This is a genomic window from Pseudomonas sp. Pse35, from assembly GCF_024519715.1.
In the GTDB taxonomy this organism is placed as follows: domain Bacteria; phylum Pseudomonadota; class Gammaproteobacteria; order Pseudomonadales; family Pseudomonadaceae; genus Aquipseudomonas; species Aquipseudomonas paracarnis.
In genome coordinates this window covers 1-57,671 of the sequence record NZ_JALJRP010000030.1, presented here as the reverse complement: position 1 = coordinate 57,671, position 57,671 = coordinate 1, and the positions used below count along the sequence as shown (strand labels likewise).

The 57,671-nt window shown below is 60.8% G+C and carries 44 protein-coding genes (1 of these 44 running past the window's edge); 20 read left to right on the top strand and 24 right to left on the bottom strand.

Going from position 1 to position 57,671, the window contains the following annotated elements:
• The 4 genes from OC445_RS21490 to OC445_RS21475 all read right to left on the bottom strand — a co-directional run.
• A protein-coding gene (locus OC445_RS21490; protein WP_198791046.1) for a hypothetical protein crosses the window boundary here: on the bottom strand, positions 1-260 show its 5' portion. It extends 175 nt beyond the left edge of the window; only the first 260 of its 435 coding nucleotides appear in the window; its start codon is at positions 258-260; its stop codon lies beyond the left edge, outside the window.
• Positions 261-406: 146 nt separating this feature from the next.
• Positions 407-4,765, bottom strand: a complete 4,359-nt coding sequence (locus tag OC445_RS21485) for a dermonecrotic toxin domain-containing protein (RefSeq protein WP_262020337.1) — start codon at positions 4,763-4,765, stop codon at positions 407-409.
• A gap of 163 nt (positions 4,766-4,928) precedes the next feature.
• Positions 4,929-5,858, bottom strand: a complete 930-nt coding sequence (locus OC445_RS21480) for an AraC family transcriptional regulator (protein ID WP_034127646.1) — start codon at positions 5,856-5,858, stop codon at positions 4,929-4,931.
• A gap of 72 nt (positions 5,859-5,930) precedes the next feature.
• Entirely contained in the window at positions 5,931-7,220 is a 1,290-nt protein-coding gene (locus tag OC445_RS21475) for a glycosyltransferase (protein WP_181125110.1), read from the bottom strand.
• A 159-nt stretch (positions 7,221-7,379) separates the two neighbouring features.
• On the opposite strand from OC445_RS21475, the gene tpx reads away from it, so the two are divergent.
• The 7 genes from tpx to OC445_RS21440 all read left to right on the top strand — a co-directional run bounded on the left by tpx (position 7,380) and on the right by OC445_RS21440 (position 20,455).
• Positions 7,380-7,880, top strand: a complete 501-nt coding sequence (gene tpx, locus OC445_RS21470) for a thiol peroxidase (protein ID WP_003190967.1) — start codon at positions 7,380-7,382, stop codon at positions 7,878-7,880.
• A gap of 231 nt (positions 7,881-8,111) precedes the next feature.
• Entirely contained in the window at positions 8,112-9,410 is a 1,299-nt protein-coding gene (locus OC445_RS21465) for an MdtA/MuxA family multidrug efflux RND transporter periplasmic adaptor subunit (RefSeq protein ID WP_054897448.1), read from the top strand.
• Positions 9,407-12,508, top strand: coding sequence for an MdtB/MuxB family multidrug efflux RND transporter permease subunit (locus OC445_RS21460; protein WP_262020336.1), 3,102 nt, complete (start codon positions 9,407-9,409; stop codon positions 12,506-12,508). The genes OC445_RS21465 and OC445_RS21460 overlap by 4 nt, the downstream gene beginning before the upstream one ends.
• Positions 12,505-15,612: an efflux RND transporter permease subunit gene (locus tag OC445_RS21455; protein WP_198791043.1), complete on the top strand. Its 3,108-nt coding sequence runs from the start codon at positions 12,505-12,507 to the stop codon at positions 15,610-15,612. Before OC445_RS21460 ends, OC445_RS21455 begins: the two co-directional genes overlap by 4 nt.
• A 152-nt stretch (positions 15,613-15,764) precedes the next feature.
• Positions 15,765-17,192: an efflux transporter outer membrane subunit gene (locus OC445_RS21450; protein WP_057977224.1), complete on the top strand. Its 1,428-nt coding sequence runs from the start codon at positions 15,765-15,767 to the stop codon at positions 17,190-17,192.
• Positions 17,193-17,560: 368 nt separating this feature from the next.
• Complete coding sequence (locus tag OC445_RS21445) at positions 17,561-19,654, top strand: putative bifunctional diguanylate cyclase/phosphodiesterase (RefSeq protein ID WP_127881359.1); 2,094 nt, start codon at positions 17,561-17,563, stop codon at positions 19,652-19,654.
• 54 nt (positions 19,655-19,708) lie between these two features.
• Positions 19,709-20,455, top strand: coding sequence for an SDR family oxidoreductase (locus OC445_RS21440; protein ID WP_034127640.1), 747 nt, complete (start codon positions 19,709-19,711; stop codon positions 20,453-20,455).
• Here the strand turns inward: OC445_RS21440 and mapR are convergent.
• From mapR to OC445_RS21425, 3 genes are all read right to left on the bottom strand, one after another.
• Positions 20,452-21,861, bottom strand: coding sequence for a GntR family transcriptional regulator MpaR (gene mapR, locus OC445_RS21435; protein ID WP_054898710.1), 1,410 nt, complete (start codon positions 21,859-21,861; stop codon positions 20,452-20,454). The genes OC445_RS21440 and mapR overlap by 4 nt on opposite strands.
• 159 nt (positions 21,862-22,020) lie before the next feature.
• Positions 22,021-23,430, bottom strand: coding sequence for a cytochrome c oxidase accessory protein CcoG (gene ccoG, locus OC445_RS21430; RefSeq protein ID WP_034127668.1), 1,410 nt, complete (start codon positions 23,428-23,430; stop codon positions 22,021-22,023).
• A 184-nt stretch (positions 23,431-23,614) separates the two neighbouring features.
• Positions 23,615-23,854: a DUF3203 family protein gene (locus OC445_RS21425; RefSeq protein WP_034127638.1), complete on the bottom strand. Its 240-nt coding sequence runs from the start codon at positions 23,852-23,854 to the stop codon at positions 23,615-23,617.
• A gap of 123 nt (positions 23,855-23,977) precedes the next feature.
• Between OC445_RS21425 and OC445_RS21420 the strand changes: the two genes are divergently transcribed.
• The gene (locus OC445_RS21420; protein ID WP_034127637.1) at positions 23,978-24,475 is read left to right on the top strand and encodes an MgtC/SapB family protein; all 498 of its coding nucleotides are present in this window, start codon (positions 23,978-23,980) and stop codon (positions 24,473-24,475) included.
• A 6-nt stretch (positions 24,476-24,481) separates the two neighbouring features.
• Here OC445_RS21420 and OC445_RS21415 read toward each other — a convergent pair whose 3' ends face one another.
• Entirely contained in the window at positions 24,482-25,519 is a 1,038-nt protein-coding gene (locus OC445_RS21415; RefSeq protein WP_262020335.1) for a M10 family metallopeptidase C-terminal domain-containing protein, read from the bottom strand.
• Between the two features lie 548 nt (positions 25,520-26,067).
• Between OC445_RS21415 and OC445_RS21410 the strand changes: the two genes are divergently transcribed.
• The 4 genes from OC445_RS21410 (at position 26,068) to OC445_RS21395 (ending at position 35,043) form a co-directional block, all read left to right on the top strand.
• Positions 26,068-28,056 (top strand): alpha-1,4-glucan--maltose-1-phosphate maltosyltransferase, encoded by a 1,989-nt coding sequence (locus tag OC445_RS21410; RefSeq protein WP_127881362.1) that lies wholly within the window; start codon positions 26,068-26,070, stop codon positions 28,054-28,056.
• 193 nt (positions 28,057-28,249) lie between these two features.
• Positions 28,250-31,597 (top strand): maltose alpha-D-glucosyltransferase, encoded by a 3,348-nt coding sequence (gene treS / locus OC445_RS21405; protein ID WP_262020334.1) that lies wholly within the window; start codon positions 28,250-28,252, stop codon positions 31,595-31,597.
• Positions 31,594-33,840, top strand: a complete 2,247-nt coding sequence (gene glgB / locus OC445_RS21400) for a 1,4-alpha-glucan branching protein GlgB (protein WP_057977237.1) — start codon at positions 31,594-31,596, stop codon at positions 33,838-33,840. Before treS ends, glgB begins: the two co-directional genes overlap by 4 nt.
• A 42-nt stretch (positions 33,841-33,882) precedes the next feature.
• Entirely contained in the window at positions 33,883-35,043 is a 1,161-nt protein-coding gene (locus OC445_RS21395) for a sensor domain-containing diguanylate cyclase (protein WP_057977238.1), read from the top strand.
• On the opposite strand, the gene OC445_RS21390 is transcribed toward OC445_RS21395, so the two are convergent.
• From OC445_RS21390 to OC445_RS21365, 6 genes are all read right to left on the bottom strand, one after another.
• A complete protein-coding gene (locus OC445_RS21390) occupies positions 35,022-37,226 on the bottom strand; it encodes an ATP-binding protein (RefSeq protein WP_262020333.1) in 2,205 nt (734 codons plus the stop codon). The two genes, OC445_RS21395 and OC445_RS21390, sit on opposite strands and share 22 nt — an antisense overlap.
• 172 nt (positions 37,227-37,398) lie before the next feature.
• Positions 37,399-38,250, bottom strand: coding sequence for a CAP domain-containing protein (locus OC445_RS21385; RefSeq protein ID WP_054921410.1), 852 nt, complete (start codon positions 38,248-38,250; stop codon positions 37,399-37,401).
• 81 nt (positions 38,251-38,331) lie between these two features.
• The gene (locus OC445_RS21380; protein WP_054898703.1) at positions 38,332-39,657 is read right to left on the bottom strand and encodes an MFS transporter; all 1,326 of its coding nucleotides are present in this window, start codon (positions 39,655-39,657) and stop codon (positions 38,332-38,334) included.
• 56 nt (positions 39,658-39,713) lie between these two features.
• On the bottom strand, positions 39,714-40,907 hold the full coding sequence (gene lhgO / locus OC445_RS21375) for an L-2-hydroxyglutarate oxidase (RefSeq protein WP_054898702.1): 1,194 nt from the start codon (positions 40,905-40,907) through the stop codon (positions 39,714-39,716).
• 105 nt (positions 40,908-41,012) lie between these two features.
• Positions 41,013-41,723 carry a FadR/GntR family transcriptional regulator gene (locus tag OC445_RS21370; protein ID WP_054898701.1) on the bottom strand — a complete coding sequence of 237 codons (711 nt, stop codon included), beginning with the start codon at positions 41,721-41,723 and terminating at the stop codon, positions 41,013-41,015.
• Positions 41,724-41,761: 38 nt separating this feature from the next.
• Complete coding sequence (locus tag OC445_RS21365) at positions 41,762-42,994, bottom strand: MFS transporter (protein ID WP_262020332.1); 1,233 nt, start codon at positions 42,992-42,994, stop codon at positions 41,762-41,764.
• Between the two features lie 113 nt (positions 42,995-43,107).
• Here OC445_RS21365 and OC445_RS21360 point away from each other — a divergent pair, with 113 nt between their 5' ends.
• Complete coding sequence (locus tag OC445_RS21360) at positions 43,108-43,992, top strand: LysR family transcriptional regulator (RefSeq protein ID WP_054898699.1); 885 nt, start codon at positions 43,108-43,110, stop codon at positions 43,990-43,992.
• 56 nt (positions 43,993-44,048) lie between these two features.
• Positions 44,049-44,726, top strand: a complete 678-nt coding sequence (locus OC445_RS21355; protein ID WP_054898698.1) for a GNAT family N-acetyltransferase — start codon at positions 44,049-44,051, stop codon at positions 44,724-44,726.
• Here the strand turns inward: OC445_RS21355 and OC445_RS21350 are convergent.
• Positions 44,716-45,318 carry a TetR/AcrR family transcriptional regulator gene (locus tag OC445_RS21350; RefSeq protein WP_054898697.1) on the bottom strand — a complete coding sequence of 201 codons (603 nt, stop codon included), beginning with the start codon at positions 45,316-45,318 and terminating at the stop codon, positions 44,716-44,718. The two genes, OC445_RS21355 and OC445_RS21350, sit on opposite strands and share 11 nt — an antisense overlap.
• A gap of 72 nt (positions 45,319-45,390) precedes the next feature.
• Between OC445_RS21350 and OC445_RS21345 the strand changes: the two genes are divergently transcribed.
• A complete protein-coding gene (locus OC445_RS21345) occupies positions 45,391-45,990 on the top strand; it encodes an NAD(P)H-dependent oxidoreductase (protein WP_089042614.1) in 600 nt (199 codons plus the stop codon).
• Position 45,991: 1 nt separating this feature from the next.
• Here the strand turns inward: OC445_RS21345 and OC445_RS21340 are convergent, their stop codons facing one another.
• From OC445_RS21340 to OC445_RS21330, 3 genes are all read right to left on the bottom strand, one after another.
• Positions 45,992-46,381 (bottom strand): hypothetical protein, encoded by a 390-nt coding sequence (locus OC445_RS21340; RefSeq protein WP_034127625.1) that lies wholly within the window; start codon positions 46,379-46,381, stop codon positions 45,992-45,994.
• A gap of 133 nt (positions 46,382-46,514) precedes the next feature.
• Positions 46,515-47,771, bottom strand: coding sequence for a 3-phosphoshikimate 1-carboxyvinyltransferase (locus tag OC445_RS21335; protein WP_060764631.1), 1,257 nt, complete (start codon positions 47,769-47,771; stop codon positions 46,515-46,517).
• A gap of 235 nt (positions 47,772-48,006) precedes the next feature.
• Positions 48,007-48,561: a UPF0149 family protein gene (locus OC445_RS21330; protein ID WP_054921393.1), complete on the bottom strand. Its 555-nt coding sequence runs from the start codon at positions 48,559-48,561 to the stop codon at positions 48,007-48,009.
• A 184-nt stretch (positions 48,562-48,745) separates the two neighbouring features.
• On the opposite strand from OC445_RS21330, the gene OC445_RS21325 reads away from it, so the two are divergent.
• Positions 48,746-49,558: a crotonase/enoyl-CoA hydratase family protein gene (locus tag OC445_RS21325; RefSeq protein WP_034127622.1), complete on the top strand. Its 813-nt coding sequence runs from the start codon at positions 48,746-48,748 to the stop codon at positions 49,556-49,558.
• A 5-nt stretch (positions 49,559-49,563) separates the two neighbouring features.
• On the top strand, positions 49,564-50,397 hold the full coding sequence (nudC, locus tag OC445_RS21320) for an NAD(+) diphosphatase (RefSeq protein ID WP_019816887.1): 834 nt from the start codon (positions 49,564-49,566) through the stop codon (positions 50,395-50,397).
• Here the strand turns inward: nudC and OC445_RS21315 are convergent.
• Entirely contained in the window at positions 50,365-51,144 is a 780-nt protein-coding gene (locus OC445_RS21315) for a TSUP family transporter (RefSeq protein ID WP_262020331.1), read from the bottom strand. The genes nudC and OC445_RS21315 overlap by 33 nt on opposite strands.
• A gap of 468 nt (positions 51,145-51,612) precedes the next feature.
• A complete protein-coding gene (locus OC445_RS21310; RefSeq protein WP_054895949.1) occupies positions 51,613-52,551 on the bottom strand; it encodes a LysR substrate-binding domain-containing protein in 939 nt (312 codons plus the stop codon).
• A gap of 114 nt (positions 52,552-52,665) precedes the next feature.
• Between OC445_RS21310 and OC445_RS21305 the strand changes: the two genes are divergently transcribed.
• The 3 genes from OC445_RS21305 to OC445_RS21295 are packed head-to-tail and all read left to right on the top strand — an operon-like array spanning position 52,666 to position 54,889.
• The gene (locus tag OC445_RS21305) at positions 52,666-53,565 is read left to right on the top strand and encodes a haloalkane dehalogenase (protein WP_054895948.1); all 900 of its coding nucleotides are present in this window, start codon (positions 52,666-52,668) and stop codon (positions 53,563-53,565) included.
• Between the two features lie 49 nt (positions 53,566-53,614).
• Positions 53,615-54,085 carry a nuclear transport factor 2 family protein gene (locus OC445_RS21300; protein ID WP_054895947.1) on the top strand — a complete coding sequence of 157 codons (471 nt, stop codon included), beginning with the start codon at positions 53,615-53,617 and terminating at the stop codon, positions 54,083-54,085.
• Between the two features lie 39 nt (positions 54,086-54,124).
• The gene (locus OC445_RS21295; protein WP_198791641.1) at positions 54,125-54,889 is read left to right on the top strand and encodes a nuclear transport factor 2 family protein; all 765 of its coding nucleotides are present in this window, start codon (positions 54,125-54,127) and stop codon (positions 54,887-54,889) included.
• Between the two features lie 4 nt (positions 54,890-54,893).
• Here the strand turns inward: OC445_RS21295 and pcsA are convergent, their stop codons facing one another.
• The 4 genes from pcsA to OC445_RS21275 all read right to left on the bottom strand — a co-directional run.
• On the bottom strand, positions 54,894-55,610 hold the full coding sequence (gene pcsA / locus OC445_RS21290) for a phosphatidylcholine synthase (RefSeq protein ID WP_198791640.1): 717 nt from the start codon (positions 55,608-55,610) through the stop codon (positions 54,894-54,896).
• Between the two features lie 148 nt (positions 55,611-55,758).
• Entirely contained in the window at positions 55,759-56,679 is a 921-nt protein-coding gene (locus tag OC445_RS21285) for a class I SAM-dependent methyltransferase (RefSeq protein WP_198791639.1), read from the bottom strand.
• A gap of 285 nt (positions 56,680-56,964) precedes the next feature.
• Complete coding sequence (locus OC445_RS21280; protein WP_054895944.1) at positions 56,965-57,453, bottom strand: DUF1289 domain-containing protein; 489 nt, start codon at positions 57,451-57,453, stop codon at positions 56,965-56,967.
• Between the two features lie 148 nt (positions 57,454-57,601).
• The coding region (locus OC445_RS21275; protein ID WP_232434455.1) for a hypothetical protein at positions 57,602-57,671 on the bottom strand (70 nt) is incomplete at its 5' end.

Here is a 57,671-nt window from a genome sequence, read left to right as displayed (position 1 = left end):
AGCCGTCCTGTTCCTTCCGGATGAGCGACGATGAGTGTTTCACCGGCTTGTTCGCCGCGCAGCCTGATGACCACTTCAACGTCGGCGGCCCCGGTCAGCGCTTTGCCCCAGTCTCTATTGACCGATGTCGAGAACCAGCGACTTTGTTTGTCGTAATTGTCGATATGTATCTGGCCTTCGCCGGTCCAGCCGAAGGTCTCTCCGGGTATTTCAAAGCGGCTGAACTCATTGATTGCACGAGGGGTGGCTGTTTTCTTCATGACGGGGCTCCAATGGACTATTCACAGAGCCAGAGTTCACAATCGCCGTGATCCAGGGAACTGTCACATCTACCAGTTCAGACGGGTGGGCGCTTGCTCAAGCCAGGCTCTGCTCAGTCAACGGGTGCGCCGCCCTGCGCGCGGGCTCATAACCTCAAAGCTCGCGAGCTGGCGGAGGCGGGGGGAGTAAAGATTTTCCACTCATGGTCATGGGGTCGACGTGGGTTGGGGAGCTTTTCCAAAATCCAATACCTGTCCTTCATGACTTCGAACTGTGTGACAGTACCGACGGGGGCCTTCACGGGAACGTTCAAGCGTTTGGATAACTCTTCAGCGAAACCTGTACTGCCGGATTTACTACTGATCATTCTGATTTGGGTAGCGCTGGTTTTTTCCAGCATGGGCGCGATCAGTCCAACGAACGCTTCGGGTGAATAAGACTGCGCATTTTTCAATTCGCTTTTGAAGGTCACTCCACCTTTGTCGCCATGCCCAATGATGTTTAATCGGATTTCATTACTGCCCGCTGGTCGATCCAGGAAGTACTCATACTGGCCGTCTTCAGAGGGGGTAAAGGCAATACTGTTTTTAATTTTTTCAGGCTCGGGTAGATCCTTGAAATCCTTGTACTCACCCAGGGCGTTGAGTTCTTTCGAGGGGCTTTGAATTTCGGCAGGGGCCGCACTTGTTCGTTTCTTGGACGAGCCGAAGCGCTTGGGCCGGTAATCGACTTCGATCTCCTCCCAAATAGGTTTTTTAATAGTGCCCCAGTTAACATTTACTTTTTTGCCACTCTGTTTTTCCACGTGGGTAAATATATCAACGTCTTTCAGTTGTTTGTTTAACTCCATCTCTGCCAATTCGATAATGTCGGCTTTAGAAAATCTTGGGTACTTTGCCTTGTATTTTGCAAGGGCAGTTTTGTAGATATCCTCAGGGTCTATGCCCGTACCAGATGTGTAACTCACGTCCACTGGGCCTTCATAACCTTTGACCGGCACGCCAGTCAGCGCGTGCAGTTGTGATGCCAGCGAGTTATCACCGCCCTTGGCGGAGTAACAGACCAGCAAACGCACTTCCGGGTAATTCCTGATGTCAATGCCACGGGCGAAAAGCTCATTATTGATGTCTTCAGCCGTAAAGACTTTGTCATTCTCCCCGACAATCAGCGCTCCTTGCTCACCTTCAGGCTTGGCCGCGTGACCGATGATATTCAAGCGTTTAACTTCCTCACCTTTACGATTGTAAGTATCTACATTGGTCTGGATCTCACCGTCCACAGGTGTGATCTTTTCCAGCGGGCCTCCCATTCGAAAGCGTTGTGGCGGCGGGGTAAGGCGTGCATCGCCGTCGATCAATACGCTGGTGTTGGTTGCCGACCTGTTTGAGGTGACGGCTGAAGGCTCCGACAATGAGCGCTCCTTGAACTGGGCGAGCAACGTCGTCAGGTTGACCAGCAGGTCCGTCAGGGCCGCCTCTTTATTTTGCGCGTCATCATCGAGCAGGACGCCCAGGTCATTGATTATGCCTTGGGACTGCATCATCAAGCCGAGCATGGCACCGGGCCCGCGCAATACTGGCAGGACAGAATTGAGCAACAGGAAACCGCCTTCCTTGAGGCTCGCCCAGCGGCTTTGTGCGTCGGCTGTCGATTGCTGTCCGGCCAAGGTGATCAAGCTGCGGGCGTTGGCTTCGTACAGGTGGTTCATCAATGTTCCCGCCTGCAGCGTCTGTTGCAGGCGGGTATCCATGGCCAAGGGAATAGTTTTGTTCATCGGGACAGAGCCCAGGTTTAAACCGAATATCACCAGGTTTGGATGTTTGAAACCGTTGCCACTGTAGGTGTTGCGGGTCTGTTCGTCAGGCAACCAGGCGAGGATGTCATTTTGCAGCTTGCCTTTGTTCTGTATGGCTTCCAGCAGCGCCTGGCGGGTTGGAAACTGCATCAACGACGCATCGCCCATCAGGGGGCGGTACAGGATGTGCGGGCCGTTCGTGCTGTCCTTGGGTTCGATCAGATAGGCGCCTTCGACCACATCGGTTTTCCCATTGGCCCGGTTATCGAACGCCAGCGGTCGGATCACGATTTCCTGGCCATCAACGATCCTGGGGCCAGGGCCTGGCTTGAATAGCTCCTGAACGTAGCGAAAACCTGTGGTGTTGAAACCGGACTCTGCCTTGATGCTCAGTTCCAGCGCCTTGAACTGCAGCTCCAGCGGTACCTGCTGAGCGAACAGTGCCTGGCGCCGGGCTTTTTCGGTTTGGTCCTCAAGCAGTTTTTTCCTCAGCAAGTCAGGGTAGGTTTTGCCGATATCAAGGTCGTCGACCAACTGCTTGAGTACGCCTTCTTTCTCTAGCTCCGGCACCCTGACTTTGAAGTCAGAGCCTTTATACTTGAGCCCTGTATTGTAAAAGACCTCAATCTGGCCGCTGGGTAATCCTGACAAGTTATTGAGGAGCATGTCTGTCAGGCTCATGGTCTGGCGGACGATTTCCCCGGCGGTACCCTGTGCCCCATAAGCGACTTTGAAGACCACCTCGAGTTTAGCCGCGGGGTGCGCCGTGAGTTTTTTGCTTCTGGGCAAAAAGTCGAATTGCTGCTGGGCGAACGTGTGGATGTCCTTGATATCGCTGTTGTAGCTGCGGCCTTCGTTCAGTTGGTTGAAACTGGCCAGTCCCAGGCTGAGTTCATGCATGATGAAACGCTCGGCCTCGCCTGCGTTGCTCATCCAGTCGGGCAGTGTGGGCGGCTCCTGCACCGAACTGTCCGGGCCACGTGGGGAGGCAGGGGAAATCAGACTGCTGCCGAGATGCCGATTGATGAGGACGTCGGCCTGGCCATCGAACAGATTGCCGGTCATCTCTTCCTTTGAACCGCCCAGGCTTTCGAGCTCATCCCAACTGTTGAAGGGAGTGATTTTGCCGTTGGGCTCCACCAGCAGCAGGATGTCGCGATTGGCTTGCGCCAGGTAGCGATGAACCACCATGTTCGGTGCGGAGTCGGCCAGGCTGTAGACGGTGGCGCCCGATGAGTTGGGGTCAAGTGGGGCGGGGCGCGTGGCGCCTTCGGGATGCCTCACGACCATGTCGATGGTCTTGCGCTGTTCATCATCCAGGCCGGATTGTTTAAGGCTGGCCAGTTGCAGGTTGCTTTTCAGAATGCGGCTGACCAACGTCCGGTGACTGCCGCTGAAAACGGCACCGGTATCAATGCCCGTGTTGAACGCAGGTTTGGCCCAGTACTCACGCAAATTTGCCTCATAGGCCTGGTTCAGTCGGTCCGGCAGCGCACCCATGACGCCGCTCAGAGCTGAAAAGTCGAGGTCTAGCGGAGTGTCGGCAGCGGTGCCTGTGCGTGCCAGTCGATCGGGACGCGTGTCAAACGCCCTGGCGGAATCGAGGAAGTCTGGGGCGTCACCGCCAGTCAGGTAGTCGAAGGCAAGTGCCATCAATTGTGTGCGCTTGGGTTTGGAGGGATTGTCCGGATCGGGCGTTTCAATGGCAATCTGGTTGATGTCGAAATCCAGCCCTGGAGAGGCTTCCTTCAGCCTGTCGCTTAGCACTCGAGCGACCACCGAGTAAACGTTGGGCTCACCGGCAAACTGGCGACGGGCAATATCTGCGACGGGGTCAGTGGTGGCGCTCGAGGTTCCGATCGGTGTGGTGGCCGGTTCTGCGCTGCCGGGCGGCGCCGGCGGCTGCACGACGTCCGGGCGTTGTGCCTGGGGGAACTTGCCAGGCTCAAGCATGACCTGCAGCGCAAGGTTCTGTATGGCTTCATCCCGCATATGCCTGACGTGCTGAACGTCCTGTCGGTGGGGCCGCGCAGCATTGCCTTCAGGAGCAAGTAGCGATGGGAATGTCTTGATATCCTGCAACACCCGGATTTGCTCGAGTGCCTCGGCCTTCGTCGTCGGAACCCTCATGGCGTAAAAAGCACCGACGGCATGGGTGGTGGCGGTGTGTTCGCCGATATACAGAATCGGGACGTTGTTCGTAGAGAGTTTGCGCACAACCTCGAAGACGTTGACAGCGGCTTCCTCGAAGCCATCGTCGTATTTGGAAAAACTGCTGCGTTTGCCGTTAATGGTGCCATCCAGAAATCCGGAAGGCGTTAGTTTCAGGTTTGAAAGGTTGATGTTGTTATTCTTCGCAAACGTCGCGAACGGCTCGTTTTTGAGTGCGTGCGTCAGCTGTGACCAAAGCTGCCCGAATGTTGAGTGAGTTGGAATGTCATGGACTGTGCCGAAGGAAGACGGCATGTAACGGCTGGTAGCGTGTACATTGACCTCCTCCATCAGGGCGGTGGCGAGTTTATCTGCCATGTCCGCGTCAGCCTGACTCACCAACGGCTCGGCTGTGTTTCGGCCTTCCAGGGTCACTACACCGGCCGATGGGCTGCGTGGGGTCCGAATCAAGCTGGTTTGCGCGTCCACTGTTGCAGGGGATGGAGGCAAATTTCGGGGCGGGGTGGGTAAGGGCGAGTACGTTGCAATAATGCTCATGGGGGCCTCATGGGTACGATAAGAAAGCGCGTGGTCGAGTTGTCTGGCAGCAACTGACTTGTAGCTTTTTGGTCATACACAGGGAGGCGTTCCGCCCCAGCTATTACGGGATGTGATCGGGACAGGCGTGAGAGCGTTCGCCAGATGGCCAGCTTGCGGTTTTTTAACTGAAGTGCGAGGTGTCTACAGGCATCAGGTTCTGCTCCGTCAACCGCTGCATCGCCAACCGCCGATAGTGGGAAGGGGTCATGCCCTTGAGTTGCTGAAAGCGCCGGTTGAAGTTGGAGATATTGTTGAAGCCGGACTCAAAGCACACATCCGTGACGGCCTTGTCACCGTCCGCGAGTAATTCGCAGGACTTGCTGATGCGCAGCCGGTTGACGAATTCGATAAAGGTGCGACCGGTCGCCTGCTTGAACACCCGCGAGAAGTAGGTCGGCTTCATCCCCAGGTATTGCGCCACTTCTTCCAGCGGCAGCTCGCGGGCGTAATGTGCAAAGATGTAATCCACTGCCCGGTTGGTGCGGTCTATGCTGTGCTCGTCGGCCAATTGCGGCGTGGTTACGCCGGACAGCAATTGGTAGTCCTCGCACACGCTCAACACGTCCAGCAAGATAAAAAACTGCCCCAGGCGCGCCATGCCCTTGGCGTCCTCGATGTGTTGCATCAAGGTCATGGCCTGGGTGATGGTTTTTTTGCAGCGAAATTCGATGCCGTACTGCGCGCGCTCCAGCAGCGGTGCGAGGTTCTTGAGTTCAGCAAAAATATGGCTGCCGCTCTCGAACAGGTCATCGGTGAAGTTCACCAGCATGTCACGCTTGGGCACCACTTCGTCTTCTTCCACCTGGCTGATCCAGTTATGGGGCAGGTTGGGGCCGGTGAGGAACAGGCTTTCGGGGTAGAAGTTGCCGATGTAGTCACCGATAAACACCTTGCCGGAGCTGGCGACGATCAGGTGCAGCTCGTATTCCTTGTGGAAGTGCCAGCGCACCAGCGGGCAGGGGAAGCCGTGTTGGCGATAGATGATGGACAGGCCGTTGTGGTCGTCCATTAACTCGTATGAAGGGTCGGTGATGCGCGTTGCTCGGGTCATGCTGCCGTCGCTTTATTGTGATCGCTGCGTAGGATAATGCCCCGTCACGCACGTCCTCGCCAGCAGCAGTGTTTACAGGGTGCGGTTTTTCGCCTCGATCCACTGGGACATGTATTGGGTACTTTTATGCGCGTGGTGGCGCAGCATGCTGCCGGTGAAGTTGTCCCGGCGATGGGCAGCGAGGTCGCGGCGACAGCGTTCCAGGCATTCCACCAAGGCGGCCCCGTGGATGTTCTGGTCATAGCGCCGGGCCAGCAGTTGGCGCCCGTGTTCCTGGGCCCGGGTCCAGCGCTCACGGTCCTGATAAAGGGCCACGGCAGCGGCAGCCAGGGCCGGCGCATCCTGTGCAATCACGCCGGGCCAGGGCTGGTCATCGCCCATGGCCTCGGCGCCGATTGGGGTCGTGACACTGGGCGTGCCGCACAGCATGGCGTCGACCAACTTGCCCTTGATGCCCGCGCCAAAGCGCAACGGTGCCAGGCAGATGCGCGCGGCGGTCATGACTTGCAGCGCATCTTCGGCCCAGTTCATTACATGGAAACCCTGGGCCTGATTGTGCAGGGCGGTGGCCTTGGGCGGGGTGTAGGCGCCGTAGATATGCAATTGGGCGCCTGGCAGTTGTTGGCGGATCAGTGGCCACAGGCGGTGCTTCATCCACAGCACCGCATCCCAATTGGGCGCGTGGCGGAAGTTACCGATGCTGAGGAAATGCGCACGGTCGTCAAAGGGCGCAAATGCGTCGGTGGGCGGTTGCAGCATCAAGGGGCACCAGTGGAGCAGGGCGGCAGGCACCTTGAACTGTTCGGTGAGCAGGCGGATTTCCACGTCGGAGATCATCAAGCTGATGTCACAGCGGTAAATGGCGGCGATTTCGCGTTTGGCCAGGTCGGTGTCGGCCATGCGTTGGAACTCGTCTTCCAGCGCCGGCGCGAACAGGGCGCTGAAGTCGTCGCTGTCGGGTTGGGCTTTCACCTGCTCTTTGAGCCGCTGGTGACGGGCGTCGCGCAGGCTTTGCAGGTCGGAGGTTTCCAGCACGCGCAGGGCGTCGGGGCAGCATTGTTCTACGCGCCAGCCGAATTGCTCCTCCATCATGAAACGGTCGAACAGCACGATATCCGGGGCCAGTTCGCGAATAAAGTCGTCGAAACTGCTGTTATTCAGTTCGATGGTGCGTTCGGCGATCCCGAGTGCCGGCAAGTCGGCCTTGTGCTCGCCAATGGTGGCCGGGCTGCTGAAGGTAATGTCCCAACCTTGCGTAAGAAAACTCTCAAGGATTTGCATCATATGCCCGCCCGCGGCCGAGGAGCGGGGCTCCGGCCAGACGTAACCAATGACCAGGACTTTGGTGACAGGCTGATTCATCGACGACGGTTTCCTTGAAGGGCGGGCGAAAAGCGCGCAATTAAACCACAACCTGACGACATGACAATTTGTGTCTGGCGGTAGGTAGCGTCGGCACTTTGTGGTTAACTTCCGCCTCTCGAATTTGTTTAACCAAAAACCAGCATAAGGATTCCGTTCATGGCTCAAGTCACCCTTAAAGGCAACCCGGTCCAGGTTGAAGGCGAACTGCCGAAAGTCGGCGCCAAAGCTGCAGACTTCACCCTGACCGCCGGCGACCTGTCCAACGCCACCCTGGCTACCTTTGCCGGCAAGCGCAAAGTGCTGAACATCTTCCCAAGCGTTGATACCCCAACCTGCGCCACTTCCGTGCGCAAGTTCAATGCCCAGGCCAACGATGTGGCCAACACCGTGGTCCTGTGCATCTCCTCCGACCTGCCATTCGCCCAAGCGCGTTTCTGTGGCTCCGAAGGCCTGGAAAACGTTAAGAACCTGTCGGATTTCCGCAATGCCGACTTCGCCGTTGACTACGGTGTTTCCATCGCTGACGGCCCGCTGCAGGGCCTGACCGCTCGCGCTGTCGTGGTGCTGGATGAAAACGACAACGTGCTGCACAGCGAGTTGGTCAAGGAAATTGCTGAAGAGCCAAACTACGACGCCGCCCTGGCTGTGTTGAAGTAACTGTTTCTACGTATGACTGTCGTTTGGCAGTAACACGTATGATGCATGATTGCGGCCTGGCCTAGTCCAGGCCGTTTTTATTTGAGCGTCAGCGGTTTAGCGAAATAGCCGGTGGACTAAGATCAGAAGTTAAACGTTGTAAGCCCAAAGTAAATAGCCGGTAAAGGTGCTTTTCTTAAGGCCCCCCAGTGCTTATCTTTCAGCCTCCCAAAGTAGAAGCTCTCGCGCCCAATGGTTGATCACTCCATGCAATCCTCCCCCCGCAACTCCCGCCGCTGGCTGTTTGGCCTGCTCGTGCTGCTGGTTATCGCCGGCCTGTGCTGGAAATTCTGGCCCAGCGGCGCGGCCCATAAAGACGCTCCGGCCGGGCACACGGGTAAAACCGGCATGGCGCGCCCGGGCTTCGGCGGGTCCACTGGCCCAGTGCCGGTGCGCGTGGCCCCTGCAGTGCTGGGTGAGTTCCCGGTGTACTACAAGGCGCTGGGTACGGTCACGGCGCTGAACACCATTAATGTGCGCAGCCGGGTGGGCGGCGAGCTGGTCAAGATCGCCTTCGAGGAAGGGCAAATGGTCAAGGCCGGTGACCTGCTGGCAGAAATCGACCCGCGCAGCTACCAGAACGCCTTGCTCCAGGCCCAGGGCACCTTGCTGCAGAACCAGGCCCAGTTGAAGAACGCCCAGGTCGATGTACAGCGTTATCGCGACCTGTATGCCCAGGACAGTATCGCCAAGCAAACCCTGGACACCGCCGAAGCGCTGGTGTTGCAGTACCAGGGCACGGTCAAGACCAACCAGGGCGCGGTGGACGACGCAAAGCTCAACCTGGAATTCACCAAAATCCGCGCGCCCATCAGCGGCCGGGTCGGTTTGCGCCAGCTTGACGTCGGCAACCTCGTCGCCGCCAACGACACCACCGCCCTGGCGGTAATCACCCAGACCCAGCCAATCAGCGTGGCCTTCACCCTGCCGGAAAATACCCTGGAAACCGTGCTGGCTCGTTACCACGCCGGTAACAAGTTGCCCGTGGAAGCCTGGGACCGTGGCGACGTGAAAAAGCAGGCGGTCGGTGTACTGCAAAGCCTGGACAACCAGATTGACGTCACCACCGGCACGCTGAAGTTCAAGGCGCGTTTCGATAACAAGGACCAGGCGCTGTTCCCCAACCAGTTCGTCAATGTGCACCTGCTGGCTGATACCTTGAAGAACGTGGTGCTGGCGCCATCTGCGGCGATCCAGTTCGGCAACAATGGCACCTTTGTCTACAAGCTCGACGGCGACAAGAAGGTCAAGGTCCAGCCCTTGGTGGTAGGTGACACCGATGGCGAAAACACCGTGATCAAGGAAGGCCTGGTCGCTGGCGACCGCGTGGTGCTGGAAGGCACCGACCGCCTCAAGGACGGCAGCGAGATCGAAGTGGTCAACGCCAGCAGCGAGGTGCCGACCACGCCGCCCGAGCACCTGCAAGGCAAGCCCGCAGCGAAAGGGGAGACCGGGGCTGACGCCGGCAAGGCGCAAAAGGTCGGTTCATGAACCTGTCGCGCCTGTTCATCCTTCGCCCGGTCGCCACCACGCTGAGCATGCTGGCCATTGTCTTGGCCGGCATCATTTCGTACCGCCTGCTGCCGGTGTCGGCGTTGCCCCAGGTGGATTACCCGACTATCCGGGTGATGACCCTGTACCCCGGCGCCAGCCCCGATGTGATGACCAGCGCGGTCACCGCACCGCTGGAGCGCCAGTTCGGGCAGATGCCCGGGCTGACCCAGATGGCCTCTACCAGCTCCGGCGGCGCCTCGGTGCTGACCCTGCGTTTCAACCTCGACATCAATATGGATGTGGCCGAGCAACAGGTGCAGGCCGCGATCAACGCCGCCACCAACCTGTTGCCCAAGGATCTGCCGGCGCCGCCTGTGTACAACAAGGTCAACCCGGCGGATACCCCGGTGCTGACCCTGGCAATCACCTCCAAGACCATGTTGCTGCCCAAGCTCAATGATTTGGTCGACACACGCATGGCGCAGAAAATCGCGCAGATCAGCGGTGTCGGCATGGTCAGCATCGCCGGTGGCCAGCGCCAGGCCGTGCGTATCAAGGTCAACCCCGAGGCCCTGGCGGCCAATGGCTTGAACCTCTCGGACGTACGCGCCCTGATCGCCGCCTCCAACGTCAACCAGCCCAAAGGTAACTTTGACGGCCCCACCCGCGTTTCGATGCTCGACGCCAACGACCAACTGGTCTCGCCCGAGCAATACGCCGAACTGATCCTGGCCTACAACAATGGCGCTCCGCTGCGGCTCAAGGATGTCGCGCAGATCGTCGACGGCGCCGAAAACGAGCGCCTTGCCGCCTGGGCCAACGAGAACCAGGCCGTGTTGCTCAATATCCAGCGCCAGCCGGGCGCCAACGTGATCGAGGTGGTAGACCGTATCAAGGCCCTGCTGCCGAGCATCACCGACAACCTGCCGGCCGGCCTGGACGTGACGGTGCTCACCGACCGCACCCAGACCATCCGCGCTTCGGTCAAAGACGTGCAACACGAGCTTCTGATCGCCATTGCTCTGGTGGTCATGGTGACGTTCCTGTTCCTGCGCCGGGTCAGCGCCACGATCATTCCGTCCATCGCCGTGCCGCTGTCCCTGGTGGGCACCTTTGGTGTGATGTACCTGGCCGGATTCTCCATCAATAACCTGACGCTGATGGCCCTGACCATCGCCACCGGGTTTGTGGTGGACGACGCCATCGTGATGCTGGAGAACATTTCGCGCTATATCGAGGAAGGCGAGACGCCGATGGCGGCCGCGCTCAAGGGCGCCAAGCAGATCGGTTTCACCCTGGTGTCCCTCACGCTGTCGTTGATCGCGGTATTGATCCCGTTGCTGTTCATGGCCGACGTGGTCGGGCGGCTGTTCCGTGAGTTTGCCATCACCCTGGCAGTGGCGATCTTGATTTCCCTGTTAGTGTCCCTGACCCTCACGCCCATGATGTGTGCGCGCCTGCTCAAGCGCGAACCCAAGGAAGAAGAGCAGGGCCGCTTCTACAAAGCCAGCGGCGCCTGGATTGATTGGCTGATCGAAGCCTACGGCCGCAAGTTGCAGTGGGTGCTCAAGCACCAGCCGCTGACGTTGCTGGTGGCGATCGCCACCCTGGGGCTTACGGTGGTGCTGTACCTGGTGGTGCCCAAGGGTTTTTTTCCGGTGCAGGACACCGGGGTGATCCAGGGGATTTCCGAGGCGCCGCAGTCGATTTCCTTTGCGGCCATGAGCCAGCGCCAGCAGGAACTGGCGAAGATCATTCTCGCCGACCCTGCGGTCGAGAGCCTGTCGTCCTACATTGGCGTGGATGGCGATAACGCCACCCTCAACAGCGGCCGCTTGCTCATCAACCTCAAGGCTCACGGCCAGCGCGACTTGAGCGCAGCCGAGGTCATCACCCGCCTGCAACCGCAGATCGACAAGCTGGTGGGTATCCGCCTGTTCATGCAACCGGTGCAGGACCTCACCATCGAGGACAGGGTCAGCCGTACCCAGTACCAGTTCAGCATGTCCTCCCCGGACGCCGAGTTGTTGGCGTTATGGAGCGGCAAGCTGGTACACGCCCTCAGCCAGTTGCCGGAACTCACCGACGTGGCCAGTGACCTGCAGGACAAAGGCTTGCAGGTGTACCTGGTGATCGACCGCGACGCGGCCTCGCGCCTGGGCGTAAGTGTCTCGACCATCACCGATGCGCTGTATGACGCCTTCGGCCAGCGCCAGATCTCCACCATCTACACCCAGGCCAGCCAGTATCGAGTGGTGTTGCAGGCCCAGTCCGGCGAAACCCTCGGCCCGGCGGCCCTCAACCAGATCCATGTGAAAACCACTGACGGTGGTCAGGTACGGCTGTCGAGCCTGGCCCATGTGGAACAGCGCCAGGCGCAATTGGCAATTGCCCATATCGGCCAGTTCCCAGCGGTGATGATGTCGTTCAACCTGGCGCCCGGCGTAGCGCTGGGCAAAGGCGTGGAACTGATCAACCAGACCCAGAAGGACATCGGCATGCCGGTGGGCGTGCAAACCCAGTTCCAGGGCGCGGCCCAGGCGTTCGAAGCCTCGTTGTCGAGCACCTTGCTGTTGATCCTGGCGGCGGTGGTCACCATGTACATCGTGCTCGGTGTGCTCTATGAGAGCTACATCCACCCGATCACTATCCTATCGACCTTGCCGTCGGCGGCGGTGGGGGCCTTGCTGGCGTTGCTGCTCAGTGGCAATGACCTGGGCATGATCGCGATCATTGGCATCATCCTGCTGATCGGTATCGTGAAAAAGAACGCGATCATGATGATCGACTTCGCCCTCGACGCCGAACGCAACCAGGGCCTGGACCCGCAGACCGCGATCTACCAGGCCGCGCTGTTGCGCTTCCGGCCCATCCTGATGACGACCCTGGCTGCCTTGTTCGGCGCGGTGCCTTTGATGCTAGCGAGCGGCTCCGGCGCCGAACTGCGCCAGCCCCTGGGCCTGGTGATGGTCGGCGGGTTGCTGGTGAGCCAGGTGTTGACGCTGTTCACCACACCGGTGATCTACCTGTACTTCGATCGTCTTGGCCGGCGCTGGCGCAAAGAGCCACAACGCCTGGAGCCGGTTGCGCCATGAACCTGTCCGGACCTTTCATCCGCCGGCCGGTCGCGACCATGCTGCTGAGCCTGGCGATCATGTTGCTCGGTGGCGTCAGCTTCAATTTGTTGCCGGTGTCGCCATTGCCGCAGATCGACTTTCCGGTGATCGTGGTGTCGGCCAGCTTGCCCGGCGCCAGCCCCGAGGTGATGGCGTCTACGGTGGCCACGCCGCTGGAGCGCTCATTCGGCGCGATTGCCGGTATCACCACCATGAGCAGTTCGTCGAGCCAGGGCTCTACCCGGGTGATTCTGGCGTTCGATTCCGACCGCGACATCAACGGGGCGGCGCGGGAAGTGCAGGCGGCCATCAACGCGTCGCGCAACCTGCTGCCCAGTGGCATGCGCAGCATGCCCACCTACAAGAAGATCAACCCGTCCCAGGCGCCGATCATGGTGCTGTCGCTGACCTCCGACGTGTTGCAGAAAGGCCAGTTGTACGACCTGGCCTCGACCATTCTGTCCCAGAGCCTGTCCCAGGTGCCGGGTGTGGGCGAAGTGCAGATCGGCGGCAGTTCGCTGCCGGCGGTGCGCATCGAACTGGAACCCAAGGCCCTCGATCAGTACGGCGTCGCCCTGGACGATGTGCGCAACACCATCGCCAATGCCAACCAGCGCCGGCCCAAAGGCTCGCTGGAAGACAGCGAGCGCAACTGGCAGATCCAGGCCAACGATCAGTTGGAGAAAGCCAAGGACTATGAGCCCCTGCTGATTCGTTATCAGGACGGCGCCGCCCTGCGCCTCAAGGACGTGGCGAAGATCACTGATGGCGTGGAAGACCGCTACAATAGCGGCTTCTTCAACAATGATTCGGCGGTGTTGCTGGTGATCAACCGCCAGTCCGGCGCCAACATCATCGAAACCGTGCGGCAGATCAAGGCCCAGTTGCCGGCGTTGCAGGCGGTGTTGCCGTCCAGCGTCAAGCTCAGCCTGGCCATGGACCGCTCGCCAGTGATCACTGCCACCCTGCATGAGGCGGAAATGACCCTGCTGATTGCCGTGGGGCTGGTGATCCTGGTGGTGTACCTGTTCTTGGGTAACTTCCGTGCTTCGCTGATCCCGACCCTGGCGGTGCCGGTATCGCTGGTGGGCACCTTCGCGGTGATGTACCTGTACGGGTTTTCTCTGAACAACTTCTCGCTGATGGCGCTGATCCTCGCCACCGGTTTGGTCGTGGACGATGCCATCGTGGTGCTGGAGAACATTTCCCGGCACATCGACGACGGCGTGCCACCGATGAAAGCCGCGTACCTGGGCGCTCAGGAAGTCGGTTTTACCTTGCTCTCGATGAACGTGTCGCTGGTGGCGGTGTTCCTGTCCATCCTGTTCATGGGCGGGATCGTCACTAACCTGTTCCGTGAGTTTTCGATCACCTTGTCGGCGGCGATCATCGTTTCGCTGATTGTCTCGCTGACCTTGACGCCCATGCTGTGCGCCCGCTGGCTCAAGCCGCATGCGAAGGACCGGCAGACCGGTTTGCAACGCTGGAGCCAGAAGGTCAACGACCGCATGGTCGCCGGCTACGCCACCAGCCTGGATTGGGTGCTGCGCCATCGGCGCCTGACCTTGCTCAGCCTGTTCGTCACCGTGGGCGTGAATATCGCGCTGTACGTGGTGGTGCCCAAAACCTTCATGCCCCAGCAGGACACCGGCCAGTTGATCGGCTTTGTGCGCGGTGACGATGGCCTGTCGTTCAGCGTCATGCAGCCGAAGATGGAGATCTTTCGCCAGGCGGTGCTCAAGGACCCGGCGGTGCTCAGTGTGGCCGGCTTTATCGGTGGCAACCAAGGCACTAACAACGCAGTGATGCTGGTGCGCCTCAAGCCGCTTGGCGAACGCAAGATCTCCGCCCAGGCGGTGATCGAGCGCCTGCGCAAGGAGGTGCCGCTGGTGCCGGGCGGGCGCTTGTTCCTCATGGCCGACCAGGACCTGCAGTTCGGGGGCGGCCGCGACCAGACCAGCGCGCAATATTCCTACATCCTGCAAAGCGGCGACCTGGCCGCGTTGCGCCTGTGGTACCCGAAAGTGGTGGCGGCGATGCGTGAGTTGCCGGAGCTGACCGCCATCGACGCCCGCGAAGGCCGCGGCGCGGCCCAGGTGACGTTGATTGTCGACCGCGACCAGGCCAAGCGCCTGGGCATCGACATGGACATGGTCACGGCAGTGCTCAACAACGCCTACAGCCAGCGGCAGATTTCTACCATTTACGACAGTCTCAACCAGTACCAGGTGGTGATGGAGGTCAACCCCAAATACGCCCAGGACCCGATCACCCTCAATCAGATGCAGGTGATCACCGCCGACGGCGCACGGGTGCCGTTGTCGACCATTGCCCACTATGAGAACAGCCTGGCCGACGACCGCGTCAGCCATGAAGGCCAGTTCGCTTCGGAGAATATCGCCTTCGACATGGCGCCCGGGGTCACGGTGGAGCAGGGCACGGCGGCTATCGAGCGTGCGATTGCCAAAGTCGGGTTGCCCGAGGATGTGATCGCCAAGATGGCCGGCACTGCCGATGCGTTCGCCGCGACCCAGAAAGGCCAGCCGTTCATGATTCTCGGCGCGCTGGTGGCGGTGTACCTGGTGCTGGGTATCTTGTATGAAAGCTACATCCACCCGCTGACCATCCTGTCTACGCTGCCGTCGGCCGGTGTCGGTGCGTTGTTGGCGATCTACCTGCTCGGGGGCGAGTTCAGCCTGATCTCGCTGCTGGGTTTGTTCCTGTTGATCGGCGTGGTGAAGAAGAACGCGATCCTGATGATCGACCTGGCGCTGCAATTGGAGCGCAACGATGGCATGAGCCCGCTGGAGTCGATCCGCAGCGCCTGCCTGTTGCGCCTGCGGCCGATCCTGATGACCACCCTGGCCGCGATCCTCGGTGCCTTGCCGTTGCTGCTCGGCAGTGGTGATGGTGCAGAAATGCGCCACCCGTTGGGCCTGACCATTATTGGCGGCCTGGTGTTCAGCCAGGTCCTGACCCTTTACACCACCCCGGTGGTTTACCTTTACCTGGACCGCGCGCGCCATCGCTTCAACGCCTGGCGCGGCGTGCGTACCGATGCTGCCCTGGACACTGCGCTATGACCGACTCAACCCAATCCCTCGTAGCTGCGGGCCTGCTGTGGCGAGGGAGCTTGCTCGCGCTGGGCTGCGAAGCGGCCCCCAAAAAGCCTGGGAGTGCTTCGCCCTCCAGCGGGAGCAAGCTCCCTCGCCACAATAAAGCTGCCGGAAATGGCATGAAGTTATTGGCCGTGATGATGTGTGGTGTGTTGCTCAGCGCCTGCGCCATCGGCCCTGACTACAAACGCCCGGACGTCATCGAGCCGGTGCAGTTCAAGGAGGCCCAAGGCTGGCGCCAGGCTAACCCGAGCGACTCCCTGGCGCGTGGCGCCTGGTGGGAGCTGTACGGTGACCGACAACTCAATGACCTGGTGGTGCGCCTTAACACGTCCAACCAGACCGTCGCCCAGGCCGAGGCGCGTTTTCGCCAGGCACAGGCGCTGGTACGCAGCTCACGGGGGGCCTTTTACCCCAGCGTTGACCTGAGCGTCGGCAAGACCCGCGCCAGCCAGGGCACCGGCAGCAGCAGTGCCAGCCTCAGCAGTTCCAGCAGCGGTATCCGAGACACCCTCAACGCCCAGTTGGGCGTGAGTTGGGAAGCCGATATCTGGGGCAAGTTGCGCCGAGGCCTGGAGGCCAACGAAGCCAGCGCCGAGGCGAGCTCGGCCGACCTGGCCGCGATGCGCCTGAGCCAACAGTCCGAACTGGTGCAAAGCTACCTGCAACTGCGGGTCATGGACGAGCAGACGCGTTTGCTGCAAGCCACGCTGGACACCTACCAGCGCTCATTGAAAATGACCGAAAACCAATACCGTGCCGGTGTGGCTGGCAAGGATGCCATCGCCCAGGCGCAAACCCAGCTCAAGACCACTCAGGCCAGCCTGATTGATCTGATCTGGCAGCGTGCCCAATTGGAAAACGCCATCGCCGTACTGATCGGTGAAGCGCCAGCCAACTTCAACCTGGCGGTGAGCAAAGACATCCCGGCCCTGCCGCAGATACCGGTGAGCCTGCCGTCCCAGTTGCTCGAGCGTCGCCCCGATATCGCCTCGGCCGAGCGCTCGGTCATCGCCGCCAACGCCAATATTGGCGTGGCCAAGGCTGCCTATTACCCCGACCTGACCTTGAGCTTGGCGGGGGGCTACTCCAGCAGCACCTATGAAGATTGGATCAGCCTGCCAAACCGCTTTTGGTCGGTAGGGCCGAAACTGGCGATGACCCTGTTCGATGGCGGCCAGCGCTCGGCGGAAGTCGACCGCACCGTGGCCAGCTATGACGAGACCGTGGCCAAATACCGCCAGACCGTACTGGACGGTTTCCGTGAGGTGGAAAACTACATGGTCCAGCTCAAGGTGCTCGCCGATGAGGCGGTGGTTAGCAATGAAGCACTGGAAGCCGCGCGTGAATCCTTGCGCTTGACCGAAAACCAGTACAAGGCCGGGTTGATTGCCTATCTGGATGTGGTCACGGTGCAGGCGACGGCATTGAGCAACGAGCGCACGGTATTGACCTTGCTGCAGTCGCGGCTGGTGGCCAGTGTGCAGTTGATCGCAGCATTGGGCGGAGGCTGGGATGGCCAGACCTCCCTGGCCGAAAAGGAGTAACCGGATACGCCGCGCATCCTGTGGGAGCAAGATCAAATGTGTGGGCTTGCCCCAATGCCAGTCAGTCAAGCACAGCACCCTGTGGGGAGCTGGCTTGCCTGCGAAAGCGTTAGTGCAGTAGCAGATGCGGTGACTGACACACCGCCTTCGCGGGCAAGCCCGCTCCCACAGGAAATCTGCGCAAGCCCCGCACATTTTGATGTCCATGATGTGGTTGAAAACAGCCAGATAAAGCCAGCCGATTGACGCCAGAAATTGCGTGATGGCCAATGGATTAATTAATCACCTGTCCTGTATTCATACTCGCTACAATCGCCCGATTTGCCACCCGGCACGGGCTTTTGCGCCGGTCGCCTGCGAGACGTCCCATGCTGATCGGTAGCTATTCAACCTCCCTTGTCGTGATTTCCCTGTGCGTGGCCATCCTGGCGTCCTACACCGCCTTGGACCTGGCCGGGCGTATCGCGACCGCCAAGGGGCGTGCCGTTTACCTGTGGATCACGGGGGGCGCAGTGGCGATGGGCGTCGGCATCTGGTCCATGCACTTTATCGGGATGTTGGCCCTGCGCCTGCCGTTTGCCCTTGGGTTTGAGGTAGGCATTACCCTGTTGTCGCTGTTGATCGCCGTGCTATCCAGTGGCTTCGCGTTATGGCTGGTCAGCCAGCCACGCTTGCCGGCCTGGCAACTGGCGTTTGGCGCACTGGTGATGGGGGCCGGTATCGCCAGCATGCATTACACCGGCATGGCCGCGATGCGCATGACGCCGGGCATCGACTACGACCCGGCCTTGTTCGGCGCTTCGTTGTTGATCGCGGTGGTGGCTTCCGGCGCCGCGCTGTGGATCGCCTTCAACCTGCGGCGCAACACACCTTATGTGCGTCTGGCTCGGGGCGGCGCAGCCGTGGTGATGGGCGTGGCCATCGTTGGGATGCACTACACCGGGATGGCTGCGGCGCGCTTTGCCGATGACAGCTTCTGCGGTGCCGCACTGACGGGCCTGAGCGGCAAGGGCCTGGATAACCTGGTCTTGGTCACTTCGCTGGCGGTATTGGTCATTGCGCTGTTGACGTCGGTGCTGGATGCGCGCCTGGAAGCGCGCACCGCCGTACTCGCCGATTCCCTGACCCTGGCCAACCAGGAACTCACCCACCTGGCCCTGCATGACATGCTCACCGGCCTGCCCAATCGCACCTTGCTGGCAGATCGCATACAACAAGGCATCCAGGCGGTGCACGAGCGGGGCGGTTGCTTTGCCTTGATGTTTATCGACCTGGATGGTTTCAAACCGGTCAACGATGCCTTTGGTCATCACCTGGGCGACCAGTTGCTGCGCGAAGTTGGCTTGCGCCTGCGCGAGGACTTGCGCAGCCAGGATACCTTGGCCCGTATCGGCGGCGATGAGTTCGTGTTGCTGGTGCAACTCACCCAGCCCGATGATGCGATGGGCTTGGCCGAGCGCCAGGTGGGCCTGATCAACCGCACGTTCACGGTGGCCGAGCATGAGTTGCAGATCTCGGCCAGCATCGGCATCGCCATGTTCCCGGGCAACGGTAGCAACCCCCAGGAGCTGCTGATGAACGCCGACGCGGCGATGTATCACGCCAAGGGCATGGGCAAGAATGGCTACAGCTTCTTCGATGTGTCGATGAACACCAACGCGCGCAAACAACTGCAATTGCTGCAGGACCTGCGCATTGCCCTTGAGCAGGGGCAATTTCGTTTGCATTACCAACCCAAGTTCGACGCCGTCAGCGGTCTTGCTGTGGGGGCCGAGGCGCTGTTGCGCTGGGAGCATCCGCATCAGGGCTTGCTGATGCCCGCTACGTTTATTGCACTGGCGGAGAAAACCGGGCTGATCATTCCCATCGGCGAATGGGTGCTCGATGAAGCTTGTCGCCAGATGAGTCAGTGGTACGCACAGGGTTATGAGCACTGGCGCATTGCCGTGAACCTCTCGGCGTTGCAGTTCTGCCACGCCGGGTTGGTCAACAGCGTAGCGGCTGCACTGGAACGGCACCAATTGCCAGCCAACAGCCTCACGCTGGAAATCACCGAGACCACCGCCATGAGCGATGCTGATGCAAGCATGACGGTATTGCAGCAGCTCTCGGACATGGGGGTTGACCTGTCCATCGATGACTTTGGCACCGGTTACTCCAGCCTGATGTACCTCAAGCGCCTGCCGGCCAACGAGTTGAAGATCGACCGCGGTTTTGTGCGTGACCTGGAACATGACAGCGATGACGCGGCCATCGTCTCGGCCATCGTGGCCCTCGGCCAGGCCCTGGGCCTGCGAATTGTCGCTGAAGGGGTGGAGACCGATATGCAGCAGCGGTTCCTCACCCGGCTAGGGTGTGACTCCTTGCAAGGCTACTTATTGGGGCATCCATTGCCGGCCGATAGCTTCATGGCGAATATCCGGGGCGCCGAACAGCCGGCGCCTGACAAAAGCAGTCAGTGACGGGTATTCTTGGATCCAACCCTAAACATCCGGTTGAATCGGGAGGCCGCAGCCATGGACAAAGTCGTCATCATCACGGGGGGCAGTCGTGGCATTGGCGCCCAAACGGCATTGCTCGCCGCTCGCCAAGGCTATCGCATCTGCATCAACTACCAGTCTGATGAAGACGCTGCCCTGCGTGTACTGGATCAGGTTCGCGCGCTGGGTGCCCAGGCGATTGCCGTGCGGGCCGATGTCAGCAGCGAGGATGAAGTGATCGCTCTGTTCAATCGCGTTGATACGGAACTGGGCCGGGTCACCGCGCTGGTGAATAACGCCGGCACCGTGGGGCATAAGTCGCGGGTCGATGAGATGTCCGAGTTTCGTATCCTCAAAATCCTCAAGACCAATGTGCTGGGCCCGATCCTGTGTGCCAAACACGCGGTATTGCGCATGTCGCCCCGGCATGGAGGGCAGGGCGGCAGTATCGTCAACGTGTCGTCGGTGGCGGCGCGGCTGGGCTCGCCGGGAGAGTATGTCGACTACGCGGCCTCCAAGGGGGCGCTGGACACCTTTACCCTGGGGCTGTCCAAGGAGGTGGCGGGCGAGGGCATTCGCGTCAACGCCGTGCGCCCTGGCTATATCTTTACCGATTTCCATGCCCTGAGCGGCGACCCGGACCGGGTCAGCAAGCTGGAATCCGGTATCCCGATGGCGCGTGGCGGGCGCCCGGATGAAGTGGCAGAGGCGATTATCTGGTTACTGTCGGACAAGGCATCGTATTCCACCGGAACGTTTATCGACTTGGGCGGCGGCCGTTAAAACGAGCGCACGATCCGCCCTAGTGTCTCCATGGCCTTTTCCGACGCCTCGTTCCAAGGGCTTCCGTAATTCAGGCGAATGCAGTTTCTGAAGCGCTGAGTGGCGGAAAAGATCGGCCCCGGCGCAATGCTGATGCCCTGGGCCAGAGCCATCTGGAACAATTTCAGCGAGTCGGTCTGCTCCGGCAGTTCCAACCACAGAAAATAGCCTCCCGCCGGCTGGCTGACCCGTGTTTGCGCCGGAAAATAACGCGCGATGGCCGCCAGCATGGCGCTTTGCTGTTCTTCCAGGGCATAGCGCAGTTTGCGCAGGTGCCGGTCATAGCCGCCGTGTTGCAGGTAGTCGGCAATCGCCGCCTGCGCCGGCATTGATGGGCACAATGAGGTCATCAGTTTCAGCCGCTCGACCTTCTGTGCGAAGCGCCCGGCGGCGACCCAGCCCACGCGGTAACCCGGTGCCAGGCTCTTGGCAAAGGAGCCACAGTGCATCACCAGCCCTTCGGTGTCGAAGGCCTTGGCCGGTTTCGGGGCCTGTTGTCCGTAATACAATTCGGCGTAGACGTCATCTTCGATCAGCGGCACTTGATGGCTGCGCAGCAGTTCCACCAGCGCCTGTTTTTTCTCTTCAGGCAACGTGGCGCCCATGGGGTTCTGGAAGCTGGTCATCGTCCAGCAGGCCTTGATCGGATAGCGCTCAAGGCTTTGGGCCAGGGCGTTCAGGTCAATACCGTCGCGCGGGTGCACCGGGATCTCCACAGCCTTGAGCTTCAGGCGTTCAAGCACTTGCAAACAGGCGTAGAACGCCGGCGCTTCGATGGCGACCAGGTCGCCCGGTTCGGTCACGGCCTGCAGGCACAGGTTGAGTGCTTCCAGGGCGCCGTTGGTGATCAGCAACTCCTCCATCGGCAGCATCAGGCCGCCGACCATATAGCGCAGGGCAATCTGGCGGCGCAGTTGTGGGTTGCCTGGCGACATGTCGGTGACCACCAGGCGGGGGTCCATGTCGCGGCTGGCACTGGCCAGGGAGCGGGCCAGGCGCGGCAGCGGGAACAGCATGGGGCTGGGGAAGGCCGAGCCGAAGGGCACGGTGTTGGGGTCTTTGATCGAGTCCAGTACCGAGAACACCAGCTCACTGACACCCACATCGGTGGACTCATGCACCTGCTCACTCACCACCGGCTCGGAAAACGGGCTCGGCGCGTGGGTGTTGACGAAGTAGCCAGAACGCGGGCGCGCCCTGATCAGGCCACGACGCTCCAGCAAGTAATAGGCCTGGAATACCGTGGACGGGCTGACGCCGTAGGCCTGGCTGGCATAGCGTACCGATGGTACGCGCTGGCCGGGGCCGAGGACGCCGGAGCGGATCAGTTCTGCGATGTCGTCGGCAAATTTTTCGTAGCGTTTCATGGCGGCCTGATTAGCTTTTTGAATGTGTATGCAGGGCGAACTGTAGGAGCGAGCTTGCTCGCGAAAAACGTCAACGATAACGTGTGTTTCCTGAATGAACGCGGCGACGGTGAGTTTTTCGCGAGCAAGCTCGCTCCTACAGTTGATCTCTATCGTTGTTCAGCGATTCAAGGGCGCAACGAAGCGGCTGTCAGCAGCGGTATAAATCCAAGGCTCATCCACATCAGTGACTTTAAAACGCAGGGTTTGAGAGCTGCTGGCCGGTGTGTCCGCCAGCAACGCCACCGACACCGGTATATCGACAATTTCCCCGGCAGCCAGACTGACCTGGGTCTTGCCTTGCAGCTGGAACCCCTCGGCATCCACCAGTTCCAGGCGGTAGTCCTGGCGCTGCTGGGTCTTGTTGATCACCTTGAGGCTGTAGATGTTTTCGATCAAGCCCTGGCTGTTTTCACGGAACATGCCTCGGTCTTTGGTCACATCCAGCGACACCATCGGCCGTTCAATCAGCGCTACCACCAACGCCGCGATCATCACCAGCAGCACGGCACTGTAGCCGATCAGGCGCGGCCTGAGCAGGTGGGTCTTGCCACCCTGCAATTGATGCTCACTGGTGTAACTGACCAAGCCGCGGGCATAGCCCATTTTATCCATGATCGAATCACAGGCGTCGATGCAGGCCGCACAACCAATGCATTCCATTTGCAGGCCGTCGCGGATGTCGATGCCCGTGGGGCAAACCTGAACGCACAACTGGCAATCGATGCAATCGCCAAGGCCAACCTCGGCTGGCTGCACGTCACGTTTACGCGGGCCCCGATGCTCGCCGCGGGTGGTGTCGTAGGAAATGGTCAGGGTGTCCTTATCAAACATTACGCTCTGGAACCGTGCATAGGGGCACATGTGCATGCACACCGCTTCGCGTAGCCAGCCGGCATTGATGTAGGTGGCGCCCGTGAAAAACAGCACCCAGAACAGGCTCACCCCACCGATCTGCCACGTCAACAGTTCGGCGGCCAAGGGGCGGATCGGGGTGAAGTAGCCCACAAACGTCAGCCCGGTCAACACACTGATACCCAGCCACAATGTGTGCTTGGCCGAGCGCCTCGCCAGCTTATTCAGGCTCCAGGGGGCGGCCTGAAGTTTGATGCGCTGGTTGCGCTCACCTTCGGTCACCTTCTCGCACCACATGAACAGCCAGGTGAACGAGCTTTGCGGGCAGGTGTAGCCGCACCATACGCGGCCGGCAAACACCGTGATCGCGAAGAGGCCGAAGGCGCAGATGATCAACAGCGCCGAGAGCAGGATGAAGTCCTGGGGCCAGAACGTCGCACCAAAAATGTGGAACTTGCTCTCGGCCAGGTCCCACAGTACGGCTTGGCGCCCACCCCAGTTCAGCCACACAGTGCCGAAAAAAGCCAGGAACAGCAGGCCGGCACCGCCCACTCGCAGGGTGCGAAACAAGCCGGTAAAGCTGCGGGTATGGATCAGGTTGTCGCTGGATTTGGCCTTCACTTTCTTGGGGTGAATGGGCTCAAAGGTTTCCACGGTTGGGATTCGTTCGCTCATGGTCATTCGCTCATCAGCCTCCATCAGGCCGACGAACTATGGGCGACAGACTGTTTGCATAACAGACTCAGGTGGCGTGATAAAAAGCGGATCAGATCAGCTTGAAGCGTTCTTGTGCGTCAATCTGCTGCACCCCATGGGCATAGGGGTGCAGGGGTTAAGCGGGTCTGATGATGCAGATCAATTAAATCACCGAACCAGGTTGGTCCGCCTTTACATGCTCACGGCCATCGGTTGCGCCTTCAACCGTCAGCGCGTCCGCCTCGGCTTCGGTGATGTAGATGCGCGAACCTGCCAGTTCCAGATAAGACATGGCTTTGTCGTGATCGGTCAGGATGGTCACCCGGGTGGCTGGCAGGCTTTGTTCCTGGCCATTGTCGTCGAGGGTGAAGTAGCACAGATGATTTTCGATGCGTACGGTCATGACAATCTCCGTTTTGTGGGCTATGCAGCGTTAGGCGGCCGCCATGCGCACGGGTTCCAGGCAACTGACTGGCGGTCTGCGCTGTCCATCCTTTATCTATCCATAATAAAAAGGAGCGCATCCATGGAGGCCTGGTGGCATCTGGCGTGGCAAACCCTGCAAGCCGAATTCGCAGACATTGGCGATGCCCGGCAACTCACCCAAGTGACCGTGCGCCTGCTGATCGCGGCGATCCTCGGCGGCATCCTGGGGTTTGAGCGTGAACACAAGGGCAAGGCGGCCGGAGTGCGCACCCATATGCTGGTGGCGCTTGGCGCCGCGCTATTTGTGCTGGTGCCGCAGATGTCCGGCAGCCAGGCGGATGCCATGAGCCGTGTGGTTCAAGGGGTCATCGCGGGCATTGGCTTCCTCGGCGCTGGCACCATCCTCAAGGGCAAGGAAGACGAAGAGGGCCAGCATGTAAAGGGCCTGACCACCGCGGCCGGGTTGTGGATGACCGCCGCCATTGGGGTTGCGGCGGGAATGGGGCGTGAATCGACGGCGGTGCTCAGTACGCTGCTGGCCCTGGCGGTATTCAGCGTGATGCCACGGATCGTCAAGCTGCTGGAGAAGGATGAATGAAGGAGGTCAAGTGATGAGGTTGCCGTATCTCACCTCACCTAAGGCTTTCACCACAAAGGGCGACTCTCCCGGGTTGCCGGAGATCATCACCACGCTCGTATTGTGAGCCGGGCTATAGTGAATCTGTACCTCGCTACTGGCTCCCGAGAAGTTTCCTACCAATTTCAATGGCGTGTTGCCGAGTTGATTTCTAATTGCCGATACATCGAGTTTGTCTCTGTGGTGGTCAAAATCCATCACTTGCTCAGGTGCGTCGAAACTTGATTCACGGGTATTACGGAAGGTGAAGGTCTGACCATTGTCATTCCTGACATTGTTGTTGTGTGTGAGGCTTTCTGCCGGGGGCGTTGGATTATCCGGTTGAGGGGGCGGGTTGCCGAGGTCCGCCTCTTTGCCGATATCGAAGAGGGCTGAAGCCAGAGGCGTACTTTGCCGCATTCGCTGTATGGCAGAAAGCTTCTCAATGCGTAGATCACGCTCGATTTGCATAGCGCAGTTGAAACCTGCCTCGGGATCAAGAGTGGAGGTGCGCTCGCGAATTTCTTCAAGGCTCAAGCCGGGGACCTCGATATGTGAGGATCGGTCATGAATCATCTGCAGGCTTGATTGACCTAAACGCTCCTTCACATCGGTAATCAGTTTACGCGCTTCGTCTGCATCCGGGCCGTGCAGCAAGGATTTGACGTTTTCCCTGCTTAACAGGCTTCGAATCGTGGTCACCTGCCCGGAGGTCTCGTGTGAGTTGGGCGCGCGCAGCATATTGGTAATGTTCTGCTGGCTGGTCAGCGCACGAAGTTGGGCAAGCTGGGTGGCGTCGGCACCGGCCGTCTTCGGCTCTACGTTCGCGGAGGGGGCAGGGTTGGGCAAGGTAAAGGTTTGCGGCGCCCTGGAAGGGGCGGAGGCGGGCGTGTCAGGCTCTTTCCTGCGCATGATTGCGCTTGGGCCGGCCCTGAACAGATCGTTCAGTTTTTCCCGATGATCGTTGACTGGCGGCTGTTGGATGCCGTGAACATCCGAGAACGGGGGCAGTAGTGAGGTGCGCATAGAAGGTACTCGCTTAACGGACAAGATAGTCTGCGGCCGGCAAGGGGGCGAGGCAGCGTACGGGTGACTGAATCTATCTTGTTCATCAAGAGCGGGATCTCGGTATTGTCGGTGATTGAAGTAGGAAAGCTCAGTAGCGCTTGCCCGCGATATTTTTTCACGGGCAAGTGCTTGGGTGTCTGTGAGTCAGGCAATAACCGGCGGCATCGTCGTGGGCGGTTCCTGCACCGGTGGCGGCTGGTTTTCAGGCGGCTCCTGTTCAGGGTCGCGTTCCGGTTCGGGCGGGGGCAGTGGGGGGGCGTCGATATTCGGATCTTCGGGTTCAGGAGGTGTCGGGATGCTCATGGGTATGGCCTCGTTTGTGCTTTGCTCTGTTGGTGGACCATTGCCTGCTGGAAATGATTCCCGCCCAGGGGCGGTATATCCACCTGAACTTTTGGGCAGCGCCCAGGCTCGGACTTTAAACGGCCCAGCTCAAGGATAGCGTCGCCGTACCTGAATTCGTATCAAGCAAAGAGCGTCCAAAGGGCGTAAGGGGAAGCTGCTCGATGACTGCCGAAACACTGGTTCCAGAAGACTCCGTGCTGCCGTTGTCGCAGGCGCTGCTGCTACCCAGGATCGCGATCGAAAGCACCATGCCGGTCATCGACAACGGGGAGTTTGCCGTCAAGGCGGTGGTGGGCCAGCGGGTTCATGTCACCAGCAAAGTGTTCGCCGATGGCCACGATAAACTGGCGGTGTTGATCCGCTGGCGCGCCCTGGGAGACGAAAGCTGGCACAGCGTAGTCATGCTTGATATCGGCAACAACGGTTGGGAGGGCGCGTTTACCGTGGCCCACCAAGGCCGTCATGAGTACTGCATCGAAGCCTGGATCGATACCTTTGCCAGCTTCTGTTACGAACTGCGCAAGAAGCATGAAGCTGGCGTGCCCGTCAGCCTGGAGTTGCAGGAGGGCCGTAGCCTGGTGCTGCAGGCCGCCGAACGCAGTGACAACGAACTGCGTGACCGCTTGATGCTGTTGCACCATGAGCTTTCCGGCCTGTTGGAAACTGAGCAGGTGGCGTTGTTCCTGCACGAAGACAGTGCACACCTGATGACCCAGGCCGACCATCGCGCCTATTTGAGCGTCAGCCCCGCGTACCCGATTGACGTGGAACGTGAAGCCGCACAATTTGCCAGCTGGTACGAGCTGTTTCCCCGCTCGATCACCGACGATCCGGCGCGGCACGGCACCTTTAACGACGTGCACGCACGCTTGCCGATGATTCACGACATGGGCTTCGACGTGCTGTATTTCCCGCCGATCCACCCCATCGGCCGTAGCCACCGCAAGGGCAAGAACAACTCACTCACCGCCGGCCCTGATGATCCTGGCAGCCCCTACGCCATTGGCAGTGAGGAGGGCGGTCACGAGGCTATTCACCCTCAGTTGGGCACTCGCGATGATTTCCGCCGGTTGGTCAAGGCTGCTGCCGACCACGGCCTGGAAATCGCCCTGGATTTCGCCATCCAGTGCTCCCAGGACCACCCGTGGCTCAAACAGCATCCGGGTTGGTTCAACTGGCGCCCGGACGGCACGATCAAATACGCGGAAAATCCGCCGAAAAAGTACCAGGACATCGTCAACGTCGATTTCTATGCGGCCGATGCCATCCCCAGCCTGTGGACCGAGCTGCGTGACATCGTGGTGGGCTGGGTGGAAGAGGGCGTGAAGACCTTTCGCGTCGACAACCCGCACACCAAGCCGCTGCCGTTCTGGCAATGGCTGATCAGCGACGTGCGTGCCAAGTACCCGGAGGTGATCTTCCTCGCCGAAGCTTTCACCACACCGGCGATGATGGCGCGCCTGGGCAAGGTCGGCTATTCCCAGAGCTATACCTACTTCACCTGGCGCAACACCAAGGCTGAGCTGAGCGAGTACCTTGCCCAACTGAACCAGTCGCCCTGGCGTGAGTGCTACCGCCCGAACTTCTTCGTCAATACGCCGGACATCAATCCGGGTTTCCTGCATGAGTCCGGTCGCGCAGGCTTCCTGATCCGCGCTGCGCTGGCCACGATGGGCTCGGGCCTGTGGGGAATGTATTCGGGTTTCGAGTTATGCGAAGCCGCGCCGGTGCCGGGCAAAGAGGAATACCTGGACTCGGAGAAGTACGAAATCCGACCTCGGGACTTCACCGCGCCGGGCAACATCATCGCCGAGATCGCCCAGCTCAACCGCATCCGCCGCCAGAACCCGGCGTTGCACACGCACCTGGGGCTCAAGCTCTACAACGCCTGGAACGACAACATTCTGTATTTCGGCAAGCGCAGCGAAGACGGCAGCAATTTCATTCTGGTCGCCGTCAATCTCGACCCGCACAACGTCCAGGAAGCCCACTTTGAATTGCCGCTGTGGGAGATGGGCTTGCCCGACGATGCCCAGACCCAGGGCGAAGACTTGATGAACGGCCACCGCTGGACCTGGTACGGCAAGACCCAATGGACCCGGCTGGAGCCGCAGATGCCGTTCGGGATCTGGCGCATCAGTACATCCTGAGTGCTCGTTCCCACGCTCTGCGTGGGAACGCCTCACTTGACGCTCTGCGTGGGAACGTCTCACTTGACGCTCTGCGTGGGAATGCCTCGCTTGACGCTCTGCGTCGCGCTTGGGACGCGGAGCGTCCGGGGCTGCGTTCCTACGCGGAGCGTGGGAACGATCCTCGAGAACTTTGTATTTTCAGGAGTTTGCAATGGCCAAGAAACCCAAGGCAGCCACCTTTATCAAAGACCCGCTCTGGTACAAAGACGCGGTGATCTACCAGGTTCACGTCAAATCCTATTTCGACTCCAACAACGACGGCATTGGTGACTTTGCCGGGCTGATCGCCAAGCTCGACTACATCGCCGACCTCGGCGTGAACACCATCTGGCTGCTGCCGTTCTACCCGTCTCCCCGGCGTGATGACGGCTACGACATTGCCGAATACCGCGGCGTGCACAGCGACTACGGGACGATGGCCGACGCCAAGCGCTTTATTGCCCAAGCCCACCAACGCGGGTTGCGCGTGATCACTGAACTGGTGATCAACCACACCTCCGACCAGCACCCCTGGTTCCAACGCGCGCGCAAGGCCAAGCCAGGCTCGGCCGCACGGGACTTCTACGTGTGGTCGGATGATGACCAGAAATACGACGGCACACGCATTATTTTCCTCGACACCGAAAAGTCCAACTGGACCTGGGACCCGGTGGCCGGCCAGTACTTCTGGCACCGCTTTTACTCGCACCAACCCGACCTCAACTTTGATAACCCGCAGGTCATGAAAGCGGTGCTGTCGGTGATGCGCTATTGGCTCGACCTGGGCATCGACGGCCTGCGCCTGGACGCCATTCCCTACCTGATCGAACGGGACGGCACCAACAACGAAAACCTGGCGGAAACCCACGACGTCCTCAAGCAGATCCGCGCCGAGATCGACGCCCATTACCCCGACCGCATGCTGCTGGCCGAAGCCAACCAGTGGCCCGAAGACACGCAGCTGTACTTTGGCGACAGAAAGGGTGATGACGGCGATGAATGCCACATGGCGTTCCACTTTCCACTGATGCCGCGCATGTACATGGCGTTGGCCCAGGAAGATCGCTTCCCCATCACGGACATTCTGCGCCAGACCCCGGAGATTCCCGCCAACTGCCAGTGGGCAATTTTCCTGCGCAACCATGATGAGCTGACCCTGGAAATGGTCACCGACAAAGAGCGCGACTACCTGTGGAACTACTACGCCGCAGACCGCCGCGCCCGTATCAACCTGGGTATTCGGCGACGCCTGGCGCCGCTGGTGGAGCGGGATCGTCGGCGGGTGGAATTGCTCAACAGCCTGTTGCTGTCGATGCCGGGCACGCCGACCCTGTACTACGGCGATGAAATCGGCATGGGCGACAACATCTACCTGGGCGACCGTGACGGCGTGCGCACGCCCATGCAATGGTCCATCGACCGCAATGGCGGGTTTTCCCGTGCCGACCCGGCCAGCCTGGTGTTGCCGCCGATCATGGACCCGCAATACGGTTACCAGTCGGTCAACGTCGAGACCCAAGCCCAGGACCCGCACTCATTGCTCAACTGGACCCGGCGCATGCTCGCAGTGCGCAAGCAGTCCAAGGCGTTTGGCCGTGGCAGCCTGAAGATGCTCTCGCCGACTAACAGGCGCATCCTGGCTTACACCCGTGAATACACCGGCGAAGACGGCCACACCGAGATCATCCTGTGCGTAGCCAATGTGTCGCGCAGCGCCCAGGCGGCGGAGCTGGACCTGTCGGCCTTTGCCGGCATGGTGCCGGTAGAGATGCTCGGCGGTAATGCCTTCCCGCCGATCGGCCAGCTGAATTTCCTGCTGACCCTGGCGCCCTATGGTTTCTATTGGTTCGTGCTGGCAGCGGAAAACCAGATGCCCAGCTGGCATGTGGAACCGGCGCAAAGCATGCCCGACTTCACCACTTTGGTACTGAAAAAACGCATGGAAGAGTTACTGGAAGAACCTTGCCGCACCAGCCTGGAACAGACTTCACTGCCCGCCTGGCTGCCCAAGCGTCGCTGGTTTGCCGGCAAAGATACGGCAATCGACACGGTGCACATCGCTTATGGCGTGCGTTTTGGCGACCCGCAGCATCCGGTGTTGCTCAGCGAGATCGAAGTGACCAGTGCTGGCCAGGTCAGCCGCTACCAACTGCCCTTGGGCTTCCTTGGCGAAGACCAGTTCACCAGCGCCTTGCCCCAGCAATTGGCGTTGGCCCGAGTACGACGCACCCGCCAGGTAGGTTTGGTGACCGATGCCTTCAGCCTTGAGCATTTTATCCTTGAGGTGATCCAGGCCATGCAGGCCGGCACCGTGCTCAATACCCCTGACGGCGATCTGCGGTTCGAGGCGACTGAGCACTTGGACGCACTGCAACTGACCCGTGAATCGCCGGTGCGTTATTTGTCTGCCGAGCAGTCCAACAGCTCGGTGGTGGTCGGTGACAGCCTGGTGCTCAAGCTGATTCGTAAAGTCAGCGCCGGTGTGCACCCGGAGCTGGAAATGAGTGCCTACCTGACCGCCGCCGGCTACCCGAATATCTCGCCGCTGTTGGGCTTTATGAGCCGCCGCGACGGGCAGGGGCAGGACAACCTGCTGATGATTGCCCAGGGTTACCTGAGCAATCAGGGCGATGCCCGGAGCTGGACCCAGAACAACCTGGAGCGCGCGATCCGCGATGAGCTGGCCGACGCGATCTCTGAACAGGAACAGCACTACAACGCCCTCGGCGAACTGGCGGACTTTGCCGGCTTGCTCGGTCAGCGCCTGGGTGAAATGCACCTGGTGTTGGGTGCGCCAACCGCCGACAAAGCTTTCAAACCCGAACCCACCACAGCCAAAGACACCCAAGCCTGGGCCAAGGATGTCGGCGCCCAGATCGACCGCGCCTTGCAGTTGCTCAAGCTTAATCAAAGCCAGTTGAACCCCGCCGACCAGGCGTTGGTCAGTGAATTACTGGCGCAGAAAAAAGCCATCGCGGCGCATGTCCAGGCGTTGGCCAAAGCCACGGCGGGCGGGTTGCGCATTCGCGTCCACGGTGACTTGCACCTGGGCCAGGTATTGGTGGTCAAGGGTGATGCCTACTTGATCGACTTCGAGGGCGAACCGGCGCGACCGCTGCATGAGCGGCGCGGCAAACACAGCCCTTATAAAGATGTGAGCGGTGTGCTGCGTTCCTTCGATTATGCCGCGGCGATGGCGCTGAATGTGCAGGGGGTGGATCACACGCCAGAAGCGAACGCTGCGCGTAAACGCGTGACCGACCGCTACCTGAATGAAGCCCGCGTAGCATTTACCCAGGCTTACCAGGCCGCTGCGTCTACACTGGCGCATGACTGGCAGGATGCCAACGGCCAAGACGCAGCGCTGACCTTGTTCAGCCTGGAAAAGGCCGCGTACGAAGTGGCCTACGAAGCAGAAAACCGCCCGACCTGGCTGCCGGTGCCCCTGCAAGGGCTGCACGGCTTGCTGAGCGGGCTGACACCTATATCTAAACCTGTACGCGGTGGGGAGACGTCATGAGTTTTACACAGAGAGAACCGCTGCAGCCCAAGTTGACTGCAATGCCGGCGTCCAAGGACGTCGATGCGCTGGTGCGCGCCGAGCACCCCGATCCTTTTTCGATCCTGGGGCCCCATGATGACGAGCAGGGCGGCCAGTTTATCCGTGCGTTCCTGCCCGAGGCCCTGAGTGTCCAGGTACTGGCGCGTGACACAGGTGAGCCGTTTGGCAGCCTCGATGCCACCCAGGTGCCAGGCCTGTTTATTGGGCACTTCAGCACTCGCCAGCCCTACCTGCTGAAAATCCAGTGGGCCGGCGGTGAGCAGATCACCGAAGATCCCTACAGCTTCAGCCAATTGCTGCTGGGGGAAATGGACCTGTACCTGTTTGCCGAAGGCAATCACCGTGACCTGGGCAACTGCCTGGGGGCTCAGGTGGTCAGCGTCGACGGCGTGCAAGGCGTGCGCTTTGCCGTCTGGGCGCCGAACGCACGGCGGGTTTCGGTGGTGGGCGACTTCAATATCTGGGACGGGCGCCGCCACCCGATGCGCCTGCGCCATCCATCGGGCGTGTGGGAAATCTTCATCCCACGCTTGCAGCCGGGCGCGGCCTACAAGTATGAAATTCTCGGTGCCCACGGCATTTTGCCGCTCAAGGCCGACCCTGTGGCGTTGGCCACCCAACTGCCGCCGGACACCGCCTCGAAGGTCGCCGCACCTTTGCAAGTGGATTGGCAGGACCATGAGTGGATGCAATCGCGGGGAGACAAGCAGAAAACCACTGCGCCGTTGTCGATCTACGAGCTGCATGTGGGGTCCTGGCAGTGCGAGCTGGACGAGGCCGGTGAAGTGGCCCGTCAATATGGCTGGCGCGAACTGGCTGAGCGGCTGATTCCTTACGTTCAACAATTGGGCTTCACCCATATCGAGCTGATGCCGATCATGGAACACCCCTTTGGTGGCTCCTGGGGCTATCAGGCGTTATCCCAGTTTGCCCCCAGTGCTCGCTTTGGCTCGCCGGAAGACTTTGCCTGGTTCGTCAATGCCTGCCATCAGGCCGATATCGGCGTGATCCTTGATTGGGTACCCGCGCATTTCCCCACCGATACCCACGGCCTGGCGCAATTTGACGGTACCGCTCTGTACGAATACGCCAACCCCCTGGAAGGCTTTCACCAGGACTGGGACACGCTGATCTACAACCTGGGCCGCACCGAGGTCCACGGTTTCATGCTCGCGTCGGCCTTGCACTGGCTCAAGCATTTCCACGTCGATGGCCTGCGCGTGGACGCAGTGGCCTCCATGCTGTATCGCGATTATTCGCGCAAGGCCGGTGAATGGGTGCCCAACCGCCATGGCGGTCGCGAGAACCTGGAAGCCATCGACTTCTTGCGGCACCTGAACGACGTGGTTGCCCTTGAAGCCCCGGGCGCCTTGGTGATTGCCGAAGAGTCCACGGCCTGGCCTGGCGTCAGCCAGCCTACCCAACAGGGTGGCCTGGGGTTCAATTACAAATGGAACATGGGCTGGATGCACGACTCCCTGCATTACATCCAGCAAGACCCGGTGTACCGCGCCCATCATCACAACGAGCTGAGTTTCGGGCTGGTGTACGCCTGGTCGGAGCGCTTTATCCTGCCGATTTCCCATGATGAGGTGGTGCACGGCAAGCACTCGCTGATCGACAAGATGCCCGGCGACCGCTGGCAGAAATTTGCCAACCTGCGCGCCTACCTCAGTTTCATGTGGATGCACCCCGGCAAGAAGTTGCTGTTCATGGGCTGCGAATTTGGCCAATGGCGCGAGTGGAACCACGATCAGCAACTGGATTGGTATTTGCTGCAGTACCCCGAGCACCGTGGGGTGCAGAAGCTGGTAGGCGATTTGAACCGCCTGTACCGCGAAGAGCCGGCGCTGCACGAACAGGACGATGCGCCCCAGGGCTTCCAATGGCTGATCGGTGATGACGCGATCAATAGCGTCTACGCCTGGCTGCGCTGGAGCAAGGATGGCAAGCCGGTGTTGGTGGTTGCCAACTTCACCCCGGTGCCCCGTGAAGGCTACGCAGTCGGTGTGCCGTTTGGCGGGCGGTGGAGTGAGGTGATCAACAGTGATGCCGATACCTACGCGGGCTCCAACTACGGGAATGGCGGGGCCGTGTTTACCCAGGATGAGCCGCGCCATGGGCAACCGGTGTCGCTGTCGTTGAACCTGCCGCCCCTGGGCGTGCTCATTTTGCGACCTCAAGAGCCTGAAACGCTCTAGCGCAGCGTATGCCGCTGTTCGGCTTGCTGGCAAGGTGCCACAATGGCGCCTTTGCCGTCGCCGGTCAAACAGGCCAACCCCATGCATAGCCTCGGGCAAGATCAGGGTCACTCCATCGAAGAGCAGGTGCGAACCGACCGTTTGCACCAGCTCTTTCGTCAATCATTCTCGGCGATCTTCGGCAGCTACCTGGGCGCCGTCATGCTCTGCTGGCTGTGCTGGGATCGATTCGATCAGCAGGTCATTCTGGTGTGGTTGGTACTGCTGGCGGGCTCGTCATTGGTGCGCCTGCATCTGTTTGTGCAATGGTTTCGCTGCCCTGACGCGGGGCGCACACCCGCACGTTGGGAGCGCCACTACTGGGTCACGCTGATGCTGTCGGCGGGTATCTGGGGCGGCGGGGCGCTGGCGGTGATGCCGGTCGATGACCGCTTGTCCCAGGTGCTGGTGATGCTGTTTACCGTGGGCATGTCGGTCAGCGCGGTGTCCTGTTATTCAGCCTATCGCTACATGACGCTGGGCTCGATGGCGCTGGTGTTGCTTCCCTGTACGGTATGGATGCTGTTTCAGCCTTCGCCGATGCAGGTTGGCGTGGCGCTGGCGGTGCTGGTGTTTGCTTCGTTTGTGGTCGGTGCGACGCGCAAGCTGTCCGATGCCCTGGAAAAAGCCTTCCGTCTAACGAGGCAAATGGAGCGCGCTCATCATATTTCCACCCGTGCCGCCCAGACCGATGAGTTAACCGGGCTGATGAACCGTCGGGCGTTCTACGAACAGGCCCAATTGCTGTATGCCCAGTGCCTTCGCGAGCAGCAGCCGCTGTGTGCATTGATGATGGACATGGACCACTTCAAAGCCATCAATGACACCTACGGCCACCAGGCCGGCGACCAGGTGTTGCGCCAGATTGGCGCGGTGATCAGTGCGTCCTTTCGCCAGACCGATATCTACGGTCGCCTGGGGGGCGAAGAGTTTGCGGTATTGCTGCCCAATACCTCGTTGGAGACCGCACGCAGCATCGCCGAGGAGTTGATCCAGACGATTCATGATTTGCCCGCCGACCCGGTACAAGGGGTGAGCGCAAGCCTGGGCGTAGCATCGACCTGCACTCAGCCTCTGGATTTGAACGCCTTGATGAACAGCGCCGACAAGGCCCTGTACCAGGCCAAGGCATCGGGTCGCAATCAGGTAGCGGTCGTCGACTGATCCTTGCACATCGCCTTTGCCAGCACCCGCGCAACTTGGTCGGCGGAGTAGGGCTTGGCGAGGAACTCAAAGCCTTCGTAGCCGCTGTCTGCCAGTTCCTCACTGTAGCCAGAGACGAGTACCACGGGCAGGTCGGGGCGGCGCTGGCGCAGCAACCTGGCCATGGCCACGCCGGTCATGCCGGGCATCACCACGTCGGAGAAAATCGCGTCGACCCCCTGGACGTCATTGCCAGCGAGGTTCAGCGCCTGTTCGGCATTGGTCGCCCAGGTGGTCTGGTAACCCAGGTCCTTGAGGATCTGGCTGGCGAAGCGTCCCACCTCTAAGTTGTCCTCAACGATCAGCACATGTTGATGAGCAGCCTCCTGCGGCGCTGGCAGATCTGCAGGGGTGTGTTGATCCGGCGCCGCTTCGCCTTCGACTTGCGGCAGATACAAGGTAAACACCGTGCCTTGGCCGAGGGTGCTGGCCACATCGATATTGCCGCCTGACTGCTTGGCAAAGCCGAATACCTGCGACAGGCCCAGGCCGGTGCCTTTGCCCACGGCCTTGGTGGTGAAGAACGGCTCGAAGATGCGCTCGAAGGTGTCGCTGGGAATCCCGCTGCCGGTGTCGGCCAGGGAAATGGTGATGTAGGGCATGCACGACTCGGCATCCCCACGAATACGTGGCAGCGTTTGCTCGCTGGCGACTTTGAGGGTCAGGGTACCCTGGCCGTCCATCGCATCGCGGGCGTTGAGGGCGATGTTGATCAGTGCGGTTTCGAACTGGCTGGGGTCGATGCGCGCATAGCAGGGCTGATCGGGCAATTTAACCTGCACATGAATGCGTGCACCGGTAACGCTCTCGAGCATCTCGCCGATATTTTGCACGCGCTGGCCGACATCGAACACCTGCGGGTTCAGTGGTTGGCGCCGGGCAAAGGCGAGCAGTTGGCTGGTGAGCTTGCTGGCCCGCTCGACGGTGTCGGACACCGCGCACATGTAGCGTTGCCGACGCTCCTCGGACAGGCCGGGCTGGCGCAGGAAGTCCACCGACGAGCGAATAATGGTCAGCAGGTTGTTGAAGTCATGGGCGACGCCGCCGGTCAGTTGGCCGATGGCCTCCAGCTTCTGTGACTGGCGCAGTGCGGCTTCGGCCTCGGCCAGCGCATGGGTACGCTCATTCACGCGCTGTTCCAGGCTGGCATTGAGCTCTGTATAGGCGGCCAGGCCCTCGCGCACGGCGGCATCGGCGCGTACGCGCTCGATATGCGCCCAGGAACGCTCGGTGACTTCGCCCACCAGCGCCATGTCATAGGATGACCAAAAGCGCGGCAGTTTGTCGTGCACGGCCATCAGCGCGGTGAGCCGCCCGTCTTTGATCAACGGCATGCAAATAGTGGCTGTCACCCCCAGTGCCTGGAAGCTCGCGGCGTCATGGGGCGGCAACTCGATCAGATTATTGCGTATCACCAGTGGCTCGCCGGCACGCAGGCAGTTGACCGCGCATTCCCCGAACGCCGCGAGGCTGTAATGCCCGATGATGCTCGGCGAGCCATGCGCCGACCAGTCGCCGCGAATGGTAAAGCCATCTTCATCCTCGTCCATGTCGGCGTAGGCACAGATGGATACCTGCAGATGTTCGGCCAGCAGGCGGGTCGTAGACGTCAGGATGGTTTCGGCGTCGGTGGCATTGACCACGCTGTTGCCGATGGCGTCCAGCACTGCCAGGCGACGGGCCAGGAATACCGTGGCGGTTGTTTCGGTCACCGTGTCGAGCAAACCGACCACCACGCCTTGGGCATTGCGAATCGGGCTGTAGCAAAAGGTGAAATAGGCTTGTTCCGGCGCTTCGTTGCGTTGGATCAACAGCGGGAAGTTTTCGATATAGGTGGCGTGCCCATCGAACGCGGCGTCGGCGATAGGGCTGATATCGTCCCACACCTCGTGCCAGATCTCGTTGAACGGGCGGCCCAAGGCGTCGGGTTTGCTACCCAGGATCGGCGTGAACGCGTCGTTGTAGAGAGTAATCAACTGAGGCCCCCAGACGATGGCCTGGGGGAAACTCGACGCGAAGCACAGCGCAACGGTTGTCTTCAACACATCGGGCCAGTGTTCAAGTGGCCCCAGGGGCGTATTGGCCCAATCGTGCTGACGAACCCGCTCTGCCATTTCGCTGCTGCCTTGCAGCCAATTCATCATGGGGTTCACACCTTGCTTGCTACGTATTGTTTAGCTTTGAAGAGTCAGGCCGACTAGCAACAGACCGGAATGACCGCATTCAGTTCAGCGCAATTATCTCCCTGATAGCACTTTGATTTCATTGTCTATTTGCACGCCGTCATTATTGGCCGGGTTGGGCCGGCGCTCAACCTTATTGCGTGCCGAATAAGCCCGTCCAATAGATGCCCGCGTCACTCTTGGGGTCCATGGCGTAGGCGGCACCCAATTCGCGAAATTGCGGGTTCATCAGGTTGGCGCAGTGGCCGGGGCTGGCGAGCCAACCGTCGACGACCTTGCGCGGCGTGTCGAGGCCGGCGGCGATGTTTTCACCAATATTCTTCGCGATATACCCCGCCAACTCGGCGCGGTCGCCGGGCGTACGGCCGTCGGGGTCCAGGTGGTCGAAGAAATTGCCGTTGGCCATGTTGCGGGTATGGCTGTTGGCTGCGCCGGCCAGGGTGTCGTTCCACGACAGGGGCGCCGTGGCGGTGAACGCCTGGGTGCCACACTGGCGCGGCTCGGCACGGGCGGTGTTGATCAGGTCGAGCAGTTTTCTGCCTTCGGTCTGCCAATCGCCCAGGCCGCTGGTCACCAATGGGCGAGCCAGCACGATGCGCCAGTCCTGGCCGCTGTTGCTGACCCCGATGTCGACAAATTGCGGATCGAGCACTACGCGGCAAAAGCTCTCGCGCACCGCTTTCATCGCAGCCTCGGCATCCTTGGGACCGGACAGACTGATGGCCTGCACGTTCACCATCGGGTACGCAGCCCGCGCCAGCGACTGCTGCAAATCGCCGACATTGGAGGCCGGCAACACCAGCCGTGTATCGCTGGTCAGCGGCGGCAGCTCCTGGGAACCCTGGTCACCGCAGCGTTGCACCTGGCTGCGGTATTGGTTGATCTGTTGGACTAACTGACTTTCTTCATTCGCCATCGCGCTGGCGCAGAACACCGTAGTGGCGGCCAGCGTCGCAAGACCCATCATCAATGACAGAACGCGCATGGACGTTACCCTTGAGCTTGAAAGTGCCCATGATGCGCGATCCAGGTGCATCCATGCACCCGTTGGTCCGAACTTTTTTGCTCAGTTCTTGAATGCCGAGTGTTTCGCGCCCTGATCGCAAAGGGCAAACACCACCACCAACAAGGCAGAAATCGCAAGGATCACCACCACGCCATCGGTGGAGTGGGTGGCCGAGGCCGCTACCATAGATAGCGCGCCCAGCGGTGCCAGGCCACCGGCAATGGCGGTGCCGATTTCCCGCCCGGTGCCAAAACCCGAAGAGCGCGTTTGCGTCGGGAACTGCCGGCTCAGGAACGAGCCCTGGGGCGCAAACATCATCGGCGCGAGGATACCGGTGCCCACACCGATTGCGAGGTAAATCATCAGGCTTTCACCACTGTTGAGCAGGGCCAGGAACGGGTAGGCGAACAACAGCGAGCACAGCCCGCCGAGCATCAACACGGCCTTGCTGCTCCACTTGTCACACAGCCAGCCGAAGCAGGGCACGGCGACGATGGCTACCAGGCTGGCGATGGTCACCGACAGCGAGGTGACATGCACGTCCACGCCTTTGAATTGGGTCAGGTACGCCAGGGAGAAGGTCTTGAAGATGTAGCTCAGGGCGTTGTAGCCAATCGCGACAAAAAACACCACGGCGAGGCCCTTGAGGTCGTTCTTGAACAAGGCCTTGAGGGGCGATGGCTTGGCTCTGGCTTTTTCCTTGCTCAGCGCTTCGAACTGTGGGGTTTCCGGAATGCTGTTGCGCACCCACAGGCCGACGCCCACCAGCACGATGCTGCAGATAAACGGAATGCGCCAGCCGCCGGCCAACAGGAACTCGTTGCCGTTGATGGTCAGCAGGTAAATGGTCAGCGAGGACAGCAACAGGCCCAGGTTCAGGCCCAGTGCCGGCCAGGCGCCCTGGCTGCCACGCTTGCCTTGGGAGGCATGCTCGTAGGACGTGACCGCCGCCCCCGACAACTCGGCACCCGCGCCCAGGCCCTGGATGATGCGGATAAACACCAGCAGGATCGGGGCCCAGATGCCGATGGAGGCGTAGCTGGGGATCAAGCCGATCAAGGTGGTGCACACGCCCATCAGGCAGAAGGTCAGCACCAGCACTTGCTTGCGCCCGAACTTGTCGCCCAGGTAGCCAAACAGGATGCCGCCGAAAGGGCGGGCGATAAAGCCGATGGCAAAGGTCGAAAAGGCCATCAGCGTGGCAGTCTTCGGGTCGCTGTTATCGAAGAAGATCTTCGAAAACACAATCGCCGCCATGGTGGCGTACAGGTAAAAGTCGTACCACTCCAGCATCGAGCCGAAGATGGTGGCCGCGGCGACTTTGCGCAGGCGCTTGCGGGTTTGTTCGGGCGTTTCGGTACCGGGGATGGAGGCGGATGCCGACATGCTGGACTTCCTTCTGGGTCTTTGTAGTTATTGTTGGGTGAGCGGGCGGTGCGGTGTTACTGGGGGTGGAACAGGCGGTCGGCGATCATCGCGCCGATGGGCATGGCCGAGGTGGCGGCCGGCGAGGGCGCATTGCACACATGCAGCATTCGTGAGGTTTGGGCGAACAGAAAGTCGTGCACCAGGCTGCCGTCGCGCATCACTGCCTGGGCACGGATACCGGCCTCGTAGGGCAGCAGGTCATCGAGGGTCAGGGACGGACAGTACTTGCGGCACTGCTCCAGGTAGCCGGACTTGAACAAGGAGTTCTTCATCTCGGTGGTGCCCGAACCGAGGTTTTGCCAGAGGGTTTTCCAGAAACCCGGGAAGCTGGCGTACTGCGCCACGTCGCGCCAGTTCACCGAAAACTTGCGGTAGTTCTCGCGGCCCAGGCCCAGCACGGCATTCGGGCCGACGGTGACGCTGCCGTCGATCATGCGGGTCAGGTGCACGCCGAGGAAGGGCAGCTCCGGGTCAGGGATCGGGTAGATCAGATGGTTGACGATGTTGTTCTTGGCGGCGGGCAGGCGGAAGTACTCGCCCCGAAACGGGATGATCTGATGGTCGATGCGGATGCCGGCCAGCCGGGCCAGGCGGTCCGACTGCAAGCCGGCGCACACCACCAGGTGGCGGGCCTGCCAGGTCTCGCCCTCGGTGTTGACGGTGACCGTATCGGTGTTTTCGTGGATGGCAGTGACGGTGCGTTCCAGGCAGATCTGCCCACCGTTGCGACGAATCACCTGGGCCATGGTCTCGCACACCTGGCGGTAATCCACAATCCCGGTGGCATCGAGAAACAAGCCGCCGAGGCCGACGATGTTCGGTTCACGCTGGCGCAGTTGTTCGGCATTCAGGCGCTCGACCTGCATGCCATTGAGCTGGGCACGGGCGTACAGCGCTTCCATGCGTTGCATTTCCAGCGGGCTTGAGGCCACCAGCAGCTTGCCGCACACCTCGAATTTGATCCCGTGTTCGCGGCAGAACTGCTTGGTGGCTTCGGCGCCGCGCTTGCACAAATCGGCCTTGAGGCTGCCGGGTGCGTAGTAGATGCCGGCATGGATCACGCCGCTGTTGTGGCCGGTCTGGTGCCTGGCCAGTACCGACTCTTTTTCCAGGATCACCAGCGACGCGCCGGGTTGGCGCTTGAGCAGCTCCATGGCGGTGGCCAGGCCGACAATGCCGCCGCCGATAATGCAAAAGTCATGAATCATTGCTGGGTACCTAGGCTGTACATTTCAGTCTGCTTATCAGGTTGTCAGACTAATGTTTTTGTTAAAAAAATGGCGTGTCCACGGACACGCTGCAAACAAGGTGGATCAATTCGTGGTGGGTAATTCCAGTTGCAGGCGTCGCGCCGCGGCACGCAGGTGCGCCTCGGCACTGGCAGCGGCGCGCTGGGCGTCGCCGTCGGCAATGGCCTGGTAGAGCTGTTGATGTTCCAGGGTCGCGTCGGCCGAACCGGTGGCAAAGCGCGAGGCCGAGTTTTCCCACGCGGTTTTACGCGCACTGGCCAACTGGCTCCTGAGGAAGTCATGGAAGGCCACGAAGTAGTCATTCTTGCTGGCGTCGGCAATGGCACGGTGGAATTCCACATCGGCCAGGGCTGCGGCTTCAAAGTCGTCGCGGTTGTCCTGCATGGCCTGCAACGCGCTTTTCATGCGCTGCAGGTCGGCGGTGTCGCGGCGCTGGGCGGCAATCGAAGCGGCCTGGGTTTCGATCCACAAGCGCACTTCGAACATTTGCGCCAGGTCAGGTCGCCGACCATTGGGCTGTGGAAACCGAAACACCGTGCCTGCAGGGGTCTGCGAAATAAACGAGCCCAGGCCACGGCGGGCGGTGAGCACACCGTCGGCCTTGAGCTGGGCAATGGCTTCACGCACCACGGAGCGGCTGACGTTGAGTTGTTCGGCCAGTTGCTGTTCGGTCGGCAGGCGCGACTCCGGGGCCAGTTGGCCGGATTCGATTTCTGCGCGAATGGCGCTGACAACCCGTACGACAAGCGAATCGGGGCGCTGGAGCTCAAGCATGGGAAAACCTTGGTGATCAGGTTGTCAGACAATAGTCGTTACGATTTTAGCTTGTCAACGTTTGTCTGCTTCGCGCTGGCCAGGGAGTGTGCGCGTCTCCAGGCGATCAGCACAGCCAGTAACAGCAAACCTACCGCCATGGCGAAGGTGGCGTGCAAGCCGACTTCCACCGCCTGGGGCGCGGCATGGCTGACATCCGGGGTGGCGCGGGCGAACACCGCGCCGAGGGCTGAGGCGCCGAAAATCAGGCCCAGGTTGCGCGACAGATTCAGCAGGCCGGACACTGTGCCTCGGCGTGTCGCCTGTATATCGCTCATTACCGCCGTGTTGTTGGCCGCCTGGAACAGGCTGTAGCCGGCTGTCAACACGATCAGCGCCGCGAGATAAACACCAAGCCCGGACGCCTGCGACAGCAACAGGGCCCCGCACAGCATCACGCTCAATCCCACGAAGGTCAGGCGTTGGCTGCCGAGGCGATCGGTCAGGTAACCCGCCGGTACACCGGTAACCGCCGCGACCGTTGGCCCGACGGCCATGGCCAAGCCCATCCAGGCGGGATCGAGGCCCAGGCCACGGGACAGGTAGAACGGGCCCACCACAAACGTGGCCATGATCACCGCCGACACCAGAACACTCATGACCAGGCCGGCGCGCAACGGCGCATCGCGCAGGGGCGCCCAGAGTGTATCGCCTGGCGAAGCTTCGCGGGCGTTAGCATCCGCCGGCAAATAACGGTAGGCGAGGGCGGCAGCCACACCCGCCAAGGGCAGGCCGATCAGAAACAGCGCGCGCCAGCTCCACAGGCTGAGCAATACTCCGCCGACACTCGGCCCCATGGCCGTGCCGAGTGCCGACATAGTGCCGAGCAGGCCCATGACTCGGCCCGTATTCGCTTTCGTGACCGTGTCACCGACCATGCCCAGGGTCATCGCCATCATGATCGCCGCGCCCAGGCCCTGGAATGCCCGTGCGCCGATCAGCCAGGACAGGGTTGGCGCGGCGGCACAACCGGCGCAGGCCAGGGCAAACACCAGCAACCCGGCCAGCAGCAAGCGCCGGCGCCCCAGACGGTCGCCCAGGCGCCCGGCGCTGACAATCACGGCGGTGATGGCCAGCAGGTAGGTGAGCACCACCCACTGCACGGCCTGAAACGAGGCACCGAAGGCGTGCGCCAGGCTGGGCAGGCCGACATTCGCGATGCTGGTGCCCAGGGCGGCCAGCAACATGGACAGCGACAAGGCCACCAGGCCGCCGCGTGTGGAGGTTTGCATGCGCGTTTCCTTGAGTGAATGCACCTGTCGCAAATCTACGGCGTCGCCTAAGATGGCGGAAGACGCAGGGGTTGCAGGTTATAGCTGCATCCAACGCCTGATAAGGAGACCCCATGCCCGACCTCAATTTACTCATCACCCTGGACGTGTTGCTTGCCGAAGGCAGCGTCGCTCGCGCCGCCCAGCGCCTGCGCCTGAGCCCTTCGGCCATGAGCCGGGCCCTGGCGCGTTTGCGTGCAGCCACTGGCGATCCGCTGCTGGTACGTGCCGGGCGCGGCCTGGTACCGACGCCCCGGGCGTTGCAATTGCGTGAACAGGTCAGCCAATTGGTGCAGGACGCCCATGCGGTATTGCGCCCGGCAAACACCCTGGACTTGGGTGAGGTGGTGCGCACCTTCACCCTGCGCACTAGCGAGGAGTTCGTCGAACGCTTCGGCCCCGCCTTGCTGGCGCGTATCGCCCAGGACGCCCCAGGGGTGCGATTGCGTTTCGTGCACAAGAGCGACAAGCACAGTACGTTGCTGCGCGACGGTGTCGTCGACCTGGAAACCGGTGTGGTCGATGCCGGCGCCAGCCCGGAGGTGCTGACCCAGGCGCTGTTCCGTGACCGCCTGGTGGGCGTGGTGCGCGAGGGCCATGCTCTGAGCCGCGGCCCTCTTAGCGCAGCGCGTTTCGCCCAGGGACAACATGTCTACGTGTCGCGGCGTGGGCAGGACCGTGGCCAGATCGACGAGGCCCTTGAGGCGCAAGGTCTGGTTCGGCAGGTCGGCATCGTGGTCGCCGGTTTCAACACGGCCATCGCCCTGGCGCGTGATACCGACCTGATCGCCAGCGTGCCTGAGCGCTATATCACAGTGCCGCCTCGAGGCTTGTACTGCTTTGAGCTGCCGGTGACATTGCCGCCATTTACCGTGGCGATGCTGTGGCACCCGCGGCAGGACGCCGACCTGGCCCATCGCTGGCTGCGCGCATGTTTGCGCGAGGTGTGCGGGCCATGATCGGCGCGCAACAGGTACAATCGCCGCTGCCTTGACGCGAAACCCCAGGAATTTGCATGTTCAGTCTTACCCGCTACACCACGCCGTGCCCCGAACCGGTCAACAGCCAGATCCTGCAGATGGTGGTGGACAACCTCACCGATATCAGCAGCGTAGCGCTGGCACCGAGCAATCTGCTCTACAACATCTACCAGTACGCCATCGGGTTTGAGGTGCACCTGTACCTTGAGGCGTTGAATGGCGAAAAGGGCATCGCCGTCGAGTTGGTCGTGGCGATGGAAGACGAGACGGTGGTGGGTTTTTGCCTGTATCTGCCGGTGAAGGATGATCCGCACGCGTGTGGCATCGCGTTTATGGCGGTGCAGGCGGGCTTTCGTCGCCAGGGTGTGGCACGCAGCATGATGGACGAAGTGTTGGCGCGTTATCCCCACGCCGAACTGGCCTGTGCGGTAGAGAAGGTTGCGGTGTTCGAAGCCATGGGTTTCCAGGTACGCGGTGCGCGTGGCCCCCAGGTCGTGATGAACACCCGCAACTACGGCACCGATGGGTTGATGGGCGTGTTGGATGTGGCCTCAATCTACAGCTCGCTGGAAGTGCGGCAGATCCACACCTACCTGCTGCAAAAACACGGCAAGCGCGCCATGGTCGACGCAGAGAAACAGCGTGATCGGCACCTGGACCAGTTGACGCGCAAGGCGCAACTGTTCGTCCAGGGCCGTCTGCCTACGGCCTGACGCGCATGACCATCGCGAGGATAGTCTCCAGCAGCTCCTGCTGAGCTTCCTCGCGGCTGATCTCGCCATTGGCCGCCGCATGGGACAGGGCTTCCGCCGCGCCGAGCATGGCGCGCAACCCGGCCTGAGAGATGCTGCCGCCGTGGGTGAAGGGCGACAGCGCGTCTCGGCATTTATCGAGAAAGATCGCCTCGTATTCGCGCTTGGATGCTTCCAACTCCGGCGAACCGCTCAAGGCGGCAATCACCCCGGGTATTTCCCGACCTTGCAACAACACACAATCGACATACGACGACGCGATAACCCACGCGCGGTCCTCAAGGGTCGCCTTGCTGGTGGCGATGGCATCGGCAAATACCTGGTCCTGGCGCGCGTCGAAGTCTGCATACAGCGCGGCCAGCAACCCTGCGCGTGTAGCGAAGTGGTCGTAAACCACTGGTTTGGTGACGCCCGCCAGCTCGGCCAGGCGGCCCAGAGTCAGGGCGTCGGTGCCTTCGTCACGCACTAATTGCCAGGCCACGTCGAGTAACTGGCGCAGGCGATCTTCACGGGACAAACGACGACGTGGGGCAGGGGATTCACTGCTTGACATGCTTATATACCAAAAGTAACTTATTCGACGTAACTTACTAAAAGTAGATTAAGCTCAAATGGAGTCAAAGTCATGCACGCACTGATCGTAGTTGCTCATCACGACCCGCAATCTCTCACCCACAGTGTGGCCGCCGAGGTGGGCGCGGGCTTGACCGCCTCTGGCCACACCTTTGAAATAGCCGACCTTGCCGCTGAAGGGTTCGATCCACGCTACACCATCGCCGACCATCGGGTGCACCGTACTCGGGCGACGCCGCCAGCCGACGTGCAGGCCGAACAGGCCCGCATAGACCGCGCCGACGCGCTGGTGCTGGCGTTCCCCATCTACTGGTGGTCAATGCCAGCGTTGCTCAAGGGTTGGGTCGACCGCGTATTCGTCAATGGCTGGGCGATTGATTACGGCCCCGATACACCGGTGCAGAAGAAACTCAGGCATTTGCACGTGCATGTGCTGGCCCTGGGGGCGGCTGACGAAAGCGCCTTCGATCGACACGGTTATGCCAAGGCCATGAATACCCAGATCGACTACGGCATCTTTGATTATTGCGGGGCGCGGGTACTCACTTCCGAGTTGTTGTTGGACTCGGAAAGTGGCACGGCCCAGGCGCATTTGCACAAGGCCCGGACCGTGGGGCAGGGGTTGTTTGAGCGTGAGGCCGTCGCGGGATAATTCAAGCGTCGCGAAACAGGTCGTGGGCGTCGAGCAAGCGGTAGGCAATCTCTGGGTTTTTCTCCAGGCCACGGCGAATGGAGGCGGGGATCGACTGGCGGGTCTTGCGGCACATGCCCGGCAGTTCGTCGATGACGATCTGGATCCCGCGCATGCTTTTGACCTCGGTATGCCCGGGCGCGATGTGGACGCGGATGCCGAGTTGGTCGTACATCCGCTGTTGCAAGTGTTCGAGGTCTTGCAGGCTCTTGAGGTTTTCCAGGCGCTCCAGCAGGATTTTTTCCTGCTGTCGCGTCAGTTGCAGAATGCGCAGATCAGCGCCGGGAGCTTCCAGCAGTTGTTCACGGTTGCAGACACAGGCGCCGGGTGGGCAGGGTTGGCGAAGGGTCATTGACGCTCCCGGCAAGGTTCAGTTGTAGGAGCGAGCTTGCTCGCGAAAAACTCACAGGCGCCGCATTCATTCAGCAAACACGCGTTTTGGTTAACGTTTTTCGCGAGCAAGCTCGCTCCTACAGGTTTGTGTGTCAGTAGCTCAAGTGAACGCCCAGGCTGGCCAGCGCTTTCCAGTAGTCAGGGTAGGTCTTGGCTACGCAATCAGGGTCTTGGATGCGAATGCCCGAGACTTTCAGCCCGGCCAGGGCAAAGCACATGGCGATGCGATGGTCGGCGTGGGTATCGATCAGTGCGGTGCAGGCGGTGCCAGCCAAAGCGGGGTCGCTGGCAACCAGCAGGTCATCACCTTCGATGGTCGCCAGGCCCGGGCGAATTTCGTTGAGGCCATCGTGCAGCGCCTGCACGCGGTCACATTCCTTGACGCGCAGGTTCGCCAGTTCAGTGAAGCGCACCGGGGTATTGTTGAATGCGGCGAGCACCGCCAGGGTCGGGATCGCATCCTGCATTTGTGAACCCACCACCGTGGCCTGCATGTTCGGGAATTGCGCGATCACGGCCTGTGCCTTGGCGTCGGGCTGGGTGAAATCCTGCGCGGCTACACCAATATCGATACGGCCACCGGTCAGTACTTCTGCGGCCCACAGGTAAGTGGCGGCGGAAGCGTCGGGTTCGATCAGGTAATCATGGGCGGTATAGCCCGTGGGGGCCACGCGCCAGGTGGTGTCGTCCACGGCGTCGACCTGGGCACCGAACGCACGCATGCAATCGAGGGTCAGGTCCACATAGCCACGGGCGCCGATGTCCTTGCCGGTCAGCGCCACTTCAATCGGTGCTTCGCCGCACGCCGCCAGCATCAGCAGGGCCGATACGTACTGGCTGGACAAGCCTCCGTCAATCTCAAAACGCCTGGCCTGGACCTTGCCCGCGCCATGCACCGTTACCGGTGGGCAACCGGTGGGGCTGTCGACCTGGATGCCGTTCTGGCCCAGGGTGGCCAGCAGCGGGCCGATCGGGCGTTTTTGCATGTACTCGTCACCGTCCAGTACCACGGTGCCTTGCACGGTGGCGACGGCAGCCGTGAGAAAGCGCATGGCGGTGCCGGCGTTGCCGAGGAACAACGGCTGGGCCGGCAATTGCAGCGAGCCTTGGCTGGTGACGACAAAGGTGGTGTCGTCCGGCTCGTCGATGGTGACGCCCATCTGCCGCAGGGCTACCGACATATGGCGCGTGTCATCGCTTTTGAGCGCACCGCTCAAACGGCTGGTGCCCTTGGCCAGTGCTGCGAGCAACAGCGCACGGTTGGTAATGGATTTGGAGCCGGGGGGCGCGACCTTGCCAGTGAGGGGGAAGTTGGGCGGTGTAACGGTCACGGTTTTCTGCGAACTCAAGGTACAAGGCTCCTGGTCAAGGCAAGGTGGCGTGGAGTGGCCGACGTGCGGACCCGAATCATCAGGCAAACACGCCATGCTTGTCGAGTGAGTGGGTGATCTGCGTGATTTATTGGCATGCGCTGCGTCCCTAATGTAGGAGCGAGCTTGCTCGCGAAAACGTCAACGATAAGCGTGCTTCCTGAATGAACGCGGCGCCTGGAAGTTTTTCGCGAGCAAGCTCGCTCCTACTGCCTTAGCGCTGGCTCAACCAGTAGTCATGCAGCGCCCGTGCAGCCGGTTCGATTTCGCTGACCTGCAGTTGATGGGCGTTTACATCCAGGTCTGCCGGCAGTTCGAAATTGTCCTGTTCGGCGCAGCAGGAAATCCGCTCCAGTTGCCCGGCTTGTACAGCGGGCAATGGCGGCCAGTTGGCGATTGTCACGCCGCGCACATAACCAAAGCACCATTCCTCGGCAAGGGTCACCGCCTGGCCTTGATGTTCGGTTTCATCGAAACGGGCTTTGAATGCCTGGGAGTCAGTGGCCAATTGCGCGGCCAGGGTATTCATATGGCGTACACACAGCTCGAGAAAAGCCTGGGCCTCGTCCATATTGTCCCATTCAGGGTTTTGCCCACCCCAGATTGCCGGGAACCACTCGGCCACATCCACCTTGGCCGGGCTGGAAACCAGGGCGGTGAAATAACCGTCGAGTTCGGCCATGTTCAGCACCGAGTGGTCTTCGCCGTATTTGAGCAAGGTGGCGTCAATGAATTCGAAATCGGCGGGAGCGAGGGGTTGGGCGTGCATGGCATTTCCTTAAAACGTCGAGCGCCGCGCACAACGCGGCTTAAAGCGCAAAGGATGGCCTGTGCATCGGGTTTTATCCAGCGTCTTTTCCCTCACCGTGGTCAGTCCCGTTTTTGGCCGATGCGCCGTGGCGCACCCTTGATATAGTCTGGCCTTTCTCAATCGCCAGTCAGGGATCACTGCCATGTCCGAATACCAAGCCTTCGTTGTCGAACTCAGCGGCAACGTTGCCCATGTGCAGATCAATCGCCCGGAAAAGATCAACGCCATGAACGCGGCGTTCTGGACCGAAATCATCGACATCTTCCAATGGGTCGACGAGACCGACGCCGTGCGTGCCGTGGTGCTCAGCGGCGCGGGCAAGCATTTTTCCTCGGGCATCGACCTGATGATGCTGGCCTCGATCGCCAATGATTTTGGCAAGGACGTGGGTCGCAATGCGCGCCTGCTGCGCCGCAAGATTCTCGAGCTGCAAGCTTCGTTCAACGCCGTGGACACTTGCCGCAAGCCCGTGCTGGCGGCGATCCAGGGCTACTGCATTGGCGGCGCCATCGACCTGATCAGCGCGTGCGACATGCGCTATGCAGCCGAGGACGCGCAATTCTCGATCAAGGAAATCGACATCGGCATGGCCGCCGACGTCGGCACCTTGCAACGCCTGCCGCGCATTATTGGCGACGGGATGCTGCGTGAACTGGCCTACACCGGCCGTCAGTTCGGCGCTGAAGAAGCGCGCAGCATCGGCCTGGTCAATCGCGTGTTTGCCGATCATGAAAGCCTGCTGGCGGGTGTCATGGACCTGGCCCATCAAATCGCCGCCAAGTCGCCGATTGCCGTCACCGGCACCAAGGCCATGATCAGCTACATGCGTGACCACACAGTCAATGACGGCCTGGAATACGTTGCCACCTGGAACTCGGCTATGTTGCAATCCAACGACCTGCGCGTGGCCATTGCGGCCCATATGAGTAAGCAGAAACCCGAATTCGTGGATTGACTGACATGACCCCAGGCTGGATTACCACAACGCTGCTGGACAACGACGCCCCCGGCGGCTGGGCCGTCGCCCGCAGCCGCGAAGGCTTTTTACACGATACCAACGGCCCGCTGTTCCCGCGCGAATGGCTCAAGCGCCAGGACCTGTCGGTGTTTGCCGAACACGGCATCGGCCACCTCGACGGCGAGCCGGTGTACCTGTTGGAACTCGACTCGCCGGCTGATGTGCCAGGGTGCAGTTGGCAGGGCTTGCGTGGCTTTATGCTGCAAGGTGATCACACCCTGTACAAGGTGCTGGGCTACGCCGCGCAGATCGGTACCTGGGCGCGGGAACACCGTTTTTGTGGCAGTTGTGGCCAGGCGATGGTACAGGTGCCGAGGGAGCGGGCGATGTATTGCCAGGCCTGCGACCTGCGCAGCTACCCACGGATCTCACCGAGCATGATCGTGCTGGTGACCCGTGGCGATGACATCCTGCTGGCGCGTTCGCCGCGTTTCGTCACCGGGGTCTACAGCACCCTGGCCGGTTTTGCCGAGCCGGGGGAGTCCGCCGAAGACTGCCTGATCCGTGAAGTGCGTGAAGAGGTGCAGCTGGAGGTCAAGAACATCCAGTACATGGGCAGCCAATGCTGGCCGTTCCCTCACTCGATGATGCTGGGCTTTCACGCCGAATACGCCGGTGGCGATATCGTGCCCCAGGCCGACGAGATCGAGGACGCGCAGTGGTTCAATATCCACGAGCTGCCGCCGTTGCCGGCGTCACGCTCGATTGCGCGTTACCTCATCGACCTCTACGTGGCCCGCCGTTTAGGCCACGCTGAACCAGTGCTGCCAGGCTAGGCGCACGGTCAGGCCCAGGACCACGGTGATAAACACCGGGCGAATGAATTTGGCGCCGCCGCTGATCGCGCTGCGTGCGCCAAAGAACGCGCCACACATCACCGATACCCCCATCGCCAGGCCGACAATCCAGCCCACCGAACCATTGATGATAAACACCGTCAGCGCCGCCGCGTTGCTGACGAAGTTCATGCTGCGCGCTACGCCGCTGGCCTTCACCAGGTCGATGGGGTGCAGCAGCATCGTGCTGACCGTCCAGAACGCCCCCGTGCCGGGCCCGGCCACGCCGTCGTAGAAACCCAGGCCAAAGCCCTGGGTGGCTTGCCATTTCTTTTTGATCGGTGCCTCGGCGTCCAGTGGCGCCTTGGGCGTGCCACCGAACAGCAGGTACACACCGCAGGCGAAGACGATCACCGGGAGCATCTTGTTCAAGGTTTCGGCGGGCAAGTAATGGGCGACGACTGCGCCGGTCAGCGCACCGATCAAGGTACCGACGATGGCGTGCACCCATTGGCGTGGGTGGAACAGCTTGCGCCGGTAGAAGGTAAAACTGGCGGTGGCCGAGCCGAAGGTGGAGCTGAGCTTGTTGGTGCCCAGCACCAGGTGCGGCGGCATACCAGCGGTGAGCAGGGCGGGCGTGGTCAACAAACCGCCACCGCCGGCGATGGCGTCGATAAAACCGGCGATAAAAGCGACAACGGCCAGGATGGCCAGGGTGGTGAGGTCAACGCTGAGTTCGAAGGGCATGGGCAGGGCTTATTGTTGGAGGGCCGCAGAAAGGCTGCATCTTACTGCGATGTGGCGGGTCTATGCGATGCAAATGTGGGAGCGGGCTTGCCCGCGATAGCGGAGTGTCAGTCACTGAGTCCGTAACAGAACCACCGCTATCGCAGGCAAGCCAGCTCCCACATTGGCCATGTATGGCCCACAAAAATCAGCGCCTGGCCCAGTCCCCCTGTGGGAGCGGGCTTGCTCGCGATAGCGGAGTGTCAGTCACTGAATCCGTAACAGAACCACCGCTATCGCAGGCAAGCCAGCTCCCACATTGGCCATGTATGGCCCACAAAAATCAGCGCCTGGCCCAGTCCCCCTGTGGGAGCGGGCTTGCTCGCGACAGCGGAGTGTCAGTCACTGAGTCCGTAACAGAACCACCGCTATCGCAGGCAAGCCCCACAAGGTATTTGGTACTTAACAAGTATTGTGTAGGCACCAGCCTCACCGAACCGAGTTCTGCATCACAATCTGTGGCAGATGCTCGGACAGAAAGTCAATCAGCGCCCTGACCGAAGGCAGCATGCCGCGCCGCGCCGAATACGCGAGGTGCAGTGTCAGCTCGGGGGCACTCCATTCTGGCAGCACCACCACCAGTTGCTGTCGAGCCAAGGCGGGCAGGCACGCAACATCCGGCATCATCGCGATGCCCAACCCCTGGATGGCCGCATTCAGGATCGTTTCATGCTCCCTGCACATCAAGGTCGGCCGCAGCTTGGCGGTGGTGCGCGCACCATCAGGGCCAACCAGTAGCCATTGCGGCTGTGGCTCATCTGCCGCTTCGTAGTAGAGCGTTGGCCGTTGTGCCAGCTCGTCCGGATGAGACAGCGGCCCTGTGCGCTTGAGGTAGTCCGCGCTGGCAACCAGGATGCGCCGGCTGATCCCCAGCGGTTTGGCCACCAGGTCGGGGTCCATATCCTCCGGCTGACGCAGCCGCACGGCAATGTCCACCGATTCCGCCTGCAGGTCCACCGTGCGATCAGTGGCAAGCACCTGCACGCGCACCTGGGGGTAACGGGCCATGAACGGCGGCAGGTAAGGGGCCAGGAATACCTGGGTCGCCAGCACCGGGCAACTGATGCGCACCAGCCCGCGCGGCGCGGCGCTGGCCATGTCGATGACTTCCTGAGCCGCCAGCGCTTCAGTGATCGAGGCGCGGCAATGGATGAAAAATCGCTCACCGAGGTCAGTCAGAGACACATGGCGTGTGGTTCGATGAAACAGGCGGGCGCCCAGGCGTTGTTCGAGCGCCGCAACGCGTGCGCTGAGCCGCGACTTGGGGATGCCTAGCACTCGGCCCGCCGCCGAGAACCCGCCGTGCTCGGCGACCATGGAGAAATAGTAGAGATCGTTGAGGTCCTCCAGCACAGCCTGGGTGGTCATTCTATTGTCCGATTTCAGGTGACAGATGGTTCAAAAATAGCATCTATTGGGATGATTGTCGTTTGATTAGGCTGATGACTCACCGAATCAACTGGCACTCAAGGAGCCGCCGACATGCCTCTGCTTACCGCCGACAATCTTGCGCAATATGGCGACCCGCATCCACGCCAGCGAGTTGCCGTCCTCGACACCGACATGAGCTACGTGGACGTCGGCGCAGGCGAGCCCATCGTCTTCCTGCACGGCAACCCCACGTGGTCCTATCTGTGGCGCAATATCATTCCTCACGCGCTGCCGCACGGCAGATGCCTGGCGCCGGACCTAGTGGGTATGGGGCTCTCGGGCAAGTCGCCGACTCGCGCCTATCGCTTCGAGGATCATGCCCGCTATCTCGAGGCCTGGTTCGAGGCCATGGGGTTGACCAACGTTGTGTTGGTTACCGATGACTGGGGCACTGCGCTGGGGGCGCATTGGGCCAACCGCAACCGGGATCGTGTACAGGCGCTGGTGTATATGGAAGGTGTGGTGTTTCCGGGAAGCTGGGACGATTACGCTGGCGCAGGCAAGGACCTCTTCAAAGCCCTGCGCTCGGAACCAGGCGAGCAGATGATCCTTGAGGAGAACCTCTTCATCGAGGGGATTCTGCCTCGCACCACGTTGCGCACTCTGGGCGTCGAGGAAATGGACGCCTACCGCGCACCCTTCGCCACCCGGGAAAACCGCTGGCCGACCCTCGCCTGGCCCCGCGAACTGCCTATCGAGGGTGAACCGGCCAATGTCGTCAAGATCATCGAGGCGTCTGGCGCATGGTTGGCGACCGAGGCACTGCCCAAGCTGCTGATCGTCGGGGAGCCAGGCGCGGTGCTCACCGGGCGTGCGCTGGCCTATGCCCGCACCTGGGCCAATCAACGCGAGGTCAGCGTGCCGGGCATTCATAGCCTGCAGGAAGACTCTCCGGCCGAGATCGGCCTGGCGCTGTCGCTGTTCCTGCGAGAACTGCGCCCCATTACCTGAAGCCATCCCATTCACACCCGTGCATGACCTGACCCCCTGGAGATAGACCATGAAACACACCTACAAAGGCCCCGACGATGCCTTGGAAGTGGCGCGCTTTGTCTGCAATGCAGTCAACGGCTGGACCGAAAACCCGACACGGATGATTCCCTATTTCACCCCGGACGGCGGTTGGGAATTTCCGTTCGCGCCCACCGAGTTTGGCCTGTTCTTCAAAGAGGTCCGTGGAAGTGAAGCCATGAAACGCTACTTCAGCTCACTCGTGCCTTATATGGAAAACCTCGATATCGGACCGGTAGAGAATTGGGCCATTCATACGCTGAAGACCCCGCATACCTACGTGTATGAATACACCGGCACAGCCACCATCAAGGGCTCGGGCAAGCTCTACGAGCAGAACTACATTTCGATCGTGACGCTGGAAGGCGGCAAGATCAAAACCTATCGCGAGCATTGGAACCCGTACGTTGCGCTGCTCGATTTTGGCCTGGCGCGTCCCGTTGACGGTGACGCGAGGTAGCGACAGCGGCAATTGCTGATTGCAAAGACGAGGTGGTACATGAACGCAAAAGATGTGGTAACCACGATGTGGACCGAACTGATGACCGCCAAGGACCCGGCCGTGATCCAGAAGTGGGTAGCCCCCACCTACAAACAGCACAGCCCCTATGTGCAAACCGGCCGAGAAGGTCTTGAGCAGTTAGTGGCAAGCCTGCGAGACGACTACAGCTACGAGCTGGTGCGGATCTTCAGCGACGGCGATCTGGTGGTGTTGCACGGCATTCATCGCAACTGGCTCAACGGCGTATTCACCGGCGGCGAAGCCGTTGTCGGCATCGACATGTTCCGCGTTGCGGATGATCAGATCCAAGAGCATTGGGATGCGTCGGTGCCCGTCATGCGCATTTCGGCATCGGGCCGCACCCAGTTCGACGGGCCGGCGACAGTCGAACATGCGGACAGGACCGCGCACAGCAAAAACACTGCAACCGCCTTCATCCAGACGGTGCTGGTCGACAGGCAGCATCGGCGCCTGCCTGAGTTCCTCAGCAAGCATGGATTGGCGCAGCACATTACGGAGATTGCCGATGGCGCCGCTTGCCTGGCGCAAGCGCTGGCGGTGAGCGACAAGGAGTATGTCGCGATCAGGAAAGTGGTGGCTGAAGGTGAGTTTGCGGCGGTCCAGTCAGAGGGACGGATCAATGGTCAAACCCATACCTTCTGGGACCTGTTCAGGATCGATGCGCATGCAAAGATCGCTGAACAGTGGCAGGTAGCCGCGGTGTTCCCCGATGTCGTACCCCACGACAACGGCCCATTCTAGAGCGTTATTTGTGCGCGCCCAGCCATTCCACGGTCGTGCGCCAGATGCAGATACCCAGGAAGTACGCCGACATCAGCGACCATAAGCCAAATGTCCAAGGGTTGGTGTTCGGGTAATCCACCACCATCAGGAAGCTGCACAGCAGCCAGATGGTGGTCACCGCGATGTTGATCGGCATGAAGCGCTTGACCCGGAACGGGTGCAGGAACTTCATCGGCGTGACGGTCAACAGCGCCAGGCCGATCACGGTCAGCAAGGTGACCCAGGCATCCGGCTGGATGATATAGACGCACAGGGCAACGACGTTCCAGGCGGCAGGGAAGCCGACGAAGTAGTTGTCCTTGCTCTTCATGTTCACGTTGCAAAAGCAGAACAGCGACGACACCAGGATCACCGACACCGCAAACAGGTGGGTGAAATCGGGCAGGTCGATGTAGCGGTAGATAAACAGGGCAGGAATGAACACGTAGGTGAGGTAGTCGATCACCAGGTCCAGCACCGAACCGTCAAAGCTGGGCAGCACCGTGCTGACATTCACCCGTCGCGCCAGCGAGCCGTCGACGCCATCCACCACCAGTGCCAGGCCCAGCCACAGCAGGCACGCCTTGGGGGAGTTTTCCAGCAGCGCCAGGGTGGCCAAAAAGGCCAGTACCACACCGGTGGCGGTAAAGCCGTGGGCGCCCCAGGCTTTGAGTCTGGCTACATGCAGGGTCGATATCACGGGCGGTTCTCCAAAAGGTCAAACGGGGCAGCCGACAACGTAGCGCCGTCGAGTCTGGCCAGGGAATGCAGGTATCGACCGGGAAGGGGAGGATAAGGTTCACCGCCCGGCGTATCCGTTAGCGTAGCAAGCGTAGGATGTTTCGGCATCAACCCTGACGGAACACCAGGGCCTTCAGCCCACTCTGTGGGTCAATGTCAGGGAATTCCGGTGGGTTTTCCAGCCGCTGTACAAACCGCAGGCCCGGTGCTTCGCGGGTCACGCCGTCGATCAGGAAGTCCTCGCCGAAGGCCGGATCGTTCATGCATGCCAGTACGGTGCCGTGGGCACTGAGCAAGTCCGGCAGGCGGCGCAGCACGCGCTGGTAATCCTTGGTCAGCAGGAAACTGCCTTTCTGGAAGGAGGGCGGGTCGATGATTACCAGGTCGTAAGGGCCGTTGTTCGTCACCTTGGCCCAGGACTTGAACAGATCGTGGCCCAGGAAACTCACCCGGCTCAGGTCGTGCCCATTCAGGCGATGGTTGTCGCGGCCACGGCTGAGGGCCCCACGGGCCATGTCCAGGTTCACCACATGGTCGGCGCCGCCTTCGATGGCGGCCACGGAAAATCCGCAGGTATAGGCAAACAAATTCAGCACACGCTGGCCCTGGGCCTGTTCGCGCACCCAGTTGCGCCCGTAACGCATGTCCAGGAACAACCCACTGTTCTGTTTTTTACCCAGGTCGATCAGGTAGCGCAGGCCGCCCTCGGTGATGGTCAACTCGTCGATGGCTTCGCCCACCAGCCATTCGGTGGTGCTTTGCGGTAGGTAGCGGTGTTGCAGGGCCACGGTGTGCACGCCGAAACGGCTCCACTCGATCTGCAACAGCGTGTGCTTCAGGGCATCCAGGTGCTCGGTTTCTTTGAACAAAGCAACCAGCACCACCCCTTGCAGCCAGTCCACCGTCAGTTGTTCCAGGCCCGGCCAGCAACGGCCACGGCCATGGAACAGGCGCCGGGTTTCCGCAGGCGCGTCAGCCAGGGCAGTGAGCAAGTGGGCGTGCAGGGTAGCGAGTGCGTCTGGGTTCATCGTTAAGCGTCAGTCATCGGGCGGGCGGCATTTTAAACACAATTGGGTGGGAACTGGCTTGCCTGTGAAGGCGGCCTGACAGCCGACCCCTGTCTACCTGAAGCCCCGGCATCCAACTGTGGGAGCTGGCTTGCCTGCGATGACGGCCTGATAGTCGACGCTTATCTACTTTGGATCGCGGAGTGCGAGTTGGATCATCGTCGGCTGTCAGGGCCGTCACGGGAGCAAGCTCCCTCGCCACAGGTCCAGCGTTGTACCGCGTTCCCGCAGTGTTTGCGATTTGGGTCAGCGCGTGGCAATCAGCGCCGGCCCGAATGACTCTTTCAAGAAAACCGGGGCGATATAGCGTTCGTAATGTGCCTCGGACAGCAAAAAGAACTCTCGATCTATCGCATCGCGCAAATCCGCAAGGTGGCGTTCACGAAACTCCGGTAACAGCGTCAAACCATAGGCATCCAGCCTGGAAATCACCCGCGCACCCCGCGCAATCAACTGGTATGCCCAGCAATACGGCGACTGGTGCGGCATAAAACGAATCTTGCGCGCTTCCAACTGCTGTCGCAGGCAGTGCGGGTCGAACACTTCCAGCTTGCTGGCCATTACCTGTACCAGCAGTTGTTCCAGACGCAGCCACACCGCCTGTTTTTCCTCGGCGTTATAGCCATTCCACTGGATCACCTCGTGGTGATAGCGCTTGCAGCCCCGACAGACCAGGTCACCGTAGACGGTGGAGCACAGGCCGACGCAAGGGGTTTTGATGGTTTGGTTGGGCATAAAGGCTTGCTTGCAAAGTCTATGGATCATCAATAGCCAATGTGGGAGCGGGCTTGCCCGCGATAGCTGTGTGTCAGTGGGTACATCCGTGACTGATACAGCGCTATCGCGGGCAAGCCCGCTCCCACATTTATTGGTTCGTGTTGATTCAGTCCCAGCTCAACGCGCCGCCGGTCTGATACTCGATCACACGGGTCTCGAAGAAGTTCTTCTCTTTC

Excerpts from the sequence above, each read along its gene's own strand:
- OC445_RS21340 (WP_034127625.1), bottom strand. The coding sequence starts at position 46,381 with ATGACCCTTCGCCAACCCTGCCCACCCGGCGCCTGTGTCTGCAACCGT.
- OC445_RS21365 (WP_262020332.1), bottom strand. The coding sequence starts at position 42,994 with ATGCAAACCTCCACACGCGGCGGCCTGGTGGCCTTGTCGCTGTCCATG.
- OC445_RS21410 (WP_127881362.1), top strand. The coding sequence starts at position 26,068 with ATGACTGCCGAAACACTGGTTCCAGAAGACTCCGTGCTGCCGTTGTCG.
- OC445_RS21395 (WP_057977238.1), top strand. The coding sequence starts at position 33,883 with ATGGCGCCTTTGCCGTCGCCGGTCAAACAGGCCAACCCCATGCATAGC.
- OC445_RS21425 (WP_034127638.1), bottom strand. The coding sequence starts at position 23,854 with ATGACCGTACGCATCGAAAATCATCTGTGCTACTTCACCCTCGACGAC.
- nudC (WP_019816887.1), top strand. The coding sequence starts at position 49,564 with ATGACCCCAGGCTGGATTACCACAACGCTGCTGGACAACGACGCCCCC.
- OC445_RS21385 (WP_054921410.1), bottom strand. The coding sequence starts at position 38,250 with ATGCGCGTTCTGTCATTGATGATGGGTCTTGCGACGCTGGCCGCCACT.
- lhgO (WP_054898702.1), bottom strand. The coding sequence starts at position 40,907 with ATGATTCATGACTTTTGCATTATCGGCGGCGGCATTGTCGGCCTGGCC.
- OC445_RS21280 (WP_054895944.1), bottom strand. The coding sequence starts at position 57,453 with ATGCCCAACCAAACCATCAAAACCCCTTGCGTCGGCCTGTGCTCCACC.
- OC445_RS21325 (WP_034127622.1), top strand. The coding sequence starts at position 48,746 with ATGTCCGAATACCAAGCCTTCGTTGTCGAACTCAGCGGCAACGTTGCC.
- OC445_RS21455 (WP_198791043.1), top strand. The coding sequence starts at position 12,505 with ATGAACCTGTCCGGACCTTTCATCCGCCGGCCGGTCGCGACCATGCTG.
- tpx (WP_003190967.1), top strand. The coding sequence starts at position 7,380 with ATGGCTCAAGTCACCCTTAAAGGCAACCCGGTCCAGGTTGAAGGCGAA.
- OC445_RS21485 (WP_262020337.1), bottom strand. The coding sequence starts at position 4,765 with ATGAGCATTATTGCAACGTACTCGCCCTTACCCACCCCGCCCCGAAAT.
- OC445_RS21475 (WP_181125110.1), bottom strand. The coding sequence starts at position 7,220 with ATGAATCAGCCTGTCACCAAAGTCCTGGTCATTGGTTACGTCTGGCCG.
- OC445_RS21330 (WP_054921393.1), bottom strand. The coding sequence starts at position 48,561 with ATGCACGCCCAACCCCTCGCTCCCGCCGATTTCGAATTCATTGACGCC.
- OC445_RS21480 (WP_034127646.1), bottom strand. The coding sequence starts at position 5,858 with ATGACCCGAGCAACGCGCATCACCGACCCTTCATACGAGTTAATGGAC.
- OC445_RS21360 (WP_054898699.1), top strand. The coding sequence starts at position 43,108 with ATGCCCGACCTCAATTTACTCATCACCCTGGACGTGTTGCTTGCCGAA.
- OC445_RS21345 (WP_089042614.1), top strand. The coding sequence starts at position 45,391 with ATGCACGCACTGATCGTAGTTGCTCATCACGACCCGCAATCTCTCACC.
- OC445_RS21390 (WP_262020333.1), bottom strand. The coding sequence starts at position 37,226 with ATGATGAATTGGCTGCAAGGCAGCAGCGAAATGGCAGAGCGGGTTCGT.
- OC445_RS21460 (WP_262020336.1), top strand. The coding sequence starts at position 9,407 with ATGAACCTGTCGCGCCTGTTCATCCTTCGCCCGGTCGCCACCACGCTG.
- OC445_RS21315 (WP_262020331.1), bottom strand. The coding sequence starts at position 51,144 with ATGCCCTTCGAACTCAGCGTTGACCTCACCACCCTGGCCATCCTGGCC.
- mapR (WP_054898710.1), bottom strand. The coding sequence starts at position 21,861 with ATGAAACGCTACGAAAAATTTGCCGACGACATCGCAGAACTGATCCGC.
- glgB (WP_057977237.1), top strand. The coding sequence starts at position 31,594 with ATGAGTTTTACACAGAGAGAACCGCTGCAGCCCAAGTTGACTGCAATG.
- treS (WP_262020334.1), top strand. The coding sequence starts at position 28,250 with ATGGCCAAGAAACCCAAGGCAGCCACCTTTATCAAAGACCCGCTCTGG.
- OC445_RS21415 (WP_262020335.1), bottom strand. The coding sequence starts at position 25,519 with ATGCGCACCTCACTACTGCCCCCGTTCTCGGATGTTCACGGCATCCAA.
- OC445_RS21445 (WP_127881359.1), top strand. The coding sequence starts at position 17,561 with ATGCTGATCGGTAGCTATTCAACCTCCCTTGTCGTGATTTCCCTGTGC.
- OC445_RS21450 (WP_057977224.1), top strand. The coding sequence starts at position 15,765 with ATGAAGTTATTGGCCGTGATGATGTGTGGTGTGTTGCTCAGCGCCTGC.
- OC445_RS21380 (WP_054898703.1), bottom strand. The coding sequence starts at position 39,657 with ATGTCGGCATCCGCCTCCATCCCCGGTACCGAAACGCCCGAACAAACC.
- OC445_RS21285 (WP_198791639.1), bottom strand. The coding sequence starts at position 56,679 with ATGAACCCAGACGCACTCGCTACCCTGCACGCCCACTTGCTCACTGCC.
- OC445_RS21310 (WP_054895949.1), bottom strand. The coding sequence starts at position 52,551 with ATGACCACCCAGGCTGTGCTGGAGGACCTCAACGATCTCTACTATTTC.
- OC445_RS21440 (WP_034127640.1), top strand. The coding sequence starts at position 19,709 with ATGGACAAAGTCGTCATCATCACGGGGGGCAGTCGTGGCATTGGCGCC.
- OC445_RS21465 (WP_054897448.1), top strand. The coding sequence starts at position 8,112 with ATGGTTGATCACTCCATGCAATCCTCCCCCCGCAACTCCCGCCGCTGG.
- OC445_RS21305 (WP_054895948.1), top strand. The coding sequence starts at position 52,666 with ATGCCTCTGCTTACCGCCGACAATCTTGCGCAATATGGCGACCCGCAT.
- OC445_RS21355 (WP_054898698.1), top strand. The coding sequence starts at position 44,049 with ATGTTCAGTCTTACCCGCTACACCACGCCGTGCCCCGAACCGGTCAAC.
- OC445_RS21295 (WP_198791641.1), top strand. The coding sequence starts at position 54,125 with ATGAACGCAAAAGATGTGGTAACCACGATGTGGACCGAACTGATGACC.
- ccoG (WP_034127668.1), bottom strand. The coding sequence starts at position 23,430 with ATGAGCGAACGAATCCCAACCGTGGAAACCTTTGAGCCCATTCACCCC.
- OC445_RS21300 (WP_054895947.1), top strand. The coding sequence starts at position 53,615 with ATGAAACACACCTACAAAGGCCCCGACGATGCCTTGGAAGTGGCGCGC.
- OC445_RS21370 (WP_054898701.1), bottom strand. The coding sequence starts at position 41,723 with ATGCTTGAGCTCCAGCGCCCCGATTCGCTTGTCGTACGGGTTGTCAGC.
- OC445_RS21420 (WP_034127637.1), top strand. The coding sequence starts at position 23,978 with ATGGAGGCCTGGTGGCATCTGGCGTGGCAAACCCTGCAAGCCGAATTC.
- OC445_RS21350 (WP_054898697.1), bottom strand. The coding sequence starts at position 45,318 with ATGTCAAGCAGTGAATCCCCTGCCCCACGTCGTCGTTTGTCCCGTGAA.